Annotated in this window: 45 protein-coding genes and 1 pseudogene (2 of these 46 running past the window's edge); 41 read left to right on the forward strand and 5 right to left on the reverse strand. The window is 55.4% G+C overall.

The window, feature by feature from the left end:
* The 12 genes and pseudogenes from GY169_RS21575 to GY169_RS21635 form a co-directional block, all read left to right on the forward strand.
* A protein-coding gene (locus tag GY169_RS21575) for a 6-phosphogluconolactonase (protein WP_167577081.1) crosses the window boundary here: on the forward strand, window positions 1-200 show its 3' end. Its footprint begins 490 nt before the window's first position; only the last 200 of its 690 coding nucleotides appear in the window; the start codon falls outside the window, past its left edge; it ends in the stop codon at window positions 198-200.
* A gap of 6 nt (window positions 201-206) precedes the next feature.
* Window positions 207-1,523, forward strand: a complete 1,317-nt coding sequence (locus GY169_RS21580) for a PTS sugar transporter subunit IIC (protein WP_167577082.1) — start codon at window positions 207-209, stop codon at window positions 1,521-1,523.
* 13 nt (window positions 1,524-1,536) lie between these two features.
* A pseudogene (locus GY169_RS23505) lies at window positions 1,537-1,716 on the forward strand (LysR family transcriptional regulator); the annotation flags it as partial.
* Window positions 1,717-1,811: 95 nt separating this feature from the next.
* Entirely contained in the window at window positions 1,812-4,487 is a 2,676-nt protein-coding gene (locus GY169_RS23330; protein ID WP_191091014.1) for a glycosyltransferase family 2 protein, read from the forward strand.
* Between the two features lie 25 nt (window positions 4,488-4,512).
* Window positions 4,513-5,211: a cysteine protease LapG gene (lapG, locus tag GY169_RS21600; protein WP_163448677.1), complete on the forward strand. Its 699-nt coding sequence runs from the start codon at window positions 4,513-4,515 to the stop codon at window positions 5,209-5,211.
* A 9-nt stretch (window positions 5,212-5,220) separates the two neighbouring features.
* The gene (lapD, locus tag GY169_RS21605; RefSeq protein WP_167577083.1) at window positions 5,221-7,161 is read left to right on the forward strand and encodes a cyclic di-GMP receptor LapD; all 1,941 of its coding nucleotides are present in this window, start codon (window positions 5,221-5,223) and stop codon (window positions 7,159-7,161) included.
* 17 nt (window positions 7,162-7,178) lie between these two features.
* Window positions 7,179-7,520 carry a tryptophan synthase subunit beta gene (locus GY169_RS21610; protein WP_163448675.1) on the forward strand — a complete coding sequence of 114 codons (342 nt, stop codon included), beginning with the start codon at window positions 7,179-7,181 and terminating at the stop codon, window positions 7,518-7,520.
* Window positions 7,521-7,851: 331 nt separating this feature from the next.
* Window positions 7,852-10,650 (forward strand): retention module-containing protein, encoded by a 2,799-nt coding sequence (locus GY169_RS23550; RefSeq protein WP_167577084.1) that lies wholly within the window; start codon window positions 7,852-7,854, stop codon window positions 10,648-10,650.
* Between the two features lie 695 nt (window positions 10,651-11,345).
* Window positions 11,346-13,895 carry a retention module-containing protein gene (locus GY169_RS21620; RefSeq protein WP_167577085.1) on the forward strand — a complete coding sequence of 850 codons (2,550 nt, stop codon included), beginning with the start codon at window positions 11,346-11,348 and terminating at the stop codon, window positions 13,893-13,895.
* Between the two features lie 129 nt (window positions 13,896-14,024).
* A complete protein-coding gene (locus GY169_RS21625; protein ID WP_167577359.1) occupies window positions 14,025-15,377 on the forward strand; it encodes a TolC family outer membrane protein in 1,353 nt (450 codons plus the stop codon).
* Between the two features lie 97 nt (window positions 15,378-15,474).
* Complete coding sequence (locus GY169_RS21630; RefSeq protein ID WP_167577086.1) at window positions 15,475-17,661, forward strand: type I secretion system permease/ATPase; 2,187 nt, start codon at window positions 15,475-15,477, stop codon at window positions 17,659-17,661.
* Between the two features lie 16 nt (window positions 17,662-17,677).
* A complete protein-coding gene (locus tag GY169_RS21635) occupies window positions 17,678-19,012 on the forward strand; it encodes an HlyD family type I secretion periplasmic adaptor subunit (protein ID WP_223804113.1) in 1,335 nt (444 codons plus the stop codon).
* A gap of 87 nt (window positions 19,013-19,099) precedes the next feature.
* On the opposite strand, the gene proP is transcribed toward GY169_RS21635, so the two are convergent.
* The gene (gene proP / locus GY169_RS21640) at window positions 19,100-20,602 is read right to left on the reverse strand and encodes a glycine betaine/L-proline transporter ProP (RefSeq protein WP_065356608.1); all 1,503 of its coding nucleotides are present in this window, start codon (window positions 20,600-20,602) and stop codon (window positions 19,100-19,102) included.
* 687 nt (window positions 20,603-21,289) lie between these two features.
* Between proP and kdgT the strand changes: the two genes are divergently transcribed.
* The 17 genes from kdgT to phnP all read left to right on the forward strand — a co-directional run bounded on the left by kdgT (window position 21,290) and on the right by phnP (window position 34,352).
* A complete protein-coding gene (gene kdgT / locus GY169_RS21645; protein ID WP_163447499.1) occupies window positions 21,290-22,288 on the forward strand; it encodes a 2-keto-3-deoxygluconate transporter in 999 nt (332 codons plus the stop codon).
* A gap of 170 nt (window positions 22,289-22,458) precedes the next feature.
* On the forward strand, window positions 22,459-22,794 hold the full coding sequence (locus GY169_RS21650) for a zinc ribbon domain-containing protein YjdM (protein WP_064546752.1): 336 nt from the start codon (window positions 22,459-22,461) through the stop codon (window positions 22,792-22,794).
* A 91-nt stretch (window positions 22,795-22,885) separates the two neighbouring features.
* Window positions 22,886-23,332: a VOC family metalloprotein YjdN gene (gene yjdN, locus GY169_RS21655; RefSeq protein ID WP_163447500.1), complete on the forward strand. Its 447-nt coding sequence runs from the start codon at window positions 22,886-22,888 to the stop codon at window positions 23,330-23,332.
* A gap of 132 nt (window positions 23,333-23,464) precedes the next feature.
* A complete protein-coding gene (phnC, locus tag GY169_RS21660; protein ID WP_167577088.1) occupies window positions 23,465-24,253 on the forward strand; it encodes a phosphonate ABC transporter ATP-binding protein in 789 nt (262 codons plus the stop codon).
* A gap of 23 nt (window positions 24,254-24,276) precedes the next feature.
* The gene (gene phnD, locus GY169_RS21665) at window positions 24,277-25,293 is read left to right on the forward strand and encodes a phosphonate ABC transporter substrate-binding protein (RefSeq protein WP_167577089.1); all 1,017 of its coding nucleotides are present in this window, start codon (window positions 24,277-24,279) and stop codon (window positions 25,291-25,293) included.
* Between the two features lie 52 nt (window positions 25,294-25,345).
* Window positions 25,346-26,128, forward strand: coding sequence for a phosphonate ABC transporter, permease protein PhnE (gene phnE, locus GY169_RS21670; RefSeq protein ID WP_167577090.1), 783 nt, complete (start codon window positions 25,346-25,348; stop codon window positions 26,126-26,128).
* Window positions 26,129-26,148: 20 nt separating this feature from the next.
* Window positions 26,149-26,874, forward strand: coding sequence for a phosphonate metabolism transcriptional regulator PhnF (phnF, locus tag GY169_RS21675; protein ID WP_167577091.1), 726 nt, complete (start codon window positions 26,149-26,151; stop codon window positions 26,872-26,874).
* Complete coding sequence (phnG, locus tag GY169_RS21680; RefSeq protein WP_163447505.1) at window positions 26,875-27,327, forward strand: phosphonate C-P lyase system protein PhnG; 453 nt, start codon at window positions 26,875-26,877, stop codon at window positions 27,325-27,327.
* Entirely contained in the window at window positions 27,324-27,908 is a 585-nt protein-coding gene (phnH, locus tag GY169_RS21685) for a phosphonate C-P lyase system protein PhnH (protein WP_163447506.1), read from the forward strand. Before phnG ends, phnH begins: the two co-directional genes overlap by 4 nt.
* A gap of 1 nt (window position 27,909) precedes the next feature.
* Window positions 27,910-28,974, forward strand: a complete 1,065-nt coding sequence (locus tag GY169_RS21690) for a carbon-phosphorus lyase complex subunit PhnI (protein ID WP_167577092.1) — start codon at window positions 27,910-27,912, stop codon at window positions 28,972-28,974.
* A complete protein-coding gene (gene phnJ, locus GY169_RS21695; RefSeq protein ID WP_163447508.1) occupies window positions 28,967-29,812 on the forward strand; it encodes an alpha-D-ribose 1-methylphosphonate 5-phosphate C-P-lyase PhnJ in 846 nt (281 codons plus the stop codon). Before GY169_RS21690 ends, phnJ begins: the two co-directional genes overlap by 8 nt.
* Window positions 29,809-30,567, forward strand: coding sequence for a phosphonate C-P lyase system protein PhnK (gene phnK / locus GY169_RS21700; protein WP_167577093.1), 759 nt, complete (start codon window positions 29,809-29,811; stop codon window positions 30,565-30,567). The genes phnJ and phnK overlap by 4 nt, the downstream gene beginning before the upstream one ends.
* 219 nt (window positions 30,568-30,786) lie before the next feature.
* The gene (phnL, locus tag GY169_RS21705) at window positions 30,787-31,473 is read left to right on the forward strand and encodes a phosphonate C-P lyase system protein PhnL (protein ID WP_167577094.1); all 687 of its coding nucleotides are present in this window, start codon (window positions 30,787-30,789) and stop codon (window positions 31,471-31,473) included.
* Window positions 31,470-32,606 carry an alpha-D-ribose 1-methylphosphonate 5-triphosphate diphosphatase gene (phnM, locus tag GY169_RS21710; RefSeq protein ID WP_167577095.1) on the forward strand — a complete coding sequence of 379 codons (1,137 nt, stop codon included), beginning with the start codon at window positions 31,470-31,472 and terminating at the stop codon, window positions 32,604-32,606. The genes phnL and phnM overlap by 4 nt, the downstream gene beginning before the upstream one ends.
* Window positions 32,606-33,163: a ribose 1,5-bisphosphokinase gene (gene phnN / locus GY169_RS21715; protein ID WP_167577096.1), complete on the forward strand. Its 558-nt coding sequence runs from the start codon at window positions 32,606-32,608 to the stop codon at window positions 33,161-33,163. The genes phnM and phnN overlap by 1 nt, the downstream gene beginning before the upstream one ends.
* Window positions 33,150-33,584 carry an aminoalkylphosphonate N-acetyltransferase gene (phnO, locus tag GY169_RS21720; RefSeq protein ID WP_167577097.1) on the forward strand — a complete coding sequence of 145 codons (435 nt, stop codon included), beginning with the start codon at window positions 33,150-33,152 and terminating at the stop codon, window positions 33,582-33,584. Before phnN ends, phnO begins: the two co-directional genes overlap by 14 nt.
* 9 nt (window positions 33,585-33,593) lie before the next feature.
* Entirely contained in the window at window positions 33,594-34,352 is a 759-nt protein-coding gene (gene phnP / locus GY169_RS21725; protein ID WP_167577098.1) for a phosphonate metabolism protein PhnP, read from the forward strand.
* Here phnP and yjdP read toward each other — a convergent pair.
* Window positions 34,349-34,684, reverse strand: a complete 336-nt coding sequence (gene yjdP / locus GY169_RS21730; RefSeq protein WP_163447514.1) for a DDRRRQL repeat protein YjdP — start codon at window positions 34,682-34,684, stop codon at window positions 34,349-34,351. The genes phnP and yjdP overlap by 4 nt on opposite strands.
* A 297-nt stretch (window positions 34,685-34,981) precedes the next feature.
* Between yjdP and GY169_RS21735 the strand changes: the two genes are divergently transcribed.
* The 7 genes from GY169_RS21735 (at window position 34,982) to GY169_RS21765 (ending at window position 45,085) form a co-directional block, all read left to right on the forward strand.
* Entirely contained in the window at window positions 34,982-36,967 is a 1,986-nt protein-coding gene (locus GY169_RS21735; protein ID WP_167577099.1) for an alkyl/aryl-sulfatase, read from the forward strand.
* A gap of 212 nt (window positions 36,968-37,179) precedes the next feature.
* The gene (locus tag GY169_RS21740; protein ID WP_163447516.1) at window positions 37,180-37,458 is read left to right on the forward strand and encodes a YtcA family lipoprotein; all 279 of its coding nucleotides are present in this window, start codon (window positions 37,180-37,182) and stop codon (window positions 37,456-37,458) included.
* A 19-nt stretch (window positions 37,459-37,477) separates the two neighbouring features.
* Window positions 37,478-38,509, forward strand: a complete 1,032-nt coding sequence (gene mdtN / locus GY169_RS21745; RefSeq protein ID WP_163447517.1) for a multidrug transporter subunit MdtN — start codon at window positions 37,478-37,480, stop codon at window positions 38,507-38,509.
* Window positions 38,509-40,494 carry a multidrug efflux transporter permease subunit MdtO gene (gene mdtO / locus GY169_RS21750; protein WP_167577100.1) on the forward strand — a complete coding sequence of 662 codons (1,986 nt, stop codon included), beginning with the start codon at window positions 38,509-38,511 and terminating at the stop codon, window positions 40,492-40,494. The genes mdtN and mdtO overlap by 1 nt, the downstream gene beginning before the upstream one ends.
* Window positions 40,491-41,951 (forward strand): MdtP family multidrug efflux transporter outer membrane subunit, encoded by a 1,461-nt coding sequence (locus GY169_RS21755; RefSeq protein ID WP_167577101.1) that lies wholly within the window; start codon window positions 40,491-40,493, stop codon window positions 41,949-41,951. The genes mdtO and GY169_RS21755 overlap by 4 nt, the downstream gene beginning before the upstream one ends.
* Before the next feature lie 210 nt (window positions 41,952-42,161).
* Entirely contained in the window at window positions 42,162-44,309 is a 2,148-nt protein-coding gene (gene fdhF / locus GY169_RS21760) for a formate dehydrogenase subunit alpha (protein WP_077625465.1), read from the forward strand.
* 92 nt (window positions 44,310-44,401) lie between these two features.
* Window positions 44,402-45,085, forward strand: coding sequence for a tetratricopeptide repeat protein (locus GY169_RS21765; protein ID WP_065356585.1), 684 nt, complete (start codon window positions 44,402-44,404; stop codon window positions 45,083-45,085).
* A gap of 199 nt (window positions 45,086-45,284) precedes the next feature.
* Here the strand turns inward: GY169_RS21765 and gltP are convergent, their stop codons facing one another.
* Window positions 45,285-46,598: a glutamate/aspartate:proton symporter GltP gene (gene gltP, locus GY169_RS21770; RefSeq protein ID WP_064546709.1), complete on the reverse strand. Its 1,314-nt coding sequence runs from the start codon at window positions 46,596-46,598 to the stop codon at window positions 45,285-45,287.
* A gap of 414 nt (window positions 46,599-47,012) precedes the next feature.
* Between gltP and acs the strand changes: the two genes are divergently transcribed.
* From acs to GY169_RS21790, 4 genes are all read left to right on the forward strand, one after another.
* Window positions 47,013-48,971, forward strand: a complete 1,959-nt coding sequence (gene acs, locus GY169_RS21775) for an acetate--CoA ligase (RefSeq protein WP_167577102.1) — start codon at window positions 47,013-47,015, stop codon at window positions 48,969-48,971.
* A 165-nt stretch (window positions 48,972-49,136) separates the two neighbouring features.
* Window positions 49,137-49,451 (forward strand): DUF485 domain-containing protein, encoded by a 315-nt coding sequence (locus tag GY169_RS21780; protein WP_064546705.1) that lies wholly within the window; start codon window positions 49,137-49,139, stop codon window positions 49,449-49,451.
* Window positions 49,448-51,097, forward strand: a complete 1,650-nt coding sequence (actP, locus tag GY169_RS21785) for a cation/acetate symporter ActP (RefSeq protein ID WP_163447523.1) — start codon at window positions 49,448-49,450, stop codon at window positions 51,095-51,097. The genes GY169_RS21780 and actP overlap by 4 nt, the downstream gene beginning before the upstream one ends.
* Window positions 51,098-51,384: 287 nt before the next feature.
* Window positions 51,385-52,680: an ABC transporter substrate-binding protein gene (locus GY169_RS21790; RefSeq protein WP_167577103.1), complete on the forward strand. Its 1,296-nt coding sequence runs from the start codon at window positions 51,385-51,387 to the stop codon at window positions 52,678-52,680.
* 111 nt (window positions 52,681-52,791) lie between these two features.
* Here GY169_RS21790 and GY169_RS21795 read toward each other — a convergent pair whose 3' ends face one another.
* Window positions 52,792-55,752: an alpha-mannosidase gene (locus GY169_RS21795; protein ID WP_167577104.1), complete on the reverse strand. Its 2,961-nt coding sequence runs from the start codon at window positions 55,750-55,752 to the stop codon at window positions 52,792-52,794.
* Between the two features lie 378 nt (window positions 55,753-56,130).
* Between GY169_RS21795 and GY169_RS21800 the strand changes: the two genes are divergently transcribed.
* Window positions 56,131-57,420 carry an ABC transporter substrate-binding protein gene (locus tag GY169_RS21800; protein ID WP_167577105.1) on the forward strand — a complete coding sequence of 430 codons (1,290 nt, stop codon included), beginning with the start codon at window positions 56,131-56,133 and terminating at the stop codon, window positions 57,418-57,420.
* A 170-nt stretch (window positions 57,421-57,590) separates the two neighbouring features.
* On the opposite strand, the gene GY169_RS21805 is transcribed toward GY169_RS21800, so the two are convergent.
* Window positions 57,591-57,671, reverse strand: the final stretch of a protein-coding gene (locus GY169_RS21805; RefSeq protein ID WP_167577106.1) for a hypothetical protein. It continues 1,515 nt past the right edge of the window; only the last 81 of its 1,596 coding nucleotides appear in the window; the start codon falls outside the window, past its right edge; it ends in the stop codon at window positions 57,591-57,593.

Raw genomic sequence — 57,671 nt, forward strand, 5'->3', positions numbered from 1 at the left:
CGCTCAGCGAAGGCATTACCGTGGGGCTGGGTAAAATCATTAAAGCCAGCAAAGTGATCGTCATTATTAACCACGAGGATAAAAAAGGGATTTATCAGGAGATCGTGGACGGTGATGCTCATCACACCGAAATCCCGGCCATTTATATTAAGCAATTCCCGCACGTTAATTACTACATTACCAAAAACCTTCAAGGGTAAGCGGAAATGAGCATAACCTCTCTACTCGAACAAAAGATGTTGCCGTTGGCCGAGAAAATCTCGTCAAACATCTATTTAACCGCCCTCAAAAATGCCTTTATTGCCCTGATTCCTTTTTTAATCGTCGGCTCCTTTTTCCTGCTGCTCACCAACTTTCCGATTAGCGGCTACAACGAGTTTATGACCTCGCTGCTCGGAAAAGGCACGCTGGATAAGCTCAACTACGGGATTAACGCCAGCTACGGATTAATGACCCTGCTTGTGATTATCACCTTTTCAAAGGAGTTAGTCGAAAAGCTCAACCTCAGCCAGAGTGCCGCTATTTTGCCGGTAGCGATCTTCTTCTTAATGCTGCCTGGAAGTATCACTACCGAGTCTGGCACTCTTGTTGATGGGGCTTATGCGCTGCTGGACTTTAGTTCGGAGTCGATGTTTTTAGGGATCATTGTCACCCTGGTCACCATCAAGATGATTGAGTTCCTGGAGCACAGGGCCTTTACCATCAAGATGCCAGACAGTGTGCCACCCGAAATTGCCAGGTCGTTTAAATCGCTGGTCCCCATTCTTGTGGTGCTACTGTTCTGGATAATCGTGAAGGTGCTATTTGAGCACACCCATTTCGGCACCCCAGGAAAATTTATCAGCGTCGTGCTGCAACAGCCGCTGCTCTATTTAGGCAACTCCATCTTCTCGCAGCTTATTGCCGAGATGATGATCAGCCTGTTCTGGTTCTTCGGCATTCACGGCGACTCCATAGTATCATCGGTGATGGGGCCAATCTGGCAAACGCTTAGCGCGCAGAATCTGGCGCAAACCCAGGAAGGTCTGGCGGCGACCAATATCATCACTCAGCAGTTCAGGGATGTGTATTTGATTGCCGGCGGTACCGGTTTTACCGGCGCGCTGCTCATCAGCATCTTTATGGTCGCGAAAAGCACGCGCCTGAAGCAGCTTTCAAAGCTGGCGGCCCCGGCTGCCATTTTTAATATTAACGAGCCGGTGATTTTTGGTCTGCCGATCGTACTCAATCCACTGATGCTTATCCCATTTCTGCTAACGCCAATGGTGCTCTGCACGATAACCTACGTGGTGATAGCACTCGGCTGGGTGCCGCCAACGTCCGGGGTTGCAATTCCGTGGACGACACCGATCTTTGTATCCGGGTTTTTAACCACCGGGATTTCCGGCGTAATTTTACAAGCGGTGAATCTGGCTATCGCCACCGCGATTTATACGCCGTTCGTGAAGATGTTGGACAAGCAGTATCTGCATGAAGAACATCAGCCAGAAAGCGCGGTGGATGAACGACAAACTCAGCGATAGGAGCCAGAAACAGGCCGGGGAACAGTCGCTGCTGGTCACCCGGCGAATCAACAACCCGCGCCAGGACTCCCGCATGCTGCTGGCCACGCAGCACTCGGCTAACGGTCAGGTCACCCAATGAATTAAGCGCGAGTTTGGCCCGCAGGGCGTGCTTAGCGGGATTTATGCTGATTTATTGCATCGGCAGGGTTAGCGCCTTGATGAGAGGAATAGATTTATGCTGTAATCCATGAGAGATTAGGCTTTACTCAAAGGAACGCTATTCGCCACGGAACAGAGGACGGCAGAATGTTATCGTTTAAACTGGATGGTTTTACTCATTATACAATTAAAAGAATGGCCACCCAGCGTCCGACGCTTTCCATTATTATTCCTGTATATAATCGGCCTGTCGCGATTGCTAATTGTCTGAACCAGCTAAAAAATACGGAATATAATAAGAATGACGTAGAGATCATTCTTATCGACGACTGCTCATCAGATAATACGTACGACATTCTACAAAGTTATTTAAGCGACTTTCCTAATATAATTACGCTCAAAAGAGAAGAGAACTCAGGCGGTGCATCACAGCCCAGAAATAATGGTCTGGAGATTGCATCAGGGAAGTGGGTACTATTTATTGATTCCGACGATCACATCACGTCCTTTGCCATTTCTGATGCACTGGCCGCCGCACAGTGCGACGCCGAAACGGATATGGTTTGTATGCCATATTTTAAAGCTGAAGGTAGCGGACGAGCGATAATGGCATCAGCTTTCCCTTATAATGAGACCAAAACAGGTTTAACATTTACGCAAACAAAGCTTTATAACAGCTTGAATGTTGTAGGTAAATTGTTCCGGGCTTCGCTGATAGCAGAATATCAAATCATCTTTCCTGCCCATATCAAGGTCAGAGAAGACAACTGGTTTATGATGAAGCTGTACAGCGTAGTACGGCACATTACGATCCTTGGAAATAAGAAACAGTACTATTTCATCAACGAAGTCGATAATGTTTCACTCGCGGCAAAAGGCACCTCGCCGGCCGCTGCCGTCGAAATTTATCTCTCTGCCTATGACTTTATCTGTAGCCGCAGCGGGTTAGGCGAAAAAGAACGACTGGACTACCTGGCGATCTACCTTAATCGTTATGCGAATATGATAAGGCGGGGTAAAAATGCACCGTTACGCTTCTTCAAACATACTCAGCAAACATTAAAAGCGCTTTCGCAGAATCCACATATTACCGAGAATGCCAAAAGTTTAATTGCCGACCTGTATGCAGGCAAATATTCCCCACCTACTCGCACAATGGCAGCACTGAAGTCATTGCTGGATCAAACGAAGGCGACGTTAACGCCGACAGCGATTGCAGCACAACCCGCTCATTTTCCGGCGTATATTCTTCTCATGAGCATAAGCAATGGTCAGGAACGCGCCTTTACCGTCTGCGGCAAAGGTTCGACCTTTAATGAGGCCTGGGCGGCAGGGGAAGCGGAATTAGCTCGCTGGCAGCACAACAAACACGCGTCGCCTATTTGGCTGCGCGTTGATATTGTTAATAAAATACAGACCCTACGCTGGGACGCGCTACAGGAAAAACTCAGCAGGACCAAACGTAACTATTTCCGTTTTGGCCTAAGCTTTACCCCCGATTTTCGGCATCCCATCCTCGAGCAAGAAATTAATGCTAATGCCCTGATGTATCAGGGTGCGGAGGGCGTCGCTACGCCTAATAATGCCAATCTGGCCAATTTTTCCCGCTGGCGCTTCAGCAGCGAATTGTGCTGGCCGGAGCGCCCCGAGCAACTCATCTGGCGTTTTAACACCCGCAGCGTCTTCTGCGACGGCGAGCAGGTGTATCCCATTGAATCCAGCGGCCGCAATGCGGGCTATCGCCAGCTGTCAAACTGGCAGGAAGAGGCGCTCGACCCGATGATTTTCTCCGCCACCGACTACCTGGCGCGTCAGGTTCAGGCGTCGGGGCGCTACGATTACGGCTGGTTCCCCTGTTTCGATCGGGCCATCCCTACCTACAACGCGCTGCGCCACGCCAGCTCAACCTATGCGTTGCTCGAAGGTTGGGAAGTGACGCAAGAACCTACACAGTTCGCCGCCATTGAGCGGGCGCTGCACGACCTCTCAAGCGAACTGATTGCCACCCGCGCGCTGCCCGACGGCAGCAACGCCGATTTTCTTATCGACACCGGCGGCGAAATTAAGCTCGGCGGGAATGCAGTTTGTATACTGGCAATGGCCAAATACACCGAGCTCACCGGCGACCAACGCTATCTGCCACAGATGCAGCGTCTGGCAAACGGCATCAGCTTTATGCAAAAAACCGATACCGGCGGCTTTAATCACGTACTGAACGCCGCCGATCTGTCGCTGAAGGCCGAACACCGAATTATCTATTACGACGGCGAGGCGGCATTCGCGCTGATGCGTTTGTACGGGCTGACCAAAACGCCGCGCTGGCTGGAAATCGTTGAACGCGCGATGGATCACTTTATCGCGCAGAAGCACTGGCAGGCTCACGACCACTGGCTAAGCTACTGTGTAAACGAGTTAACGCTGTACCGTCCGCTTGAGCGTTATTATCAGTTTGGCCTGGACAACGTGCGCGATCACCTGGACTTCGTGATCAACCGGGTCACCACCTACCCGACGCTGCTCGAACTGATGATGGCGGCGTCGCGCATGCTAAGCCGTCTGGCCACTTCCGAGCATCGTCACCTGCTGGACGGGTTCGATCTGGAGAAGTTCAACCTGGCGCTGGAGACGCGGGCGCGCTACCTCGCGAACGGTTTTTTCTGGCCGGAACTGGCAATGTTCTTCAAAAATCCGCCCCGGATCGTGGGCAGTTTTTTCATTCGTCACCACAGTTTCCGGGTGCGCATTGATGATGTCGAACACTACCTTTCCGGCTATGTGGCTTACCGAAAACACTGGCGTCATCAGCATGACAAGACGACATAATCCCTTAATGATGAGCGTTTGCTGAATGAAGCGCCTGCGGGATATCGTACGTCCATTTATCTGGAAACGCTGGCTGTCGTTGTTTCTGGCGCTGCTGCTATTGGTGCCGCCCGAACTGGGCGCGGGATGGAATTTCAATACCATCAACGAGCGGACGCAACGGCTATATGGCCCCGCGACGCCCACCGCCCAGCGCAATATTGATGCCTGGGAGGCGTTGCTTAAACAGCCGACGCAGGGCAACATTCAGGCCACCCTGAACCGCGTGAACCAATTTTTTAATTCGCGCATCCGCTTTGTGGACGATATAACGGTGTGGGGGCAAGAGGATTATTGGGCGACCCCGGTGGAAGCATTACGTAAAGGCGCGGGAGATTGCGAAGACTACGCGCTGGCCAAATATTTTACCCTACGTGAATTAGGTGTTCCGGCAAGCCAGCTGCGAATCACCTACGTTAAAGCATTACAATTAAATCAGGCACATATGGTTGTGACATGGTATTCGACGCCGGACGCTATTCCGCTGGTCCTCGATAACCTCAAGCCCGCCATATTACCCGCCACCGCCCGCAGCGATCTGCTCCCTGTTTATTCCTTTAATGGGGAAGGTTTATGGATCCCGCAGGCCAGCGGCAGCAAGCGCGTTGGCGACAGTAAACGACTTTCACGTTGGCAGGATCTTCTCACCAGGATGCGTGCAGAAGGGTTTGTAATTAATGAATAGGAAGCGGTCATGTCCCTTTATAAACAGCTACTGATTGGCATCTGCCTGTTTACGCTGACGATATTCTGCGGCAACTTTTTTGCCACGCTGGAAAGCTCGCGCGAGCAGTATCACAACCAGCTGAGTGCGCATGCCCAGGATGCCGCCACGGCGCTCGGCCTCTCGTTGACCGCGCATATCGATGACCCGGTCATGACCGAGCTGATGGTGAACTCCATTTTCGACAGCGGCTACTTCTACCGCATTCAGGTCGTGGATATCAAAACCGGCAAGCCCATTATTGAGCGTCAGAACATCCCGCCCAGCGCCAACGTGCCTGGCTGGTTTGCCCGCATCGTGCACCTGAACCCCGGCCAGGGCGAAGCTATCGTCATGCGCGGCTGGACGCAGGCCGCGCGCGTGGAAGTGGTCAGCCACCCGATGTTTGCGCTGTCGCGCCTGTGGAGCAGTCTGGTCGCCAGCTTCCTGTGGCTAACCGGCTGTAGCGTGTTGTGTATCCTGGGCGCGATGTTCCTGTTGCGCCACCGTCTGCGCCCGCTGAACTACATCGTCGAACAAGCTACCGCCATCAGCCGCCGCGAGTTCCTGAGCCTGCCAGCACTGCCGAAAACGCCGGAGCTGCGTCGGGTTGTCGAAGCCACAAACATGATGGTTACCCAGCTGAAAGCACTGTTTAGCGAGCAGGCCCAGCGCACCGAGGCGCTGCGGCAGGAAGCCTATAACGACAGCCTCACCGGACTGAACAACCGTCGCGCTTTCGACATCAAATTCCAGACCCGCCTGAGCGATGAAGACCACGCCGACGGCAACCTGATCCTCCTGCGCGTGCAGGATCTGATGGGCCTCAACCAGCGCCTTGGCGGCGCCAACACCGATAAACTGCTTAAAGCGGTTGCCGATATCCTCAGCAGCCTCCAGCAGCGCTACTTCCATAGTGAAGGTTTTGTCGCCCGCGTACGCGGTGGCGAGTTCGCCATTATCACCGCCCCCGTTCTTCCGACGGAGATGGAGAGCTTCGCTAACTCACTGAACACACAGCTCAAAGCGTTGTATGAAACAGGCCTGAGCGACGTCAACCCGGTGGCGCATTTTGCCGAAGTTGCTTTCCACTATGGTGACACGCCACAGAACCTGCTGCGTCAGGCGGACCAGATCCTGGTGGCAGCCGAAGCCGATATGCGCACCTTCGTCGACCCGGCATTGGCCGCGCAGCCAACGCCGGATGAGGACCATCACCACTGGCATCAGCGCCTGACGGAGATTCTGGATAAGGAAGCGTTTGAGCTTTATTCGCAGCCCGTGTACGAGTGCAATAGCAAACACGTTGTTCTCCATCGTAAAATTCTGGCGCGTATTAAAACCACCGATGGCGAAATTATCCCAGCAGGCCGTTTCATCCCGTGGGTTCGCCGCCTGGCTCTGGGCCGCCGTATGGACGTCGTCATGCTCAAACAGACGCTGCGCGCGATGGAAAGCACCACCCACGCTTTTGCACTCAGTATTAGCGGTGAAAGCGTCGCGGACGACGAGGGGTTGAACGCCCTGCTCCAGCCGCTGAAAGCGGCGCGCCACCTGGCATCGCGACTGACGCTCGAGCTGGATGAGAACGAACTACCGGAGCCAGAACGTGTCACCGTGCTGGTGAAAAAACTACAGGAATTGGGCTGCGGCCTGGGCATTCAACACTTTGGCGGTCGCTTCCACCTGATTGGTAACCTGCCGCAGTGGGGGCTGGCGTGGATTAAGGTCGACGGCGGTTATATTCACCACATCAATGAAGAAGAAGATAAAAAACTCTTTATAGAAGCGATTTACTGGGCGACACGCCAGATCAACGTCCCCCTTATCGCTGAACGAGTGGAAACCGAAGGCGAGCTGGCCGTGCTGGAAAAAATTGGCCTGTATGGCGCAATGGGCCGCTATTTTAGCGATGCCAGCACACTACAATAATTTTCAGGAGAGCAGCCATGCATTTTATTGAGCGCGATGGTGAAGGACGGATCGTTCGGGTTGAAGCCGCGGAATTCAGCGGGATGACTGAGCAAAGTGCGGAGACAACCGCAGAGATTAGCGAGTGGTTGAAGGTGGAAAACCTTCGCGCGGCCACGCTACAAAGACTGCAACAGAGCGACCTGGAAATGGTTCGCGTACTGGAAGATCTCATTGAAGTACTGATGAGCAAAGGGGTTATCAGCATTACCGACCTGCCGCCAGCGGCACAAAATAAGCTGTTAAATCGTGCCCAGGCACGACAGGCGCTGAGCGGATTGGAAGGTCTGATCGGCGATGACGAAGAAAGGTTGATATAACCCAATAATAAAGCTGATTATTTAAGGTACATGAATAATGTGCCTTAAATATCATTAGTCCTCTAACGATCGTTATTCCCCCCTATTTTTAGCAGCCGCTAGCCATTCTGGCGGATTAAAACAACCTTAAAATCAAAGAATAAATTCTCACTTCGTCATATTCTTGGCTTAAGATACGACTTATCGCCGATCCCGGGTGCATTGCAGCGTTCGAAATATCAGCACCATTAATCAATCTAACGGCAATCACCTCTTAGATCCGCGATAACATAACGATAAAAATATTCCAGCGGAAACGGAAAACACCGCGCAAGACCAATGGGAGAGCAAGATGAACGGTATAGCCGGCACAATTAAAGCGATTATCGGTCAGGTCTTCGCAATTTCACCTGACGGAACCCGGCGCCTGCTCGTTGAGGGCGATAAACTCCTCGCCGGCGAGCAAATTGAAACCGGCGCCAACGGTGCCGTCACCCTCGCTCTCCCTGACGGGAAAACGTTAGATCTCGGCCGCGACAGCCACTGGGATGGCGGCCACGGCATCGCCACCACACCTGACGCAACCGACACCACGGATATTGCCGCCATTCAGCAGGCGATTGCGGATGGTCAGGACCCGACACAAATTCTTGAGGCCACCGCCGCAGGCCCACAAACCACGACCGGCAGTGGCGAGCCCGGCGCAGGCGGTGCCCATACTCACGTTATCCTGGATCTCACCGGCGAAAGAGTCGACCCTACAGCCGGATATCCGACTGAAGGTCTCGATTTCCCCAATACGCCGATAGAAGAGGAACTGACTGTTCTGGATCGATCGGATGCTGAGGATGAGGGTGATTCGGACGCCGATAGCGATTCCGACAGTGACGCGGATGCCGACAGTGATTCGGATTCCGACAGCGACTCCGATTCCGACAGTGACGCGGATGCCGACAGTGATTCGGATTCCGACAGCGACTCCGATTCCGACAGCGACTCCGATTCCGACAGCGACTCGGACTCAGATAGCGACTCCGATTCCGACAGCGACTCGGATGCCGACAGTGACTCCGATTCTGACAGTGACTCCGATTCTGACAGTGACTCGGATGCCGACAGCGACTCCGATTCAGATAGCGCTGACAGTGACTCGGATTCCGACAGCGACTCCGATTCTGACAGCGACTCGGACTCCGACAGTGACTCCGACTCGGACAGCGATTCGGATTCCGACAGCGACTCCGATTCTGACAGCGACTCCGATTCTGACAGCGACTCCGATTCCGACAGCGACTCCGATTCTGACAGTGACTCCGATTCTGACAGTGACTCGGACTCAGATAGCGACTCGGACTCCGACAGCGACTCGGATTCTGACAGCGACGCCGACTCGGACAGCGACTCCGATTCCGACGGTGACTCAGACGCCGACAGTGACGCAGACAGCGATGCAGACTCGGATAGTGATGCCGATGCCGACTCTGACGCTGACTCCAACGTCACCCTCAACGTCAATGTGACCGCGACGGAGTCATCGAAAGTCACGCAGGTAAACGGCGGCAGTAAAGATCCAAGCGGAAATGGTTTTGACGTCGATAGCAACGGAATGATCGTCGCGGTTGGTGCCAACGTGGTGGTCTGGGTTTCAGCAGGGGATATTGGAAAATACGTTTCCAGCGATATTCCTGCTGAAAATATTCACGTTTACGACCAGGGTAATGCGCAGGGTAACGAGGGTAAAACAGATATCTTCGTACTCCATGAAGACAGTACCTATACCCAAGGTGATGGCACACAGCACTCAATGAACGCGGTGAACGGGAATCGAGAGCCGACGTCGAGTAACGCCAACGACTACATCTTTGTTCCGGGTTCATCAAGCTGGAGCTCGTCTGCAGGCTCAGCCAACGTCAATAACAGCATCAACTATTACGAAAGCGTAAACGTCACCATTAACGGTAAAACGTATGGCGGCAACAACCGGGTGAGTGAGGTTATTTCCGGTGACGGGAAAGAAGGTCTGGATCCTTCACATCCGGATACCCATACCACCTGGCAGTATGAGCTGAACATTGATGCGAACCTCGATGGTGCGGCGGGCAATGACCATATCTCGTCGATCAAACTCACCGGGTTGCCGCCGGGGACGACGATCAGCTACAACGGCGAAGACTATACGGTTGATGCGCATGGCAATGTGGTTATCGATATCACCGGTGATAGCAACCTGGATATGGATCTCACCTTTACCTCATCGACTCAGATAGACGATCTTGGGTCGATCAAAGTGGAAATCACCACTGAGGTTGATGGTTCGTCGCACTCGTCAGGCGATATCGATGCCAACAGTGGCGATCACGCGATCGCCATCACTGGCGACGAAGATCATCACGCGGATAGCGACTCGGCTACTCTGATGAGCGCAGATGACGATGTGCACCACGCGACTGCCGATCACGTCGATACTGCGGATAGCACCGATAGTTCGCCGGAGCATACATCGGACGATCATACGGAGACGACTGCGTCAACGGATACAACCGATGACAGTGCCAGCACAGATCAAACGCAAGAGACAGGTTCAGCAGAGCCGTCGGAAGACGCGTCGACAGCAGATCAAATTGAAGGCGATAGCGCCGCTGACCACAGCGTTGACGCAGACGTGGACGGAACGGATAACGCGGAAACAACAGGCGATAACGCAGCAACGGAACAGGATACCTCGACCCTGTTGGTTGACCACGATGATCTCGATCTGAGCAATGTCGATCAGGATGCGTCGCTGACGCAAACTGCTGAAGAAAGCCCGGAAACATCTCTCACTCTCTTGCTCGATGATATCGATAGCCAGTTGAATAGCGCCGATACCGCGCAGAGTGAGGTAACACCGACGGACAACTCAGCAACGGTCGAAAACAGCGAGTCGAATCAGGTGAAGGTTATCGATCTCAGCGACATTATCCATGATGATGACGCCAAAGATCTCAGTTCACTGATTCAGGTTGCTGACCCTGCTGATAACGACCCGGCGGCAGGACACGTTCAGGACGTGCCAGCTGAAAGCTCGGATAGCGACGGTGGGGAACACTGGGGGGTTCATGAGGCTGCCGAACTTGATAGTCTTATCGCGCAACCAGATACGGATGTTTAATACAAAAGGGCTAGCGCAGGCTAGCCCTTTTCTTTTCCACTGACGAATACATTCAAAAAACCTAAGTATATAAACCAATCTTTCTTATCTATTTTTTTATACCAGATGGTCTGATATTACGTATTACCTTCATAAAACACCTATAACAAAGCGATTATAGATACGAAACCACGTTATTCTAAACAATATACGTTACTCTATGCGTTAACTCGTTAAATTCATTAATCAATCATATGAATAAAACTAAAATATCCCAAATGATATATCTCTTTTTACAACAAGATACTCTTATGTATTAGAGGTAACATTGGAATAAAAACACCCCAGGAAACAAGCATTACAACACCCTATTTATTATCAATGAGTTACAAATATAATCATCAAAAACAATTTCCACATCAACTTACTCACCCATGGAAAATAATCACTTCCTAATTTCTTTACAGAAAATTCTTACTAAAACGACATTAAAATCAAAGAAAGCGTTTTTTTTGCATATTACCTTACCACTATAGCCAACTTTTATTTACCAGACCTCATCTCCATGAGGGGCTGGAATACTATCAGCACACGCACAAAAGTATTAGCCGTAGTGTTTTGTGTCGCAGGTGCTGTCATGGAGCAACGTAATACACCACAACTCTATGAGCCATGAACAAATGGAACCGTTCACGTAAGATTAAGAGGAGTAAGATATGGCTGATGTAACCGGAATAATAAAAGCGATTATAGGACAGGCCTTCGCTATTTCACCTGACGGAAGCAGACGCTTACTGGTGGAAGGGGATAAAATTTTTGCCGGCGAACAAATTGAAACAGGTGCCGATGGCGCAGTCACGGTAAGCCTGGCAAATGGCAAAAATCTCGATCTTGGGCGCGATAGCCTCTGGGACAGCGCAAGCATCTCCCCTACTACGACTCCTGAAACCACTCCTACTGACGTCGCAGCAATACAACAGGCTATTGCCGATGGTCAGGACCCGACACAAATACTTGAAGCCACCGCAGCTGGCCCGCAAACCATCATTGAAAGCGGTGGCGCTCCTGGCGTCGGCGGTTCACACACGCATGTGATACTGGATCTGACCGGTGAAGTGGTCGACCCTACCGCTGGCTACCCTACGGAAGGCCTGGATTTTCCCGATACGGATATTGAAGAAGAGATTACGATCCTCAATCCTGCTGACCGTACTGTAACCGGTGATGATACCGATGCAGATGCTGACAGCGACTCGGATTCTGACAGTGACTCCGACTCCGACTCTGACAGCGACTCCGACTCCGACTCCGATTCCGACAGTGACTCCGATTCTGACAGTGACTCGGACTCCGACAGCGATTCGGACTCTGACAGTGATTCAGACTCCGACAGCGACTCCGATTCCGACAGTGACTCCGATTCCGACAGTGACTCCGATTCCGACAGCGACTCCGATTCCGACAGTGACTCCGATTCCGACAGCGACTCGGATTCAGACAGCGACTCTGACAGCGACTCGGATTCTGATAGCGACTCCGATTCTGACAGCGACTCGGATTCCGATAGCGACTCCGACTCTGACGCAGACAGCGACTCTGACGCAGACAGCGACTCCGACAACGATCCGCTGCGTGCCGACTTAACGGTTAAGGTTAGCCTTGCTGATTCAACATCACATTCGGGGGAACCCGGTGAAAGTAAGGTATTCCATATTAATGGCGGCGCGTCAGACCCTAGCGGACTCGGCTTTGACGTCGTTGACGGCAATATTGTCGCGATCGGCGAAAACGTCCGGGTATGGCTATCACCAGGAGATACTGTACCTAAGTGCGTTGGCGACAATGCTAACCCTGCCGCGCAGATTATGTACTACGACAATGGCAACGTTAAGGCCGGTAACAGCGGAGAGAACTACAGCGATATTTTCGTTATTAATTCCGATTCAGGTTACATGAAGGGCGATCATCTGGAAGCCCTGAAAGGTGTTCAGGGCAACAAAGATACCTCCGGTCACGGCCTTAAAGATTACATCTTCCTCACCGGAGAAGGCAAAGATTACACCCTTGAGGCACGGGGTGGCCAGGTTGAGGAAGGAAAAACGAACAACCTGTCTGGCGTCACACTTTATGATGCTGCGGGCAACGTCATGCTGGGCGCTGGGATTAACCACCTCGAAGGTATCATCTACGGTGACGGACTTTCTGAATATCCAGGTGATACCACCGCAAGCTGGGAGATCACGCTGAGTCTGGACATCACGTTAGACAGCACGGACAACTCGCAAACATTACAAACGGTCATTCTGGGGAATATCCCTGAAGGCGCCACGTTCAGCAGCGTCGATGGCGTTACCGTTCAGTACCTCAATATTGATGGTAACTGGGTCTACGTCCTCACCTTTGAAGAGGGTATCTCTGATTATAATGGCACCCTGACGGTTACCCTGCCTGATGGGGACAAAAACATTGATGACATTACCCTGAGCGTCGAAACAAACGAAGGAACCTACACCTTTGAGGACATCGACAGCGACCAGGATTTCAGTGACACCGTTGGATATGATTACGAAAATGATCCTGACGCATCTCTACTGGCCGGCATGACAGAAGATGCTGGTGAGGAAAGCACGGTCATGGCATCGATGGAGGATCTGCACATCAATGACAGCGATATTGAAGACGTGCAGACCGAAGACCACTCCCTGCAACCAACGCTTAACGACGAGTTCGTCGACGATAACTCACATACCGATGATGAAAATACCGCCGCCGAGCACACGGTAGATTCGCAGGACAACCAAACGGAGAATACCGATAACCCACTGGTTGATAACGACCAGCAGGGCTTTGACGACGCTGACGATGAAACCGACCGCTCAGCACCCGACGAGTCCTCCACCGCCGATGCGAATAGTGAAACGGAAGAGTCCTCGCTCAGCACGCTGTTAGGCGGTACCGAGGACGATTCTCTTCATGAAACAGAAACCGCCAGCGAGGAAACTAGCCTCAATAGCGAAAGCAATGAGTCTGGACAAGAAGCCACCATTATTAGTCAGGATGAACCATTGTCATTCAGTGATATGATTCACGACGGTGATAATAAGGATCTCTCCAGCCTCATTCAAACAACGGAGACAACGGAAACGGCAGAAACACCGAATGACGTTGAACATGTTCCAGCGGAAGGCGGCGATACGGATGACAATCAAACCTGGGCCAGCAATGACCCTGATGATTTGATTGCGAAGCCAGAAGTCGAAGCCTGATGCATAACGTCATGGGGCTGTTATCAGCCCCATGCACGTCAACACCTGGTTGACTTTTTGTCTAATGACATGACCTCTGGTGGATTAAGCCACGAGTCAGGGAAATGAACGTAAGGAAAGGACGTCATGATGAACAAACACATTCGGATATTAACAGGCATCTCTCTGCCATTACTGTTTGCCAACACGGTTAGCGCAGCAACGCTTGAGCAAGCGGTCAAAGACAGTTTACTGTGGCATCCGCAGGTGAGCGCGTCGGTCAACAGTCGCTATTCTGCAGACCAGGATTTGCGCGCGGCCAAGGGCGGGTATCTGCCGACCCTGGATCTGTCTGCCGGCACCGGTTGGGAACAAACCGACAACTCATCGACTCGCGCGGCGGACGATCATCGCCGTAACCTGCACCGCAGTGAGTCAAGCATCAACCTGCGGCAGAACGTGTTTAACGGCTTCGCCACCTCCAGCGAAGTCGCGCGCCAGAAAGCCACCGTTAACTCGCGGGCGTTCTCGGTAATGAACACCAGCGAAGTGACGGCACTGGATGCGATCCAGAGCTATCTCGACGTGCTGATGCGGCAAAAGATGGTGAAACTGGCGCAGGATAACCTGAAAAGCCACGAACGTATTTTCGATCAGATTCGTTTACGCACCGAGCAGGGCGTAGGCCGTACCGCCGACTATGAGCAGGCGCAGGCTCGTCTTGCGCAGGCGAAAAACAACCTGCTGACCGAGCAAACCAACCTCGAGGACGCGCAGGCCAACTACTACAGCGTCGTCGGGAAAGAAGCCACCGGTCTGTCAATGCCGATGACCACAAAGATCCCGGCCTCGCAGGCCGAAGCGCGCAAGCTGATGCTGGAAAACAGCCCACTGCTGAAACAGGCGGACTCAGACGTTGAAGCCACCCGTCAGCAGTACGAAGCGGCGAAATCCCGCTTCTATCCGAGCGTCAACATCGACGTTGGCCGCCGCATGGATAACAACGTTGACGGCACGCGTGGTCACGACCAGGAGTGGCAGGCCATGGTTCGTATGAACTATAACCTGTTTAACGGCGGCAGCGATCAGGCGCAGTTGTCATCCTATGCTTATAAAATGCAGGAAGCGCAGGACGTGAAGCGCAACGCCCTTCGCCAGCTGGATGAAGAGCTGCGGCTGTCGTGGAACGCCTGGCAGAACGCTAAACAACAGGTGCCGATCGCCAAAGATTATGCCGATCGCAGCGCCGTCGTACGTACCGCGTACCAGGAGCAGTTCAGCATCGGTGAACGTAGCCTGCTGGATATGCTGGACAGCGAAAACGAAGTGTTCAACGCCCAGCGCCGTTACGTTGAGATGCAGTTCACGGAGATGTTCACCACCTACCGTATCAATGCACGCATCGGCGATCTGTTAAAACAGCTGAATATTCAGGCACCGTCTGCCGCGCAGCCGGTCGAGGTACAGCAAACGGCACACAGTAATTTACCTGACCTGAAGTAACTGATTTTGGACCTGCGGGTTATCTCATCTCACGATGGGATAACCCATTATATTCTTTAGCCTTAGCGATTTTTTCGCTGGTATATAAGGTCGGATTATGGCGTCTTATACTGATCCACTTGAGCAAGCAAATACCTCTACTGATGACCACATCAGACTCGACCCACGTCAAAACCATGATGATCCCTTACTCGATTCGCTAATGATTGTGTGCAAATTGCACAACGTCATCACCAGCCGAAATGTATTAACCGCCGGTTTACCGCTTGAAGCACACCGACTGACCCTGAGCGCATTTCCGCGAGCCGCTCAGCGCGCGGGGTTAAAAGCGCGTGTGCTGCAGAGGCCGCTGGAAAAAATTACCGCCCTCTCGCTGCCGGCCATCGTGCTGCTCAAAAACGATCAGGCCGCGGTGCTGATCGGCTGGGATGATCAACAGCGCGCCCGCCTGCTATCCGCCGAAACCGAAGGTGGCGAAAAGGTGCTTGAGCGCGAAACGCTGGCGGAGAACTACAGCGGGAAAACGATTTTTATTCAGCCGGGACATGAGTTCGGCAGTCAACCTACGGCGACCATTCCTCGCACCAAATCCTGGTTTAAAGACACGTTAAAACTATCGAAATTCCTCTATCTTGATTCGATCGTCGCCAGTTTTATCATCAACGTGATCGCCATTGCCACGCCGCTGTTCGTGATGAACGTTTATGACCGCGTGGTGCCCAATCAGGCGACCGCCACCCTCTGGGTGCTGGCTATCGGCATTTCGATCGCCTTTGTTTTTGATTTTATTCTTAAAATTTTACGCGGTATCTGTCTCGATATCGCGGGAAAAAAGACCGATCTGATTGTCTCGGCAGCGCTGTTTGAACGCCTGCTCGGAATGAAGATGAAGCAGCGCCCTCAACGCGTCGGCGGCTTCACACAGCAATTCCAGGAATACCAATCCATTCGGGATTTTCTTTCATCGCTAACGCTCACCATGCTCATCGACTTCCCGTTCACGCTGTTGGTGCTGCTGGTTATTGCCATTGTCGGCGGTCCGCTCGCGTTCATTCCTCTGCTGTGCTATCCCATCGCATTGGTTGTGAACTGGCTGATCCAGAAGCCTTTACAAACACAGGTTCAGAAAACATATCGCTTGTCGACAGAGCGACAGGCCATGCTGGTTGAGACGCTAACGGGTCTGGATGCCATCAAGGTCAACAATGCGCAAAGCGAGCGTCAGTACCAGTGGGAACAAATTATCGGCCAACTTAGCAAGCTGGAGCTGCGGGTAAAATCGCTCTCCTATATTGCTGTCAACTTTACCGCCTGGGTCCAAAAAATTGCTGGCGTGGCGATGATTATCGTTGGGGTTTACAGCATTATCGCCGGTAATCTCAGCATGGGGGGGCTCATCGCCTGCTACCTGCTCAACCGTCGCGCAATGATGCCGATTGGCCAGCTGTGTAGCCTGATCACCCGCTACCAGCGCGCCAAAATGACCAAAGCGACCATCGACCGCATGATGGATCTGGAGCAAGAGGTCGAAGAAAATGAAGTGCCGTTGAAGCGCGAGACGCTGACTGGCGCCATCGAATTTCGCGACGTCAGCTTCCACTATCCGCAAAACCAGTACCTGTCACTCAACGGTATTTCGTTGAAAATTGAGCCGGGTGAGAAGGTCGGGATTATTGGCCGTAGCGGCTCCGGAAAAAGCTCGCTGGCCAAGCTGCTGGTTGGCTTCTACCAACCTGACGGCGGCACCATTCTGATTGACGGCATCGACGCTCGTCAGCTCGACGTCAATGACGTCCGCCATAATATCGGCTACGCGCCGCAGGATATTCACCTGTTCAGCGGCACGCTGCGCGACAACCTGTTAAGCGGTGCCAGCTACGTGGATGAAGAGACCATGCTGCGCGCCGCCACGCTGGCGGGCGTGCATGAATTCGCTCGTCGTCACCCGTCCGGCTATAACATGCAGGTCGGTGAGCGCGGGATGAATCTTTCCGGCGGCCAGCGACAGGCCGTGGCCCTGGCTCGCGCGCTGCTGCTCGATCCGCCGGTGCTGCTGATGGATGAGCCGACCAGCTCCATGGATAACACCAGCGAAGATCTGATTAAGAAGTCGCTAGCCCCCATGGTCAGCAATAAAACGCTGCTGCTGGTCACCCACCGCGCCTCCTTGCTCACGCTGGTCGACCGACTGATCATCCTCGACAATGGCAAAATCATCGCCGATGGTCCGAAAGAAAGCGTGATGAACGCACTGAAGAAAGGACAAATTCATGCGCAACGCTAACCGACTTACCCGCTTTATGAAGTGGTTGTTTGGCGACAAAAACGCGTCAACGCTCACTGCTAACGAGGTGAATAAGGCGCTCATTGATGATTCCCCACGCGTGGTGCGAATCACCCTGTGGGCCATTCTCGGCTTCTTTATCATCATGATTGCCTGGGCATCACTGGCCGATATTGATGAAGTCACGCGTGGTGACGGCAAAGCGATACCCTCCTCGCGCCTGCAAAAAATCCAGAACCTGGAGGGCGGTATTGTCGCCGAGGTCTTCGTGCACGAAGGTGAAGTGGTCAAAGCCGGCGCGCCGCTGCTGCGTCTGGACGATACCCGTTTTCGCTCTAATGCTGGCGAGTCCGAGGCCGATCGTCTGGCGCTGGAGGCCCGTATTCAACGTCTGACCGCCCAGTTGGATAATAAAGAAACCCTGACGCTCTCACCCGAAATTCTGAATAAAACGCCGGATATCGCCAACGGCGAAATGGAACTGTTCGCCAGCGTCAACAAGCGCATTCAGAGCGAACTGTCCGGGCTGAACGAACAGCTGGTGCAGAAGAAACAGGAGCTGCTGGACTATCAGGCAAAAGGCGCACAGTACCGCCGCAGCCTGGGCCTGTTACAGCAGGAAATCAGCATGTCTGAGCCACTGGTCGCCAAGGGGGCGATTTCCAAAGTGGAAGTTCTGCGTCTGCGTCGTTCTGAAGTCGAAACCCGCGGACAGCTTGAGTCCGTGACGCTGGCCGTCCCCAGAGCCGAAGCGGCGATCAAAGAGATTGAGAGCAAAATCAGCGAGACGCGTGGACGCTATCGCAGCGAAGCGCTGTCGCAGCTCAATGAAGCCCGTACCGATCTCAGTAAAACCGAAGCTTCCGGCAAGGCGATTGAAGACCGTGTCAACCGTACTCTGGTGACTTCGCCGGTGCGCGGCATCGTGCAGCAGCTGATGGTCAACACCATCGGCGGCGTTATCCAGCCGGGGAACGACCTGGTGGAGATCGTGCCGCTGGACGACACGCTGCTGGTCGAAGCGAAAATCCGCCCACAGGACATCGCGTTTTTACGCCCTGGGCAGGAAGCGATGGTCAAATTCACCGCCTATGACTACACCATCTACGGCGGGCTGAAGGCTAAGCTGGAACAGATAAGCCCCGATACGGTCACCGACAAAGACGGTAAGAGTTTCTATGTCATCCGTCTGCGCACCGAAAAAAACCACCTGGGCAGCGACGAGAAACCGCTGATTATTATCCCGGGGATGGTGGCGTCGGTGGATATCATCACCGGTAAGAAAACCATTCTCTCCTACCTGCTGAAGCCGATTCTGCGCGCGAAAGCAGAAGCGTTCCGCGAACGTTAAGCATAAAAAAAACCCGGCGTACTGCTGTACGTCCGGGTTATCGCTCGTTATGTCGGTCGGCGCTGTCGTCCGGCAGCGCGGAAGACGTTACTCGTTAATCTTCGGATGCTGCATTACCAGCTGCGAGCGTTTCTCCTGCAGCGCGGCAATTTCCGCATCAATATCTTCAATCTTGTGCTCAATATGGTCGTGATGTTCCTGAAGAATCTCACGCGCTTCCTCAATGTCCGAGGCCGCAGGCGTCGCGCCCTTCAGCGGACGGTTGGCGGTCTCTTTCATCATCACGCCGGTAATCAGACCAATTACCGCAATCACCATCAGATAGTAAGCCGGCATCATCAGGTTCTGCGTCGACTCCACCAGCCAGGCCGCCAGCGTAGGCGTCAGACCGGCCACCAGCACCGAGATGTTAAAGGCGCTGGCCAGCGCGCTGTAGCGAATGTGGGTTGGGAACATCGCCGGTAACGACGACGCCATCACCCCGGTGAAGCAGTTCAGGATCACCGCGAGCAGCAGCAGGCCGGAGAAAATCAGACCAATGGAGTTACTGTTAATCAGGATAAATGCCGGAATCGAGAACACCAGCAACGCCACGCTACCCACCACGACAAATGGGCGACGGCCAAAGCGGTCGCTCAGCAGCCCCATCACCGGCTGCACAAACAGCATACCGATCATAATGGCGATGATGATCAGCACCCCGTGGTCTTCGGAGTAGTGCAGGTTATGCGACAGGTAGCTCGGCATGTAGGTCAGCAACATGTAGTAGGTGACGTTGGTCGAGATAACCAGACCGATACAGGCCAGCAGGCTACGCCAGTGCTTGGTCGCAATTTCTTTAAACGAGACTTTCGGCCCGTCCTGTAAACCCTGACGGTCGCCCTGCTCGAGTTTATCCACGTGCTGCTGGAACGCTGGCGTCTCTTCCAGCGCATGACGCAGGTAAAGACCGATAATCCCCAGCGGCAGCGCGACGAAGAACGGAATACGCCAGCCCCACTCGAGGAAGTTCGCCTCACCCACTGCCGTAGAGAGCAGAACCACCAGCCCTGCGCCCATCACAAACCCGGCGATAGAACCAAAGTCCAGCCAGCTGCCCATAAAGCCGCGCTTACGGTCCGGCGAGTATTCCGCTACGAAGATCGACGCTCCGGTATATTCGCCGCCGACCGAGAAGCCCTGCGCCATTTTACACAGCAGCAGCAACACCGGCGCCCAAATACCAATGGACTCATATGACGGAATAAGGCCGATACAGAATGTACTGAGCGACATAATAATGATGGTGATAGACAGAATCTTCTGTCGACCGTATTTATCCCCTAGCATCCCGAAGAACAAACCGCCCAACGGACGTATCAGGAAGGGAACAGAGAAGGTCCCCAGCGCGGCAATCATCTGCACGCTTGGGTCAGCGTCCGGGAAGAAGACTTTACCCAGCGCGTAGGCCACAAATCCATAGACCCCGAAATCGAACCACTCCATCGCGTTGCCCAACGAGGCTGCGGTGATTGCTTTGCGTAGTTTGGCATCGTCGATAATGGTGACGTCACGTAGCGTGATCGGTTTTACTTTTTTCCTTCTAAGCATGGTTTTCCTCGTTCAATTTCGCCTTGAACGCACACCCAGTGGGGGCAAACGGCAAGGCGTTTGCGAAGGTGCGTAAAGGGAACCGTGGCAAGTCTGGTTCCGTTTATCCAAGCGTAGCAGGTTTGCATGTCGGCGTTGGAGTATGTTCTCCGACAATCAAACCTGTTGGGCCTGATGGCGAGTCTGTCAGTTAATAAGGTGCCTCTCGAAAAATATCCCGCAGAGAGGCAATCCTATTTACCCTAACAGCGATTAATATTGTGATCAACTTAACAAAAGAGTGACACTCGCCACAGCGCCGAAATATTTCGCTCACTTTCCCCCTATCGAATGCCGCTTCACCAGTGGAAAAACCGGGCAAATCACCTCCTTTCCCCCCTCATTTAAGAAAAAAAATATTTCAGAATCTTTCACAAAGAATTCACAGCGCAATTCAATTTCACCATAGCGCATTTCTCATTTATGAAATGTGTGATCTATATAACTAAAACATCGTTTTATTTTCATTGAATCAGTATTCCAGTAAATGCATTATAGCGTCCGAAACAGCTTTAAACATGCCAGAAAATTTCTTCTTAACCGGAGTGCGCTGGCATGAAAACACCAGATGATAGCAACATAAATAACTGAAATTATTATACTTAATCTCTTCTGCCGTCAGAGGACGGTACGAGGCGAGGATGCCAGATGAAAATTAAAGCAACAATGGAACGAATCCCAGGCGGGATGATGCTTATCCCGTTACTGTTAGGCGCGGTATTAAATACCTTCGCACCGAGCACCGGCGAATATTTCGGATCTTTCACCAAAGGCATGATCGGCGGAACGGTGCCTATTCTGGCCGTCTGGTTCTTCTGCATTGGGGCATCCATTGATTTACGTGCCACCGGGACGGTATTACGTAAATCCGGCACCCTGGTACTGACCAAAATCGCCGTTGCCTGGGTTGTGGCAATGATTGCGGCCATGTTCATTCCGGATACGGGTATTCAGACCGGTTTCTTCGCCGGACTTTCCGTTCTGGCGATTGTCTCAGCAATGGATATGACCAACGGCGGCCTGTATGCCAGCCTGATGAATCAGTATGGTACTAAAGAAGAGTCAGGCGCTTTCGTCCTGATGTCGCTGGAATCCGGCCCGCTGATGACGATGGTTATCCTCGGTTCTGCTGGCCTTGCTTCTTTCGAGCCGCACCACTTTATCGGCGCCGTGCTGCCGTTCCTGATTGGTTTCACCCTCGGCAACCTGGACCACGACCTGCGTGCATTCTTCAGCAAAGCGACGCCGGTACTGATTCCATTCTTCGGCTTTGCGCTGGGTAATACCATCAACCTGAGCGTGATTCTCGACACTGGCCTGCTGGGTATCGTACTGGGTGTTGCCGTTATCGTTATCACCGGTATTCCGCTGATTATTGCTGACCGCGTCATCGGTGGCGGTAACGGCACCGCAGGTGTCGCCGCCTCCTCCGCAGCGGGCGCTGCCGTGGCAAACCCGGTGATTATTGCGCAGATTAACCCATCGTTCGCCCCGGTCGCCGCCTCCGCGACGGCGCTGGTTGCCGCCAGCGTAATTGTCACCGCGATTCTGGTGCCGATTATTACCGCGCTGTATGCGAAACGTTATGGCGCACCAAAACCAGCAGACGCCGAAACGCAGGTAATACCGGAGTCCGCGCACCACTGATCGGTTCCCTCTCCCCTCGGGGGAGAGGGTGAATTTCCCCGCCATTCCTCATCCCGTCCGGGATAACACCGACAAATGCAGGGTTTTATTGTATAATCAGGGCTATTTTCGGCGATTTGCCGTTTTTTCAGGCCCTTGCCTTTCGCACTGCACTTTTGAGGAAACACTCCATGTCATTACCCCACTGCCCACAATGCAACTCCGAATACACCTACGAAGACAACGGCATGTTCATCTGCCCGGAATGCGCACACGAGTGGAACGATGCTGAACCCGCACAAGACAGCGACGCGCTGATCGTCAAAGACGCTAACGGCAACCTGCTGGCCGACGGCGACAGCGTCACCGTCGTCAAAGACCTGAAGGTCAAGGGCAGCTCTTCCATGTTGAAGATCGGCACCAAAGTGAAGAACATCCGCTTGGTCGAAGGCGACCACAACATCGATTGCAAAATTGACGGCTTTGGCCCAATGAAGCTGAAATCTGAGTTTGTGAAAAAGAACTGATCCCTACAGGCGGGAAAGCACTTTCCCGCCTGGTTACTTTGCCTCAGCAGCACCTAGACTTAATGAGCGACTCTTACCTGAGGTAACGATTATGCCGTTAAGTCCCTATCTCGCCTTTTCCGGAAACTGCGCCGATGCCATTGCCTACTATCAGCAGGCGCTGGGTGCGGAACTGCGCTACAAAATCACCTTCGGCGAAATGCCGCCCTCATCGATGGATGATGAAGGTGGATGCCCCTCCGGACTGAAATTCCCCGACAGCGCCATTGCTCACGCCAACGTCCACATCGCCGGCAGCGATATCATGATGAGCGACGGTATCTCCCCGGACGACGCCCACTACGCGGGCTTCACGCTGGTGCTCGACACTCAGGACGTTAAAGAAGGTAAACGCTGGTTCGATAATCTCGCCGCCAACGGCAAGGTAGAAATGCCGTGGCAAGAGACCTTCTGGGCACACGGGTTTGGCCGTGTAATCGACCGGTACGGCGTACCGTGGATGATTAACGTGGTCAAACAACAAGAGCCGACGCTCTGACAACGCGGGAGGCGGCGGCCTCCCTTCCTGTCATCGAATTCCCGTCAATTATTCATCATCGAGTCATCCCGCCTTAACCCAAATGTCACATGAGTTCGCCACGATGGGGCCACCTTTTTTGAGGGTCCCAATATGCAAACCATGATTCGCGTTGAAAAACTCAACAAGACGTTCAACCAGCACCAGGTACTACACGCTATTGATTTGAACGTTCACGCCGGTGAGATGGTGGCTCTGCTTGGCCCGTCCGGTTCTGGCAAATCCACCCTTTTACGTCATCTGAGCGGCCTCATCGTCGGCGATAAAACGCCGGAGTGCCGTATTGAGTTGCTGGGCAAAACCGTACAGCAGGCGGGCCGTCTGGCGCGCGACATCCGTAAGAGCCGCGCCCACACCGGCTATATCTTCCAGCAGTTCAACCTCGTTAACCGCCTGAGCGTTCTGGAGAACGTGCTGATTGGCGCGCTCGGCAGCACGCCTTTCTGGCGCACCTGCTTGGGCTGGTTCACCCGCGAGCAGAAACAGCGTGCTTTACAGGCATTAACCCGCGTCGGCATGGCGCATATGGCCCACCAGCGTGTATCAACGCTGTCCGGCGGCCAGCAGCAGCGCGTGGCCATTGCCCGTGCGCTGATGCAGCAGGCGAAAGTGATCCTCGCCGACGAACCTATCGCCTCGCTGGACCCGGAATCGGCGCGCATCGTCATGGACACGCTGCGCGACATTAACCAGACCGACGGCATCACCGTGGTGGTGACGCTGCATCAGGTCGACTATGCGCTGCGCTACTGCGAACGCATCGTCGCGCTGCGCCAGGGACAGGTGTTCTACGACGGCAGCAGCCAGCAGTTTGATAACGAACGTTTTGACCATCTCTACCGCAGCATAAACCGCGTCGAACAGAACGCGCAGGCTGCTTAACGTCCCCACAATGAGGAATGGAAATGAGTTATAAAGCGGTTGCCGCGCTGGCCTTCACCAGCATGTTTAGCCTCAGCACCCTGTTCAGCCCCGTGCATGCGGAAGAACAGGAAAAAGCGCTGAACTTCGGCATTATTTCGACGGAATCACAGCAGAACTTAAAGCCACAGTGGGAACCGTTCCTGAAGGACATGGAAAAGTCGCTGGGCGTAAAGGTGAACGCTTTCTTCGCCCCGGACTATGCGGGCATCATTCAGGGCATGCGCTTCAATAAAGTGGATATCGCCTGGTACGGTAACCTCTCGGCGATGGAAGCGGTGGACCGCGCCAACGGCCAGGTGTTCGCCCAGACCGTCGCCGCCGACGGCTCGCCGGGCTACTGGAGCGTGCTGATCGTCAACAAAGACAGCCCGATCAACAACCTCAACGACCTGCTCGCCAAACGCAAAGAGCTGACCTTCGGCAACGGTGACCCGAACTCCACCTCCGGCTTCCTCGTCCCTGGCTACTACGTCTTCGCCAAAAACAACGCCTCCGCCAGCGATTTCAAGCGCACGGTCAACGCCAGCCATGAAACCAACGCCCTGGCCGTCGCCAACAAGCAGGTGGATGTGGCCACCAACAACACCGAAAACCTCGACAAGCTGAAGGTCTCCGCGCCGGACAAGCTGAAAGAGCTGAAGGTTATCTGGAAGTCGCCGCTGATCCCAGGCGACCCGATTGTGTGGCGCAAAAACCTCTCTGAATCCACCAAGGACAAGATCTACAGCTTCTTTATGAACTACGGCAAAACGCCGGAACAGAAAGCGGTGCTGGAACGTCTGGGCTGGGCGCCGTTCCGCGCTTCCAGCGATCTCCAGCTGCTGCCGATTCGCCAGTTGACCCTGTTTAAAGAGATGCAGACGGTGAAGGGCAACAACACGCTGAACGCCGCGGATAAAGCCACGAAGACCGCCGAGATTCAGGCGCGGCTGAACGACCTTGACCGTACCACGGCGGCGATTGGCGCGATGACGTCGGTGACTAAAGCGGTGCAGTGATCGATCCCCTCTCCCCCGTGGGGAGAGGGAGAACTAACCACGGAGCTCAACCATGCAACACACCATCACCATCCCCCCACCCAAGCGCAGCTGGTTCTCGCTGATTAGCTGGGCCATCCTGCTGGCGGTGCTTGTCGTCTCCTGGAAAGGGGCGGAAATGAACCCGGTGACCCTGTTCACCGACGCGGGCAACATGGCGACTTTCGCCGCCGACTTCTTCCCGCCGGACTTCAGCCAGTGGCAGGACTACCTCAGCGAGATGGCCGTCACCCTGCAAATCGCCGTCTGGGGCACCGCGCTGGCGGTGGTGCTCTCCATCCCCTGCGGCCTGATGAGCGCCGAAAACCTCGTGCCGTGGTGGGTTTACCAGCCGATGCGTCGGCTGATGGACGCCTGCCGCGCGATCAACGAAATGGTCTTCGCCATGCTGTTCGTCGTGGCCGTCGGCTTAGGCCCCTTTGCTGGCGTGCTGGCGCTGTTTATTCACACCACCGGCGTGCTCTCCAAGCTGCTTTCCGAAGCGGTGGAAGCGATTGAACCCGGCCCGGTTGAAGGCATCCGCGCCACCGGCGCCAACAAAATCGAAGAGATCCTCTACGGCGTGCTGCCGCAGGTGATGCCGCTGCTCATCTCCTACTCGCTCTATCGCTTCGAGTCCAACGTCCGTTCCGCCACGGTGGTCGGGATGGTGGGTGCAGGCGGTATCGGCGTCACATTATGGGAGGCGATTCGCGGCTTTCAGTTCCAGCAAACCTGCGCATTGATGGTGCTGATCATCGTCACCGTCAGCCTGCTGGATTTCCTCTCCCAGCGTTTGCGTAAGCACTTCATCTGATTAGCGAGGTCTTGTTGACTATGCACCTGTCTACACATCCGACCAGTTATCCAACGCGTTATCAAGAGATTGCCGCTCGCCTGGAGCAAGAGCTGCGCCAGAACTACCGCTGCGGCGACTACCTGCCCGCCGAGCACCAGCTGGCGGCGCGCTTTGCCGTGAATCGTCACACCCTGCGTCGCGCCATCGACCAACTGGTGGAGAAAGGCTGGGTTCAGCGCCGTCAGGGCATTGGCGTGCTGGTGCTGATGCGCCCGTTTGACTACCCGCTGAACGCTCAGGCGCGTTTTAGCCAGAACCTGCTCGACCAGGGCAGCCACCCCACCAGCGAAAAGCTGCTGTCGGTACTGCGCCCGGCCTCCGGCCATATCGCCGAAGCGCTGGGCATAGCCGAAGGCGACAACGTTATTCACCTGCGCACGCTGCGCCGGGTCAACGGCGTGGCGCTGTGTCTGATCGACCACTATTTTGCTGACCTCACGCTGTGGCCCACGCTGCAAAGCTTCAGCAACGGTTCGCTGCACGACTTTCTGCGCGAGCAAACCGGTATTGCGCTCAAACGCAGTCAGACCCGCATCAGCGCACGTCGGGCGCAGGCCAAAGAGAGCCAGCGCTTAGAAATTCCCAACATGGCGCCCCTGCTGTGCGTGCGCACCCTGAACCATCGTGAAGGCAACGACCAGGTGATGGAGTACTCCGTCAGCCTGACCCGCGCCGACATGATCGAATTTATTATGGAGCACTGAATGCACCTCGATACCGCAACCCGTCAGCACTGGATGTCGGTGCTGTCTCACAGTAAGCCCGAGAGTCTGGCGGCAAAAATGGTTGCCCTGAATATCCGTGCCGACTACGAAACCCTCCGCGCCCCGGAAACCGGCCTGGTCCAGCTACAGGGACGCATGGGCGGCACCGGCGAACGCTTCTTTGCCGGTGACGCCACGCTAACCCGCGCTGCCGTGCGCTTGAGCAACGGGACCGTGGGCTACAGCTGGGTGCTGGGGCGCGATAAAGCCCACGCCGAGCGCTGCGCACTGATTGATGCGCTGATGCAGCAGCCCAGCCATTTTCAAACCTTATCAGAAACCCTGATTACCCCGCTGGAAGCCGACCGTACCGCGCGTATTGCCGCACGTCAGGCTGAAATTAACGCCAGCCGGGTCGACTTCTTTACGCTGGTTCGCGGAGATAACGCATGACCCTGGAAACCGCTTTTACCCTTCCCGTGCAGGATGCCCAGCACAGCTTTCGTCGCCTGTTAAAAGCCATGAGCGAGCCGGGCGTGATCGTCGCGCTGCATCAGCTCAAGCACGGCTGGCAGCCGCTGAATATTGCCACCACAAGCGTGCTGCTGACCCTGGCCGACAATGACACGCCGGTGTGGCTGTCCAATACGCTGCATAACGATATCGTCAGCCAGAGCCTGCGTTTTCACACCAACGCGCCGCTGGTTGAGCAGCCGCAGCAGGCGACTTTCGCCGTCTCAAGCGACACCATCAGCAGCGAGCAGCTAAACGCCCTGTGTGAAGGCAGCGCGGTGGCGCCGGAAACCAGCGCCACGCTGATTGTGCAGGTCCCCAGTCTCAGCGGCGGGCGCATGCTGCGCCTGACCGGTGCGGGTATCGCCGAAGAACGGATGATCGCCCCGCAGCTGCCGAACTGCATTCTGCATGAACTGACCGAACGTCCGCACCCGTTCCCGCTCGGCGTGGATCTGATCCTCACCTGCGGCGAGCGTCTGCTGGCCATTCCACGCACTACTCACGTCGAGGTTTGCTGATATGTACGTTGCCGTCAAAGGGGGCGAGAAGGCGATAGCCGCCGCCCACGCGCTACAGGAACATCGACGCCGGGGCGACACCGTGCAGCCGGAACTCAGCGTCGCTCAGATTGAACAGCAGCTTAACCTGGCGGTAGACCGGGTGATGACCGAAGGCGGCATCGCCGACCGCGAGCTGGCGGCACTGGCGCTGAAGCAGGCCAGCGGCGACAACGTTGAAGCCATTTTTTTGCTGCGCGCCTATCGCACCACGCTGGCGAAACTGGCGGTGAGCGAGCCGCTGGAGACGGGCAATATGCGCCTGGAACGCCGTATTTCCGCCGTCTATAAAGACGTACCGGGCGGCCAGCTGCTCGGCCCGACCTACGACTACACCCACCGACTGCTGGACTTTACCCTGCTGGCGAACGGTGAGACCCCGCCCCTGCAAACCGTCGACTCAGAACAGGCTGCCGCCCCGCATGTCTTCAGCCTGCTGGCAAGCCAGGGACTGGCAAAGACGGAAGAGGACAACGGCGCAACGCCCGACGATATCACCCGCACGCCGCCGGTCTACCCGTGCTCGCGCTCCTCACGTCTCCAGCAGCTGATGCGCGGCGACGAAGGCTACCTGCTGGCGCTGGCCTACTCCACCCAGCGCGGCTACGGGCGCAACCATCCGTTTGCTGGTGAGATCCGCAGCGGCTATATCGACGTTTCAATCGTGCCCGAAGAGTTGGGTTTTGCGGTGAACGTCGGCGAACTGTTGATGACGGAATGCGAAATGGTCAACGGCTTCGTCGACCCGGCTGACGAACCGCCGCACTTCACCCGTGGCTACGGTCTGGTGTTTGGCATGAGCGAGCGCAAAGCGATGGCGATGGCGCTGGTCGACCGCGCATTGCAGGCTCCGGAGTATGACGAGCACGCCGTCGGCCCGGCGCAGGATGAAGAGTTTGTCCTCGCCCACGCCGATAACGTCGAAGCCGCCGGTTTCGTCTCGCACCTCAAACTCCCCCACTACGTCGATTTCCAGGCCGAACTGGAACTGTTGAAACGCCTGCAACGGGAGCAGAAAAATGGCTAATCTCAGCGGCTATAACTTTGCCTACCTTGATGAACAGACCAAGCGCATGATCCGCCGCGCCATCCTCAAAGCGGTGGCGATCCCCGGCTATCAGGTGCCGTTCGGCGGCCGCGAAATGCCGATGCCGTACGGCTGGGGCACCGGCGGCATTCAGATCACCGCCAGCGTGATTGGTGAAGCGGATGTGCTGAAAGTGATTGACCAGGGCGCGGATGACACCACCAACGCCGTCTCCATCCGCCAGTTTTTCCAGCGCGTGACCGGGGTGAACACCACCGAGCGCACCGAAGACGCCACCTTGATCCAGACGCGCCACCGGATCCCGGAAACGCCGCTGGCGGAGGATCAGATCCTGATCTTCCAGGTGCCGATCCCCGAACCGCTACGCTTTATCGAACCGCGCGAAACCGAGACCCGCACCATGCACGCGCTGGAAGAGTACGGCGTGATGCAGGTGAAGCTGTATGAAGATATCGCCCGCTTCGGCCATATCGCGACCACCTATGCCTACCCGGTGAAGGTCAATGGCCGCTACGTCATGGACCCATCGCCAATCCCCAAATTCGATAACCCGAAGATGGACATGATGCCTGCGCTACAGCTGTTTGGCGCCGGGCGCGAGAAGCGTATCTACGCCGTGCCGCCGTTTACCCGCGTTGAAAGCCTCGATTTTGACGACCATCCGTTCACCATCCAGAGCTGGGACGAGCCTTGCGCCATCTGCGGTTCGCAGCACAGCTATCTCGATGAAGTGGTGCTCGACGACAGCGGCAAACGCATGTTTGTCTGCTCCGACACCGACTACTGCCGCCAACAGAGCGAGGCGAAAAACGCATGACGCAACCATTACTCTCCGTTGACCGCCTGACCCATCTCTACGCGCCGGGCAAGGGCTTCAGCAACGTCTCCTTTGATCTGTGGCCGGGCGAAGTGCTGGGCATCGTCGGCGAATCCGGCTCCGGTAAAACCACGCTGCTGAAATCCATTTCGGCGCGTCTGACGCCGCAGGAAGGGGAAATTCGCTACCGGGACCGTTCGCTGTACGCGATGACCGAAGCCGACCGCCGCCGTCTGCTGCGCACCGAATGGGGCGTGGTGCACCAGCACGCGATGGACGGCCTGCGTCGTCAGGTGTCGGCGGGCGGCAATATCGGCGAACGGCTGATGGCCACCGGCGCACGCCATTACGGCGATATCCGCGCCACCGCCCAGCGCTGGCTGGAGGAAGTGGAGATCCCGGCGTCGCGCATCGACGACCTGCCCACCACGTTTTCCGGCGGGATGCAGCAGCGTTTGCAGATTGCCCGCAACCTCGTCACCCACCCAAAGTTGGTGTTTATGGATGAACCCACCGGTGGGCTGGACGTGTCGGTGCAGGCGCGCCTGCTCGACCTGCTGCGCGGCCTGGTGGTGGAGCTGAACCTGGCGGTGGTGATTGTCACCCATGATTTGGGCGTCGCGCGGCTGCTCGCCGACCGTTTGCTGGTGATGAAGCAGGGCCAGGTGGTGGAAAGTGGGCTTACCGATCGGGTGCTCGACGATCCGCATCATCCGTACACCCAGCTGTTGGTGTCGTCGGTGTTGCAGAATTAACCATCGCGCGGCGGATTTTCTCCCTCTCCCTTTCAGGGAGAGGGCCGGGGTGAGGGTAATAACGCACGGATAAAACAGCGGCTTCCCCTCACCCTAACCCTCTCCCCAAAGGGGCGAGGGGACTGTCCGTGCTCTTTTTTAAGTTTGTCAGCATCCTAAAACGGTTGTAGGCCTGATCCATCAGGCAATCGAACGCACAATTGCTTAAAGAGGCTAAAAATGAACGCGATCCGCGTCGAAAATGTCAGTAAAACCTTTGTTCTGCACCAGCAAAACGGCGTCCAGCTTCCGGTGCTGCGCAACGCCTCGCTCACCGTCAACGCCGGCGAGTGCGTGGTGCTGCACGGCAACTCCGGCAGCGGTAAATCCACCCTGCTGCGCTCGCTGTATGCCAACTATCTGCCGGATGAAGGCCATATTCATATTAAACACGGCGACGAATGGGTCGACCTAGTGAGCGCTCCGGCGCGCAAGGTGGTGGAAGTGCGCAAAACCACTGTCGGCTGGGTCAGCCAGTTTCTGCGGGTGATCCCGCGAATTTCCACGCTGGAAGTAGTGATGCAACCGCTGCTCAATACTGGCGTGCCGCGCGAAACCTGTGCCGCCAAAGCCGCCCAGTTGCTAAGCCGGCTGAACGTACCAGAGCGTCTGTGGCATCTCGCGCCGTCGACCTTCTCCGGCGGCGAGCAGCAGCGCGTCAACATCGCCCGCGGTTTTATCGTCGACTACCCGATTCTGCTGCTCGACGAACCTACTGCCTCGCTGGACGCCAAAAATAGCGCCGCGGTGGTGAGCCTTATCGAAGAAGCCAAATCGCGCGGTGCGGCCATCGTCGGTATTTTCCATGACGAAACCGTCCGCAATCAGGTCGCTGACCGCCTCCACCCAATGGGTACACCTGCATGATTATCAATAACGTAAAACTGGTGCTTGAGAATGATGTGGTCCACGGTTCGCTGGAGGTACATGACGGGGAAATCCGCGCCTTCGCCGAAACCCAGAGCCGTCTACCGGAAGCCTTCGACGGTGAAGGCGGCTGGCTGCTGCCGGGGCTGATCGAGCTGCATACCGATAATCTGGATAAATTCTTCACCCCACGCCCGAAGGTGGACTGGCCCGCCCATTCCGCCATGAGCAGCCACGACGCGCTGATGGTCGCCAGCGGCATCACCACCGTGCTGGACGCGGTAGCCATTGGCGATGTGCGCGACGGCGGTGATCGTCTGGAGAACCTCGAGAAGATGATTAACGCGGTGGAAGAGACGCAGAAACGCGGTCTCAACCGTGCCGAGCATCGTCTGCATTTGCGCTGCGAACTGCCGCACCACACCACGCTGCCGCTGTTTGAAAAACTGGTCGGTCGCGAGCCGGTGACGCTGGTGTCGTTAATGGACCACTCTCCCGGCCAGCGCCAGTTCGCCAATCGTGAGAAGTACCGGGAATACTATCAAGGTAAGTACTCACTGACTGACCAGCAGATGCGTCAGTACGAAGAAGAACAGCTGCAGCTTGCCGCACGTTGGTCGCAGCCTAACCGTGCCGCCATTGCCGGCATGTGCCGTGACCGCAACATCGCGCTGGCCAGCCATGACGATGCGACTCATGAACACGTGGTGGAATCGCATCAGTTAGGCAGCGTTATCGCCGAATTCCCCACTACCTTTGAAGCCGCCGAGTCATCACGCCGCCACGGCCTGAACGTGCTGATGGGCGCGCCAAATATCGTGCGCGGCGGTTCGCACTCCGGCAACGTCGCGGCGCATAAGCTGGCGGAACTGGGGCTGCTGGATATCCTCTCTTCCGACTACTATCCGGCCAGCTTGCTGGACGCCGCCTTCCGCGTTGCCGATGACCAGCAAAATGCCTTTACCCTGTCGCAGGCCATCAATCTGGTGACAAAAAACCCGGCGCGCGCGCTGAACCTGCAAGACCGCGGGGTGATTGGCGAAGGTAAACGCGCCGATCTGGTGTTGGCGCATCGCAAAGGCGAGCACATCCATATCGACCACGTCTGGCGTCAGGGTAAAAGGGTATTCTGATGAAAGGAAAACTGATCTGGTTAATGGGGCCCTCCGGCTCCGGCAAAGACAGCCTGCTGGAAGTGCTTCGTCAGCAGGAACATACGCAGCTGTTGGTTGCCCATCGCTACATAACCCGTCCGGCCAACGCCGGCTGCGAAAACCACATCGCATTGAGTGAGCAGGAATTTTTTACCCGTGCCGGACACAACCTGCTGGCCCTGAGCTGGCATGCTAACGGCCTGTATTACGGCGTGGGCGTGGAGATCGATCTGTGGCTGCACGCCGGGTTCGATGTCATCGTCAACGGCTCGCGCGCGCATCTGGCGCAGGCCAAAGCGCGCTACGGCAACGCCCTGCTGCCAGTGTGCTTGCAGGTTTCGCCGCCGATTCTGCGCGAACGTCTTCAGGCCCGCGGGCGCGAGAACGGTATGGAGATTGCCGCCCGGCTGGAGCGTGCCGCCCGCTATGCGCCAGAAAACTGCCATACGCTCAATAACGACGGAAGTTTGCTACAGTCAGTGGATATTTTACTGACCCTGATGGGACGCAAGGAGAAAGACCATGCCTGTCTGTGAGCTGCGCCATGCCACGTTCGAGGATATTGATGACGTTTACGCGCTGATGTGCGAACTAAAGCAAGCCGAATTCGACAAAGACGCCTTTTACACCGGTTTCGCCGCCAATCTTCAGGATCCGCATCTGCACTATCAGTTGGCTCTGCTGGGCGGCGAGGTTGTCGGCATCATCAGCCTGCATTTGCAGTTTCATCTGCATCATGCCAACTGGATAGGCGAGATTCAGGAGCTGGTCGTCATGCCATGCGCGCGCGGTTCAGGCGTCGGCAGCCAACTGCTGAGCTGGGCTGAGGAGACTGCACGTGAGGCCGGCGCGGAGATGACCGAGTTGTCCACCAGTACCAGGCGACTCGACGCCCATCGTTTTTATCAGCGTGAGGGTTATGCCCCCAGCCACATTCGATTCACCAAAGCGCTATGAGGATGTTGTATGAGTTTAACCCTCACCCTCAGCGGTACCGGCGGCGCGCAGGGTGTGCCCGCCTGGGGCTGCCATTGTCCGGCCTGCGTGCGCGCCCATCGCGCGCCGCAGTATCGCCGTAAAGCCTGCAGCGGCGTTGTCCGCTTCAACGATGCGGTCACGTTAATTGATGCCGGCCTGCCCGACCTCGCCGAACGTTGGCCCGCCGGCTCTTTCCAGCAGTTTTTACTCACCCACTATCATATGGATCACGTTCAGGGGTTGTTTCCGCTGCGCTGGGGCGTAGGCGAGACGGTGCCGGTGTACGGCCCACCGGATGAACTGGGCTGTGACGATCTGTTCAAACATCCCGGCCTGCTGGATTTCAGCCATACCGTGGAGCCCTTCGTGGTGTTTGACTTGCAGGGATTGCAAATTACGCCGGTACCGCTGGAACACTCGAAGCTGACCTTCGGCTATCTGCTGGAGACGCCACACAGCCGTGTCGCCTGGCTTTCAGATAGCGCCGGGCTGCCCGATAAGACGCTCACTTTCTTAAGCAATAACCAGCCGCAGGTGATGGTCATTGATTGCAGCCATGCGCCCCGCGAGCAGACGCCGCGTAACCACAGCGATTTAGCGACGATCGTGGCGTTAAATGAATCGATCCGCTGCCCGCACGTGGTACTCACCCATATCAGCCACCAGTTTGATGAATGGATGATGACGCACCTGCTGCCGCCCGGCATTGAAGCAGGCTACGACGGCATGGAAATTCGCCTCGCCTAGCGATCGTAATCGTCATCAAGACGCCGCTCATCGTCTGACAGCTGACGACGCTCCTGATCGAGCTGTCGCTGGCGGTCATCTAACTGACGTCGGCGATCGTCCAGCTGGCGGCGACGATCGTTATATTGCTGGCTGCTTTGGGAACGACTGCCGCGATCGTCATAAGATCGGTCATCGTCGTCATCACGGCTTGAGCGATCGCTGCTGGGGTTGTACGCATCGTTGATCGCCTGCTGAATATTGCCAATGGCATCGTCGATAATATCCGCGCGCGCCAGCTGGCTGGTCAGCGAGAGCGAACAAAGCATCACTGCGGTTAGATAACGTTTCATAGGGACGGTCTCATCGGGGGAGCTGCCTGTAGAGTAGGCAAGCCGCGGCTGGCGGAGTAGCGGAGGAATCTCAATTCTACAGCGTGCGTAACGATAACAATTAAATATTAAATTCCATAAAATATATGGGTATTTTATTCATTCAGTTTTAAGCACAAATACCTTATAAAAATAACGATCGCCCTCACAAACAAACCTCTCAAATTATCAAAATAGCCACTAGTATAGATCGCCATATCTCAGGCGCTGGTTGTTTGCCGAATAATTCATAACATTAATAATGAAAGGGAGTTTTATATGAATAACTCTAGGTTATTCCGTTTCAGCAACGTGTTTATTGCCGTTGGTGTCGCCAGTGGCCTGTTGATAAATAACGCCTTCGCAGCCGAAATGCCGAAAGAAGCCACGCAATATACCCATGAAATTAATCAGCAGTATGCTAAATCCTTACCCTTTAGCAATCGTCAGGATTTTGAAGATGCCCAGCGCGGGTTTATCGCGCCGCTGTTGAATGAAGGGGTGCTAAAAAACGACGAGGGTAAAACCTACTACCGTGCCTATGATTATAAATTCGATATCAATGCGCCAGCGCCGGATACCATTAACCCGAGCCTGTGGCGTCAAACGCAAATAAACGGTATTTCCGGGCTGTTTAAAGTGACCGACCGCATGTACCAGGTGCGCAGTCAGGACATCTCGAATATCACCTTTATCGAAGGTGATACGGGGATTATTGTTATCGACCCGCTGGTCTCCGCGCCAGCCGCTAAAGCCAGCCTCGACCTCTACTTCCAACACCGTCCGCACAAGCCGATTGTCGCCATCATTTATACCCATAGCCACGTTGACCATTATGGCGGCGTAAAAGGGCTCGTCTCGGAAGATGACGTGAAATCCGGTAAGGTGCAGATCATCGCCCCCGCGGGCTTTATGGAGGAAGCGATCAGCGAGAACGTGATGGCAGGCAACATCATGGGTCGACGCGCCACATACTCCTACGGCCTGCTGCTGCCTAAGAACGCCAGCGGTAATATTGGCAATGGTCTCGGTGTTGCCGTAACGGGTGGCTATCCAACGATTATTGCGCCGACAAAAAGCATCACCAAAACGGGCGAAAAGCTGACCATCGACGGTCTGGAGTTTGATTTCCTGATGGCGCCAGGCAGCGAAGCCCCGGCGGAGATGCACTTCTATATTCCGGCGCTGAAAGCGCTGTGCACGGCGGAAAACACCACCCACACGCTGCACAACTTCTATACCCTGCGTGGCGCGAAAACTCGCGATACCGCGAAGTGGTCCGAGTATTTAAATCAGACGCTGGATATGTGGGGCAGTCAGGCCGACGTACTGTTTATGCCGCACACCTGGCCGGTGTGGGGAAATAAACAGATTAACGACTATATTGGCAAATATCGCGACACCATTAAGTATATTCACGACCAGACGCTGCACCTGGCAAACCAGGGCTATACGATGAATGAGATCGGCAACATGATTAAGTTGCCGAAAAACCTGGAAGATAACTGGGCCAGCCGCGGCTATTACGGCTCGGTTAGCCATAACGCTCGTGCGGTCTATAACTACTATCTCGGCTACTTCGACGGTAACCCCGCCAACCTGAACCCTTACGGCCAGGTTGAGATGGGCAAACGCTATGTGAAAGCGCTGGGCGGCGAGGAGCACGCGATTCAGCTGGCGCGTGAAGCCTTCGACCAGGGCGACTATCGCTGGACCTCAGAGCTGTTAAAACAGGTCATCGCCGCCGATCCAACCAATAAAACCGCCAGAAACCTGCAGGCTGACGCCTTCGAACAGCTGGGCTATCAGGCGGAATCCGCCACCTGGCGCGGCTTCTATCTGACCGGTGCAAAAGAGTTGCGCGACGGCGTCGCTAAGCTGCCGGTGGGCGCTACCGCGTCGCCGGATACCCTGAAGGGGATGACCGTCGAAATGCTGATGGACTATCTTGCTGTTAGCCTCGACAGCCACAAAGCCGACGGGAAAAACATTAATATCAACTTTAACCTCGACAACAACGATAATCTGAACCTCGCATTAAACGATAGCGTACTTAACTATCGTAAAACGCTGCGCAGCAATGCCGATGCGTCGTTCTATATGAGCCGGAACGATCTGCATGCCGTGCTGCTGGGCCAGGTGAAAATGAGTGATTTAATCAAACAGAAAAAAGTCAACGTGATTGGCAACGCCAAAAAGCTCGACGAGATTCTGTCCTGTATGGACAAATTTGATTTCTGGGTCAATATCGTGACGCCGAATTAATCGAGGAATAGTCCAGGGGCCTTGCCCCCTGGATATGTTAGATTCACAGAATAAATATATATAAAGCTCATCTTTAATTTGTGAATAAGTTATTAATGCGGTTCAGTGACAAATCACTGCCGTCTTAATAAACAAATCGCCATACTAAGATTTATTTATTCATAAACATTCACTCAAAATATTATTCGATATACACAGGATCGTATTTCATTATGCAAACAGCAAAGTCCCGCGTCGTGACGAGGCTAAAAGGAATAAGTGGTCTCGGTTCAGCTCTCTTATTAACAGGGTGTTCATTGTCACCATCCATTCCCGTTATTGGCGCTTATTACCCTGACTGGCTGTTCTGTATTTTAGCCGGCGTTATTCTCACGCTAATCACCCGGCGAGTTATCGTCAGCAAAACAGGTTCAACGCTGGCATTTCCTGCGGTTATCTACACCGCCCTTTTTGTCCTCTACTCCATGCTGTTCTGGCTGGTTTTTTTCTAATTTACGTTGAGATGCGCTCATGGAAAGCTCGCTGAAAAAAGCTCCACGCAATAAACTTCCGGCCCTGCTGTTAGCCCTGCTTGCACTGGTCGTCCTGATTTTCGTCATCTGGCGGGTCGATAGCAAACCGGCTACCGACGATGCCTACGTTTCCGCCGACACGATCGACGTAGTTCCGGAAGTCAGCGGACGTATTGTGGAACTGGCGGTGGTTGATAACCAACAGGTGAAACAGGGCGACCTGCTGTTCCGCATCGACCCTCGCCCTTATGAAGCCAGCCTGGCCAAAGCGGAAGCCTCGCTAGCGGCGCTGGATAAACAGATCATGCTGACTCAACGCAGCGTGGATGCGCAGAAATTTGCCGCCAGCTCCGTCGAGGCGACGGTGAGTAAAGCCCGCGCTGCCGCCAAACAGGCCAGTGATACACTTAAGCGCACCGAACCGCTGTTAGCGCAGGGTTTTGTCTCCGCCGAAGATGTTGACCGCGCCAGAACGGCGCAGCGTGCCAGCGAAGCTGACCTCAATGCGGTGTTGCTACAGGCACAGCAAGCCGCCAGCGCGGTCAGCGGCGTGGATGCGCTGGTCGCCCAGCGCGTTGCCGTCCAAGCCGATATTGCGTTAACCAAACTGCATCTTGAAATGGCGACGGTACGCGCGCCGTTTGATGGCCGCGTGGTGTCGCTGAAAACGTCCATCGGCCAGTTCGCCTCCGCAATGAAGCCCATTTTCACCCTGATCGACACGCGCCACTGGTACGTAATCGCCAACTTCCGCGAAACCGAGCTGAAAAACATTCACGCCGGTACGCCAGCAACGCTACGCCTGATGAGCGACAGCGGTAAAACCTTCAGCGGCAAAGTCGACTCCATTGGCTTCGGCGTGCTGCCGGACGACGGCGGCATCGTGCTGGGCGGGCTGCCTCGCGTCTCCCGTTCAATCAACTGGGTACGCGTAGCCCAGCGTTTTCCGGTCAAAATCATGGTCGATAAACCGGATGCGGAGCTGTTTCGCATCGGCGCATCGGCGGTTGCCAGCCTTGAGCCGCAATAATGAATATATTCCATTATCTGCCTCTGCCGCTGGTCAGGCTGCTGGCATTTTTCCATGAAGAGCTCAGCGAGCAGCGGCCAGGGCGGTTGCCGCAAACGATCCAGCTGTGGACAGGCTGCCTGCTGGTCGTGCTGATCTCAATGACCTTCCAGATCCCATTTCTGGCGATCTCGCTGGCGGTGCTGTTTTACGGCGTGCAGTCCAACGCGTTTTACACCAAATTTGTGGCGATCCTGTTCGTCGTGGCTACCGTCATGGAAATCGCCAGCCTGTTTTTGATCTACAAATGGGCGTACAGCTACCCCTTGATCCGCATGATCGTCGCCAGTCTGGTGGTGCTGGGCAGCATGTTTATGATGCGCACCCACAAGTTGGGGCTGCTATTTTTCGCCGTCGCCATTATCGCGGTATATGGCCAGACTTTCCCCGGGATGCTTGACTATCCTGAGATCGTCGTGCGGCTGACGCTATGGTGCATTGTGGTCGGTCTCTATCCCACGTTGCTGATGGTTCTGCTGGGAGTCCTCTGGTTTCCGAGCCGCGCCGGAAACCAGATGCGCGAAGCGCTGCATGCCAGGCTTGCCGATGCGCTCCGTCATCTGACGGCGGGCGCAGCGCCGCTGGCGGAAAAGTACGTTGAGCGAGAAGCGCTGGCGCTGCAAAAGCTCAACGTGTTCTGTATGGCCGATGACGCTGAATGGCGAAAACGTAGCGCCTGGTGGCAAAGCTGCGTCGCGACTGTGACCTATCTGTACAGCACGCTCAACCGCTTTCACGGTGATGCGGCGGAACAGCATCCAGCGCTAATGCAAAAACTGAGCGGCGAAATCACTGCGCTGCAGCAGGCCATCTCGCAGGGTGAAGTCTGGCAAAGTCGCTGGGTATTAAGCGCAGAAGAACGCAAAGCCGCGTGCGAGTGTGGGCTGGAAAACGTTTGTCACCAGCTTCTTGAACTGGGTCGTCTGGATCCTGACACGCCAGCGACACCCGCGGCTAAAGAGCCGTCAATGGCGGCTGACGCATTCAGCAACCCGGCCTACATTCGCTATGCGCTGAAAACGTTATTGGCCTGTATGATTTGCTATGTCTTCTATTCCGGCGTCGATTGGGAAGGCATCCATACCTGCATGCTCACCTGCATTATTGTCGCCAACCCCAGCATCGGTTCGTCATATCAGAAAATGGCGCTGCGCTTTGGCGGGGCGCTGTGCGGCGCGGTGCTGGCACTGCTGGTGACGATATTCATCATGCCGTGGCTGGACAATATCGTAGAACTGCTGTGCCTGCTGGCGCCAATACTGCTGATTGCCTCGTGGATTGCCACCGGCTCCGAACGGTCGTCCTACATCGGCACCCAGATAATCGTCACCTTCGCCTTAGCCACCCTCGAGAACGTTTTTGGCCCGGTTTACGATCTGGTTGAGATCCGCGATCGCGCGGTCGGTATTCTGGTCGGCACCGCCGTTTCGGCGGTGATCTACACCTTTATCTGGCCGGAAAGCGAAGCTGGCGCGCTACCCAAAAAACTGTCGACGGCATTAGGTATGCTCAGCAAAATGCTGCGCGTCCCACAGCAGGATCCCACCACTCAGCGCAGTTGGCTACAGTTGCGCATTGGCTGCCATGCGGCTCTCAATAGCTGTGAGGAAATGTGCGATCGCGTGGCGCTGGAACGTCAATTGCCCGACGAAACGCGTCTGCAGTTGCTAAACCATAGCCGAAGCGTTATTCGCCAGGGACGTAAAATTCTCTATGCCTGGGACAACGCGCCGGCTCCAGACCCGCGTCTGGCGGACGCGCTGGAGCACTATGCGGCGAGCCTGGCTACGGGCACCAGTACGCCACCGTCTTCCGACATCGATACATCATCGACCTCATCCGAACAGGCGCAACGCGTGATGCAGCAGATAGCCCGTTTACCCGACTGGACTCGTCCGGCACCAACGCTCGCCGGGAAACAGGCGCAAGGAGCCCTATCACAATGACCCGTCACTTTTCTTGTTTATTGCTATGCGGCCTGCTTACCGGCGCCACGGCGCTCTCCGGCTGCGCGTTAATCCGTAAAGATTCCGCCCCGCATGCGCAGCTTCAGCCAGAGCAAATCAAGCTGGCCGATGATATCCATCTGGCGAGCCAGGGCTGGCCACAGGCGCAGTGGTGGCGGCAGTTTAACGATCCGCAGCTCACAGCGCTGATTGATAAGACGCTCGCCGGTTCGCATACACTGGCCGAGGCAAAGCTGCGTGAAGACAAAGCGCAAGCGCAGGCCGACCTGCTGGAAGCCGGTTCACAGCTGCAAATGGCAGCCTTAGGCATGATTAACCGCCAGCGCGCCTCCGCCAATGGCTTCCTTGGCCCCTACGCGCTGGACGCCCCGCGGCTGGGGATGGATGGTCCGTACTACACGGAAGCCACCGTCGGCTTAGTTGCCGGGTTTGATCCCGACCTGTGGGGCGCGCACCGCTCCGCCGTTTCAGCGGCCATTGGCGCGCAGAACGCCAGCCTCGCAGAAACCGCGGCGGTAGAACTGTCGCTCTCCGTCGCCGTCGCGCAGCTGTATTACAGCATTCAGGCCAGCTATCAGATGCTCGACCTGCTGGAGCAAACCCGCAGCATCATTGACTACGCGGTACAGGCGCATCAGAGCAAAGTCGCGCAGGGCCTGGAAGCCAAAGTGCCGTACCACGGCGCACGGGCGCAGATCCTGGCGGTAGAGAAACAAATTGCGGCCACCAAAGGGCAAATCAAAGAAACTCGCGAATCGCTGCGCGCGTTGATGGGCGCGGGTGCCGACGGGTTACCGGAGATTAAGCCCGTGGCACTGCCGCAGGTACAAGCGGGCGTTCCCGCTACGCTCTCCTACGATCTGCTCGCCCGTCGCCCGGATCTTCAGGCCATGCGCTGGTACGTGCAGGCCTCGCTCGACCAGGTCGACGCCGCGCGGGCGCTGTTCTATCCGAGCTTTGATATCAAAATGTTCTTTGGCCTCGACGCCATTCATATCGACGATCTGTTCAAGGGGACCAGTCGGCAAATTAACTTCATCCCCGGCCTGCGCCTGCCGCTGTTCGACGGCGGTCGCCTGAACGCCAACCTGCAAAACACGCGCGCCAGCAGCAACATGCTGATTGAGCGCTACAACCAGTCGGTGCTCAACGCGGTGCGCGACGTGGCGATCGGCGGTACGCGCCTGCAAACGCTGAGCGATGAACGGCAGATGCAAGCCGAGCGCGTCGAGGCGATGCGCTATGGTCAAAGCGCCGCCGAAGCCGCCTTTAACCGCGGTCTTGGCAGTCGGTTACAGGCTACCGAAGCGCGCCTGCCGGTACTCGCCGAGCAAATGTCGCTGCTGATGCTCGACACCCAGCGGGTGATTCAGAGCCTACAGCTGATTAAATCCCTCGGCGGCGGCTATCAAAGCAGCCCGGCCAAGCCGCAGTAGCGTCGACGTCACGCCAGCTCGCCGCGTGATGAACGTCACGCGGCTTTTTCTTTCGACACGTCAAATATGACGACAGCCTGTTTTTCGTCAGGGTTTTGACCAAAAATCACCCGTAATATCAGGGAATGCCCACAATAAAAAAGTGGCATAAAAGATGCATACTGAGGGCGACAGCGCGTATGCGCGATTTGATTAACTGGAGCGAGACCGATGAAAAAAGTCGTCACGGTTTGCCCGTATTGCGCATCAGGTTGCAAAATCAACCTGGTGGTCGATAACGGAAAAATCGTCCGGGCGGAGGCGGCTCAGGGGAAAACCAACCAGGGTACCCTGTGTCTGAAAGGCTATTACGGCTGGGATTTTATTAACGATACCCAGATCCTGACGCCACGTCTGAAAACCCCAATGATTCGTCGCCAGCGTGGCGGCAAGCTGGAATCCGTCTCCTGGGACGAAGCGCTGAATTACGTGGCCGATCGCCTGAGCGCGATCAAAGCGAAATACGGCCCGGATGCCATTCAGACTACCGGTTCCTCACGCGGGACGGGTAACGAAACTAACTACGTCATGCAAAAATTCGCGCGCGCCGTTATTGGTACCAATAACGTCGACTGCTGCGCTCGTGTCTGACACGGCCCTTCGGTTGCAGGTCTGCACCAATCGGTCGGTAACGGCGCAATGAGTAACGGCATCAACGAAATTGATGACACTGACTTAGTCTTTATCTTCGGGTACAACCCGGCAGATTCCCACCCTATCGTGGCGAATCACGTGATTAACGCCAAACGTAAAGGGGCGAAAATCATCGTTTGCGATCCGCGCAAAATTGAAACCGCGCGCATTGCTGACATGCATATCGCGTTGAAAAACGGCTCGAATATCGCGCTGCTCAACGCTATGGGCCATGTCATTATTGAAGAAAACCTGTACGACCAGGCGTTTGTCGCCAGCCGTACTGAAGGTTTTGAAGAGTACCGCAAGATTGTTGAAGGCTACACGCCAGAGTCTGTCGAAGACATCACCGGCGTCAGCGCGCAGGAAATTCGTCAGTGCGCACGCATGTACGCCAGTGCGAAAAGCGCGGCCATCCTGTGGGGCATGGGTGTGACCCAGTTCTATCAGGGCGTGGAAACCGTACGTTCACTGACCAGCCTCGCGATGCTGACCGGCAACCTCGGTAAGCCTAGCGTGGGCGTTAACCCGGTTCGCGGCCAGAACAACGTTCAGGGTGCCTGCGACATGGGCGCGCTGCCGGATACCTATCCGGGCTATCAGTACGTGAAAGATCCGGCTAACCGCGAGAAATTCGCCAAGGCCTGGGGCGTGGACAGCCTGCCTGCGCACACCGGCTATCGCATCAGCGAGCTGCCACACCGTGCGGCGCATGGCGAAGTGCGCGCGGCGTACATCATGGGTGAAGATCCGTTACAGACCGATGCTGAACTCTCTGCGGTGCGCAAAGGGTTCGAAGATCTGGAACTGGTTATCGTCCAGGATATCTTTATGACCAAAACCGCGGCGGCGGCGGATGTGATTTTACCGTCTACGTCATGGGGCGAGCATGAAGGCGTCTTTACCGCGGCGGACCGTGGCTTCCAGCGCTTCTTTAAAGCGGTAGAACCGAAGTGGGACCTGAAAACGGACTGGCAGATTATCAGTGAAATCGCCACCCGTATGGGCTATCCGATGCACTACAACAACACCCAGGAAATCTGGGACGAGTTGCGTCATCTGTGCCCGGACTTCTACGGTGCCACCTACGAGAAAATGGGCGAACTGGGCTTTATCCAGTGGCCTTGCCGCGATACCTCCGATGCCGACCAGGGCACGACCTATCTCTTCAAAGAGAAGTTCGACACCCCGAACGGCCTGGCGCAGTTCTTTACCTGCGACTGGGTAGCGCCAATCGACAAACTCACCGACGAGTATCCGATGGTGCTCTCTACGGTGCGTGAAGTCGGCCACTACTCTTGCCGTTCGATGACCGGCAACTGTGCGGCGCTGGCGGCGCTGGCGGATGAACCGGGCTATGCCCAGATCAACACCGCCGATGCGGCGCGTTTAGGTATCGAAGATGAAGCGCTGGTGTGGGTTAACTCCCGCAAAGGCCGCATCATCACCCGCGCGGCGGTCAGCGATCGTCCGAACAAGGGCGCGATTTACATGACCTACCAGTGGTGGATTGGGGCCTGTAATGAGCTGGTAACCGAGAACTTAAGCCCGATTACCAAAACGCCTGAGTATAAGTACTGCGCCGTTAACGTTGAGCCGATTGCCGACCAGCGTGCCGCCGAGCAGTATGTGATTGATGAGTACAATAAGCTGAAGGCTCGCCTGCGCGAAAGCGCAATGGGCTAAGCGGACTCGTTTCAACGCCCCCATTCGGGGGCGTTTTTTTATCCTGCCAATCTCTTTATACTGCCCACTTCCTCGACTACCTACATAATAAGATGAAACGACTTTTAGCATTGTTGTGGCTAGCCGCGCTGGCGGTCCACGCGGAAGAGCCGGGCAGCCAGTATCAGCAGGCCGCGGAGGCCGGAGATGCGCGTGCGCAGTACTATCTGGCCGATACCTGGTTTAGCTCTGGCGACCTGAGTAAAGCCGAATTCTGGGCGCAAAAAGCCGCTGACGGCGGCGATGCCGATGCCAGCGCCCTGCTGGCGCAGATCAAAATTACTAATCCCGTGAGCCTCGACTATCCCGAAGCCAAAGCGCTGGCGGAGAAAGCCGTCAAAGCAGGCAGCCGCGCCGGTGATGTTATCCTGGCGCGCATTCTTATCAACAGCCAGGCAGGGCAAACCGATTATCCACGGGCGATTACTCTGCTCCAGCAGGCGTCAATGAACGCCGAGAGCGATTTCGCCGTTGACGCACAAATGCTGTTGGGGCTGATTTACGCCAACGGTGTCGGCGTGAAAGAAGATGATGAGAAGGCCACGGACTACTTCAAAAACAGCTCGTCGCTCTCGCGCACTGGCTACTCAGAATACTGGGCCGGAATGATGTTCCTCAGCGGTGAGAAAGGCTTCATTACGCCAAACAAACAGAAGGCGCTACAGTGGCTGAATTTGAGCTGTACGGAAGGGTTTGATACCGGGTGTGAAGAGTTTGATAAGCTGAGTGCGGAGTAACGACATTGCATCGACCGGTCCCCTCGCCCCTTTGGGGAGAGGGTTAGGGTGAGGGGCATGTCGATTCGGCGTTAAACCCTCACCCCAGCCCTCTCCCTTAAAAAGGGAGAGGGGGCACATCGTGCCCACCAAAACGTTCATCAACTTCCATCCCAAAAACAATAACGCCGGGCAAGCCCGGCGTTATCTTTTTCTCTATTTACTGGTCAGCGGTTTTATCAAACTTGCCCAACATCTCGCGCTCATACGCCAGCGCTTTCTTGCGGTCAAATTTGTGTTCCCACTTGGCAATCACCAGCACCGCCAGTGCGTTACCCACCACGTTCAGCGCGGTACGCGCCATATCGAGGATACGGTCCACACCGGCAATAAACGCCAGGCCTTCCAGCGGAATCCCAACGCTGCCCAGCGTCGCCAGTAGCACCACGAAGGAAACGCCCGGTACGCCTGCGATCCCTTTCGAGGTCACCATCAGCGTCAGCACCAGCACGATTTCCTGCCAGATAGACAGGTCGATACCGTACAACTGGGCGATAAAGATAGCCGCGATGCTCTGGTACAGCGTGGAACCGTCAAGGTTAAAAGAGTAGCCGGTCGGCACCACGAAACTGGTGATCGACGCCGGTGCGCCGTAGGCTTCCATCTTCTCGATAATACGCGGCAGAACGCTCTCAGAGCTGGCGGTGGAGTACGCCAGAATCAGCTCGTCCTTCAGGATGCGAATCAGGATCCAGATGCTCAGCCCGCAAATGCGCGCCACGATGCCCAGCACCACCAGCGCGAAGAACAGAATCGCGAAGTGTACCAGCAGCACCAGTTTGGCCAGCGGCCACAGCGAGGCGAAACCAAAGTTAGCCACCGTCACGGCGATCAGCGCGAAAACACCGACAGGGGCATAGCGCATCACCATGTGGGTGACTTTAAACATGGTTTCCGAGATAGAGCGGAATACCGTCACCAGCGGCTCACGGTGCGTCGCCGGCAGCGAGGAGAGACCCAGGCCGAACAGCACCGAGAAGAAGATGATTGGCAGCATGTCGCCTTTCGCCATCGAGGCGATGATGTTGGTCGGCACCAGCGACAGGATGGTTCCCATCAGGCCGTGCGCGTGGCTCTGCACCTCTGCGGTGGTACTTTGGTATTTCGAAATATCCACCGTTGCCAGTTGCGACATATCGATACCGGCACCCGGCTGGAACACGTTCGCCATGGTGATACCGATAATGATCGCAATCGTGGTGATCACTTCGAAATAGATGATGGTTTTAGCGCCAATTCTCCCCAACTGTTTTGCATCGCCAACACCGGCTATTCCGACAATCAGCGTCGAAATAACAATCGGCACAACAATCATTTTAATCAGATGGATGAAAATATCGCCAGCAGGGGACAGCAGATTCATAACCAGCCAGTCGCGGCTATCGCTATGATAATGCAGATAACTACCCAGAATAATACCCAGAATCAGGGCAATAAGAATTTGCCAGGCTAAGCTGACACGTGCTTTCTTCATAACGGCAAACTTCCTCAATGAAAAATACCATGCCATACAGGAATGGTATCCACTTGAAAGGGGGTGATTTGTGTTGCGTTTACTTTTAGAGGTTTTTAACGCGCAATATCAGTATCATCTGCATGGCGTCTCATGCAACCCTTTCAGTTCAGAGCTTTTCACCAGCCAAATCTATATTACCGCTAATTTCTACCAATAATTATTTATAAGTTTTTGTTATAAAAACAAAAAAATTAGCGACTTTTCTATAAATCCCCTTCCGTAATTATTTTTGTTCAAAGAATCAAATGAACGTTATTTGAACAATTCCATTATTGCGTGATCTGCCGCGCAAATAGTAAACAAAGCGCCATATACCTCTGTTATTAACTTTTATGAGACATATTATTAACATCTTACAAGGAGAAAAAAAGCATGAGCCAAATTCACAAACACCCTATTCCTGCAAATATTGCAGACCGCTGCCTGATTAACCCGGAGCAATACCAGACCAAATACCACCAGTCAGTCACGAACCCGGATGCGTTCTGGGGTGAAGAGGGCAAAATCCTCGACTGGATGCGCCCTTACACTAAAGTCAAAAACACCTCCTTTGCGCCTGGTAACGTCTCTATCAAGTGGTATGAAGACGGCACGCTGAACCTGGCGGCGAACTGCCTTGACCGCCATCTGGCGACACGTGGCGACCAGACCGCCATCATCTGGGAAGGCGACGACGCCACTCAGAGCAAACACATTACCTATCGCGAGCTGCATCGCGACGTCTGCCGCTTCGCCAACACCCTGCTCTCTCTGGGCGTGAAAAAAGGCGACGTGGTGGCTATCTATATGCCGATGGTGCCGGAAGCCGCGGTGGCGATGCTGGCCTGCGCCCGTATTGGCGCGATCCACTCGGTGATTTTCGGCGGCTTCTCGCCGGAGGCCGTCGCCGGTCGTATCATCGACTCCAGCGCTTGCCTGGTGATCACTTCCGATGAAGGCGTTCGCGCCGGGCGCAACGTACCGCTGAAAAAGAACGTCGACGACGCGCTGAAAAACCCGAACGTCAAAACCATCAGAAATGTCGTGGTGCTGAAGCGCACCGGCGGCAATATCGACTGGCATGAAGGCCGCGACCTGTGGTGGCACGACCTGCAGGAGAAAGCCAGCGACCAGCACCAGCCTGAAGAGATGAATGCGGAAGATCCGCTGTTTATCCTCTATACCTCCGGCTCCACCGGCAAGCCAAAGGGCGTTCTGCACACCACCGGTGGCTATCTGGTGTACGCCGCAACCACCTTTAAATATGTCTTCGACTACCATCAGGGCGACATCTACTGGTGTACTGCCGACGTGGGCTGGGTCACCGGTCACAGCTACCTGCTGTACGGGCCACTGGCCTGCGGTGCAACCACGCTGATGTTCGAGGGCGTGCCAAACTGGCCAACGCCGGCACGTATGTGCCAGGTGGTGGATAAGCACAAGGTTAATATTCTCTATACCGCGCCGACGGCGATTCGTGCGCTGATGGCGGAAGGCGACAAAGCCACCGCGGGCACCGACCGCTCTTCCCTGCGCATTCTGGGCTCCGTCGGCGAGCCGATTAACCCGGAAGCCTGGGAGTGGTACTGGAAGCAGATCGGCAACGAGAAATGCCCGGTGATGGACACCTGGTGGCAGACCGAAACCGGCGGCTTCATGATTACACCGCTGCCGGGCGCAACCGAGCTGAAGGCCGGTTCCGCCAGCCGTCCGTTCTTTGGCGTGCAGCCAGCGCTGGTGGATAACGAAGGTCATCCACAAGAAGGCGCCACCGAGGGCAACCTGGTGATCACCGACTCCTGGCCGGGCCAGGCGCGTACTCTGTTCGGTGACCACGAACGCTTTGAGCAGACCTACTTCTCCACCTTCAAAAACATGTACTTCAGCGGCGACGGCGCGCGTCGTGATGAAGACGGTTACTACTGGATCACCGGTCGCGTCGACGACGTACTGAACGTCTCCGGCCACCGTCTGGGTACCGCGGAAATCGAATCGGCGCTGGTGTCACATCCGAAAATTGCCGAAGCGGCGGTGGTGGGTATTCCACACAGCATTAAAGGCCAGGCGATTTATGCCTACGTTACGCTGAACCACGGCGAAGAGCCAACGCCAGCGCTGTACACCGAAGTGCGTAACTGGGTGCGTAAAGAAATTGGCCCGCTGGCGACGCCGGACGTCCTGCACTGGACCGACTCGCTGCCGAAAACCCGTTCAGGCAAGATCATGCGCCGTATTCTGCGCAAGATCGCCGCTGGCGACACCAGCAACCTGGGCGATACCTCAACGCTCGCCGATCCGGGCGTGGTGGAAAAACTGCTGGAAGAGAAGCAGGCCATCACGATGCCGTCATAAGAGCAGGCTTTCCCCTCTCCTGTCACCGGGAGAGGGCCGGGGTGAGGGTGTCATCGCCGTACACCGCCCCTCGCCCTTTCCTTCTTCCTGCGGAAGAAGGAACAGTACGGTGTTCTGATTTGCACAACAAAAAACACGACTCAAAAAACCTCTGGAGACTCTGTGATGAATGATCAAATTTGTCAGCAGATAGAAGGTAGTGCGCATTTCAGGGAGCTCGTCGAAAAACGGCAACGGTTTGCCACCTTCTTATCGCTGATTATGTTAGTGGTGTACGTCGGTTTTATTTTACTCATCGCCTTCGCGCCAGGCTGGCTTGGCACGCCGCTGCACGCGGGTACCAGCGTCACCCGCGGCATTCCGATTGGTATCGGCATTATCGTGATTTCTTTTGTTCTGACCGGCATATACGTCTGGCGGGCTAACAATGAATTCGATCGCCTGAACAAGGCCGTCCTGCGCGAGGTAAAAGCATCATGAAGAAAGTCCTGACGGCGCTAGCCGCCACACTTCCTTTTGCGGCCAGCGCGGCGGATGCCCTGAGCGGCCCGGTCGAACGCCAGCCGACCAACTGGCAGGCGATTATCATGTTCCTGATTTTCGTCGTCCTGACGCTGTATATCACCTGGTGGGCGTCGAAGCGCGTACGTTCGCGTAACGATTACTACACCGCCGGCGGCAACATTACCGGCTTCCAGAACGGGCTGGCGATTGCCGGTGACTTTATGTCGGCGGCGTCGTTCCTCGGCATCTCCGCGCTGGTCTACACCTCCGGCTACGACGGGCTGATCTACTCGCTCGGCTTCCTCGTCGGCTGGCCGATCATCCTGTTCCTGATTGCCGAACGCCTGCGTAACCTCGGCCGCTATACCTTTGCCGATGTGGCCTCCTACCGACTGAAGCAGGGGCCAATTCGCATGCTCTCCGCCTGCGGATCGTTGGTGGTCGTCGCGCTGTACCTGATTGCTCAGATGGTGGGCGCGGGTAAGCTTATCGAACTGCTGTTCGGCCTCAACTACCACGTCGCCGTGGTGCTGGTCGGCGTGTTGATGGTGATGTACGTGCTGTTTGGCGGCATGCTCGCCACCACGTGGGTGCAGATCATTAAAGCCGTCCTGCTGCTGTTCGGCGCCAGCTTCATGGCCTTTATGGTGATGAAGCACGTCGGATTCAGCTTCAATAATCTGTTCACCGAAGCGATGGCGGTGCACCCGAAAGGCGCGGCGATCATGAGCCCTGGCGGGCTGGTGAAAGACCCGATATCGGCGCTGTCGTTGGGCCTCGGACTGATGTTTGGTACCGCCGGTCTGCCGCACATCCTGATGCGTTTCTTCACCGTGAGCGATGCGGGCGAAGCGCGTAAAAGCGTGTTCTACGCCACCGGCTTTATGGGCTACTTCTACATCCTGACCTTTATCATCGGCTTCGGCGCGATCATGCTGGTGGGGGCAAACCCGGCGTTTAAAGACGCGGCGGGCGCGCTGATTGGCGGTAACAACATGGCGGCGGTTCATCTGGCCGATGCCGTGGGCGGTAACCTGTTCCTGGGCTTTATCTCTGCGGTCGCTTTCGCCACTATTCTGGCGGTGGTTGCGGGTCTGACGCTGGCCGGTGCTTCAGCGGTCTCTCACGACCTGTACGCCAACGTCTTCAAGAAAGGCGCGACCGAGCGTGAAGAGCTGAAGGTCTCGAAAATCACCGTACTGGTGCTGGGCGTGGTGGCGATTCTGCTGGGCATCCTGTTCGAGAATCAGAACATCGCGTTTATGGTGGGTCTGGCGTTCTCCATCGCGGCAAGCTGCAACTTCCCGATCATTCTGCTCTCCATGTACTGGTCAAGACTGACCACTCGTGGCGCCATGATCGGCGGCTGGCTGGGCCTGCTGACAGCGGTGGTGCTGATGATCCTCGGCCCAACTATTTGGGTGACGATCCTTGGCCACGAGAAGGCGATCTTCCCGTATGAGTACCCGGCGCTGTTCTCCATTGCCATCGCCTTTATCGGTATCTGGTTCTTCTCCGCCACCGATAACTCCGAAGAAGGTAATCGTGAACGCGAGCAGTTCCGCGCGCAGTTCATCCGTTCGCAGACCGGTCTGGGCATCGACCAGGGCCGTGCGCATTAATGTCATCCTCCCCGGCCTTATGGCCGGGGATCACAGTTTATCGCCCCTGAGGTGAGATCTATCACAGCGACCTGCGCGAAATAAGCCACCAGCTTCACATTAAATATTTCCAGGTTGTGAAGAACATTCCATCCCCGTCTATTTCCCGCTTCCCCGCCAGAATTCGCATTTATTGTTCCCTGCCGCTCGGCTAAATATTTCTATGCTCCCGTGGCTAATATTATTAGTGAATAACAAAAACAAACACTTATTAATTCATTTCGCCTATCCTACAGGAGCAATAATTCATGAAACGTCTAATCTGTGCCAGCGTAATAGGAATGAGTAGTCTGCTGGCGACCAGCGTCGCCTTCGCCCAGCAGGACGTCACGCTAAGAATGTCATGGTGGGGCGGAAAATCACGGCACGAGGTGATGCTTAACGCGCTACAGGCATTTGAAGCACGCAACCCAGGCATTAAAGTGAACGCCGAATATATGGGCTGGGACGGCTATCTGGAGCGGATGACCACGCAAATATCCGGTGGTATTGCCCCGGACGTGATGCAGATTAACTGGCCCTGGTTCCCGATATTTTCCCGCACCGGCGACGGTTTTTACGATATCAACACGCTCAGCGACACCTTTGATTTGAGCCAATACCCGGCCAAAGAGTTAAAGTCGACCACCATTAACGGCAAGCTGAACGCCATTCCGATCTCACTCAACGTGCCGGGTTTTTATTACAACACCGAAACCTGGAAAAAAGCCGGGCTGGCCTTCCCGAAAAACTGGGATGACCTTTTTGCCGCAGGGAAAGTGTTTAAAGAAAGGCTCGGCGATGAGTATTACCCGCTTATCTTTGGCGATCAGGATACGTTCCTGATGGTGAACTGCTATATGTCACAGAAATACAATACGCCCATGTTTACCCCCGACGGCAATCACTTTGCCTGGAATCAAGAGCAGTGGCGTGAAGCCTTCCGCTTTATTCAGCGGCTGGTAAGCGACCACGTTATCCCCGGCCCAAAATACCTGGCCTCATTCGGCAAATTTGACTTTATCGACACCAAATACTGGCAGGACGGCAAATGGGCAGGCACCTACACCTGGAACGTGGTGATCCAGTACTACGCGCCAAAGCTGACGCCACCGGCGAAGCTGGTGCTGGGCGATTATGTGATGTACCCCGGCGCCACCAACGCCAGCGCCTACTTCAAAGTGTCGCTGACCTATGCCATCAGCAAAGACACAAAGCATCCAAAAGAGGCGGCGAAACTGATGAATTTCCTGCTTAACGATCCGCAGGCGATTGCCGCCATCAAGCTGGAAAACGGCATTCCGCTGAGCAAAATAGCGGTGAAAACGCTGACCGACGACGGCACCCTGACCGAGGAAAATCCCTCCGTCGCCGGGTTTAATGCAGCGCAAAAGCTCAAATCGGAATCAACGGCAACCTCGTGGATGGAAGATCAAAAAATGCAGTCCTTCTTCCAGGAGGCGCGGCAGAATATGGACTACGGCAGGATGACGCCGGATCAGGCGGCGGATGACTTTGTCGCCAAGGCTGAGCGATTGATGAAGCGGTCTGCAGCGCGGAGTTAGCGACGTTGGTGTCACCTCAAAGGGAAACGGGGGGGCGTTTGGAGTACGTGCGTTTTGCGCCCCCCTTTTAAGGGGGAAGGCGAATACTCCTCCCCCCATTTTTAAACGCGCTTACGACCGCATCAGTAGCAGCGTTTTAATCTCAAACGGCGTAAACGTCAGCGTCACGCAGCCCTCCGCCACGGCAATCTCCTCTTCTACCACCTCCATCAGGTTGGCAATATAGCAGCGCGAAATACCGTCCGGCAGTTGGACCGTCGTCGTCGCCTGTACACCGTCAAACTCGTAGACGCGCAGCGCCAGCGCGTCCGCGTTCTCCGCGCGCTTCACCGTCTCCAGGCAGATATGCGGCGAGTCACAGGCGATAAACGACGCGCCGCTCGCCTCTGGCTGCCCCTTCTCGCCAGTGCATATTCGCAGCGGATTGTTGAACAGATACGCTTCCCGGTTAACCAGTCCCACCACTTCATCACCGCAGTGCGGGAACAGCGCGTAGGAAAAACGGTGCTCGCCGGCGTCAGCGTTCTCCCCCGGGTAACGCTGCGAGCGCAGCAGGTTCAGATCCAGCACGCCGTCTTTGGCATAATGCCCATACTTGCTGTCGTTGAGCAGCGCCACGCCGTAGTCCGGTTGCGAATAGTCAATCCATTTATGCGCGCAGATTTCAAACTGCGCCGCATCGTAGACGTTGTTAACGCGGGCGCTACGTTGGATTTTGCCAAACTGAATATCGCAGCTGACGCGTTCGCTCAACACGTTAACGGCGAAAGCGGTACGCAACATTTTATCGCTTTCATGCCAGTCGACGCGGGTCTCAAAGGTCAGCCGCTTGCTGCCGGGCAACAGGCTGATTTTCTGCGTTAAGGTGGAGTGGCCGTAGCGATAGTGCTGTTCAACCACTGCCGCCGCGCCTTCCTGATAGGCCGTCGTGTCCACCAGTGTAAAGCAGTCCGGTTCACGTTGGCGATAGGTGATATCGATATCCCAGCAGTTGCCGCAGATATCGTCATACACTGCCAGCCGATTGCCGACCGTGTCAGGCTGCAGCAACGAACGCCCGGCCTGTTTATCCACCAGCGCCACAATATGCCCCTGCGTGTTAAAGTCGACTCGCAGCAGGTCGTTCTCCAGACGCTGCGGCTGCGCAATAATATCCGGCAACACCGCAGCTACGGCTTCATCAATGACCCGATAGCCAAATGCCGGAACGGCCACCCGCATCGGCGTATCCGCCAGCATCAGCCACTCCTCGCGATCGAAACCGCTCAGATTATGAATGACAAACGCGCCGCGCTGCGTCAGGTTGGCGCGAATCAGCTGTTCGACCTCTGCCAGCAGCGTTTGATAGCGGTCAACGGATTCGTCATACACCCGCGTAATGGATGAGCCAGGCAGAATATCGTGGAACTGATACAGCAGCATTTCACGCCAGATCGCGTCAAGCCGTGCAGCAGGATAGTCCCCTTCACCGTGAAACCATCGGCGACTGGCTACCAGCTCAAGCTCACGTAACGCGTTCTCCAGCTTACGATTGAACCACTTATTTCGCGCCTGCGTCGTCAACGTCCCCTGATGTTTTTCCAGATACAACTCGCCGTGATAGTGAGGATAACGCTCACGGCCCTGCGCGATATGGTGGAAAAAGTCGATGGCATAACCCTGTGTGACCGGCGCAATACCGCTGAGATTTTTCATTCGCCGCAGCCGCTCCAGATGCTCTTCGCCGGGACCGCCGCCGCCGTCGCCAATACCAAATAACATCAGCGCCTTATCGCATACCCCCGCTTCATGGTAGGACGTTTCGATACGCCGGATGCTGCGTGGCGCCGCTGGGCCATTGTAGGTCTCTTCCGGGAGCATATGCGCCAGCACGCCGCTGCCGTCAATGCCGTGCCAGATAAAGGTATGGTGGGGAAAGGCGTTATGCTCGTTCCACGACAGCTTCTGCGTCATAAAGTAGTCAATACCAGACTTCTGCATAATCTGTGGCAGGTTGGCGTTGTAACCGAAGACGTCCGGCAGCCACAGCATCTGCGTAGCGCGGCCAAATTCGCGCAGAAAGAATTGCCGTCCGTAAAGGAATTGCCGCACCAGTGATTCGCCGGAGGGGACGTTGGTATCGGCCTCAACCCACATATCCCCTTGAATTTCAAAGCGCCCTTCCCGCACCTGACGCTGCACCCGCGCATAGAGCTGTGGGTAATCCTCTTTAACCCACTGGAACAGCTGCGGCTGGCTGGCGCCAAAGTGATAGTCCGGGTAGCGCGCTAACAGATCCAGCGCTGTGGCGAAGGTCCGCCCACCTTTGCGCCTGGTTTCGCGAATCGGCCACAGCCAAGCGAGGTCGATATGCGCATGACCGATGCCGACGACGCTGAGCGTCGGGTCGCCGCCTTGCTTCAGCAGTTCGACCGCCAGCGCCTGCCGACAGGCCGCCACCGCATCGGCGGTGTAGCAAGTCAGCCCGTTGAGCGCTTCGCTCAAGCACACCAGCACTCGCTTAAAACGGGCGGAGGATCGTTCCAGGCACTTCAGCAGATCGGCCAGCACCCAGGCGTCGTAATACAGATCGCGCAGCGGCACGTTGCAGGTTGCGATATGCGCCTGCGCCAGCACGCCGCTACGCAGCGATCCAAAAAGATCGTTGCAGGCCAGTTCCAGCCACAGATCGATCTCGCGCGCGCCATCCAGTTGCAGCACCACTTTCCCCGCCTGTCCAAGGCTGGGTTCAAAGGTGGAATCCACGTTGGTCAACCCCCTGCGCGGCGTGCCGTCGGCTTCGACAACCAGCGCCTCGCCGCCGCAGTCGAACAACATCACCACCTCGTCTTCCGATATCCTTTCCGGTACCACACCCCGTACGTTCACCCACGCGCAGTCCCACAGTTTGCCCCAGCGCTCACCGAGGCGAAACACGTGCGGCTCTCCCTGATGGCGCTGGGTAAAAGGCACCGGTTCTGGCGTGATAAAGCCCTCGACCGTTAATGTGCTTCGCGGCGTGTAGATATTCTCGTTTATTTTTTGCAGCTGATAGTCAATATCACGCAGCAATTTTTCATCAAAGCTGAGCATGCGATAGTCCTTTATATAAGAAGGGAGAGAATCGAATGCAGTAGATAAGTTTGAAATAGTAAAATCTGTGAGCCACGACAGAAATAACGTGATTATTGTCAAAGGTCGTTAACGGTCACATTTCATTTTCGATATAACGACCAATATCACAACTTTCTCTTGCCTCACGCTGAGCGCCATCACAATAAATATTTTAATTTCGTGACCATAAATCCATAAGTAAAACACCCACCGGCTCAGAACATAACTATTTCGTCGCCAACCATTTAATTTTCAACTGACCATTTATGCTAAACGAAAATCTGCAAAATTTATTTTTTCAACAAATACATGAAATCCAATTTAATTACTTTATCAATTTAAATGGAACCCAACAGAATGAAAACAGGACTCTTATATATATGTCTTATATTCGCCGGGCTGGGCACCGTTTTCCCTGTCCATTGCGCAGATAACATTGTACTGCGCATGTCATGGTGGGGCGGTAAAGCCCGGCAGCAGCAAACCAACGCCGCGCTGGAGACGTTTGAGAAACGCTACCCGTCAATCACGGTAAAAGCGGAAAATACCGGCTGGGACGGGCACCTGGCGCGAATGTCAGCGCAAATGTCGGGGGGCACTGAACCGGACGTCATGCAGACCAACTGGCCGTGGCTGTCGCTCTTTTCCCGCGACGGGAACGGTTATTACGACCTCAACGCGCTGAAAGAGGTTATCGATCTCAGCCAGTTTTCGGCGCAGGATTTACAGTCCACCACCATTAACGGCAAACTCAACGGCCTGCCCATCTCGCTTAATGCCCCCGTGTTCTATTACAACACCGAAACCTGGCGCAAGGTGGGCCTTCCCTATCCGAAAACCTGGGACGACCTTTTCGCCGCCGGAAAAATCTTCCAGCAGCGGCTCGGTGACCGCTACTACCCGCTGGTGTTGGTCGACCAGGACGTCATGCTAATGATCAACTGCTACATGACACAGAAGTACAATACGCCGATGTTCACCGACGATGGCTACCATTTTGCCTGGAATCAGCAACGTTGGCGCGAAGCTTTTCGGTTTATTCAGCGGCTGGTCGACGAGCACGTGATTCCGGGGCCGAAATATGTCGCCTCATTTGGCAAAGGCACCTTTCATGAAATGAAACCGTGGATTGCCGGAGAATGGGCCGGCGCCTACACCTGGAATATTGTGATTCGCGCCTACGTCAGTAACCTGACACCACCCGCGACGCTGGCGCTCGGCCCGCATCTGATGCTGCCGGGGGCAAAGGAGGCGGGTATCTACTTCAAAGTGTCGCAAATGTTCACCATCAGCCGTCACACCAGGCATCCGAAAGAGGCGGCGATGCTGCTCAACTACCTGCTTAATGACCCACAGGCCGTTACCACGTTAGCGCTGGAGCGCGGCATTCCACTGAGCAAAATCGCCGTGAAAACGCTGACGGATAACGGCACCATCAATACTCAGGACCCGATTGTCGCCGGGCTAAATCAGGCTGTCGCGCTTGGTAGCCACCAGCGCGCCACGCCAATGATGGAGGATTTTCAGATCCTCGCGCTGTTTGTCGCCGCCCGCGAAAACATGGATTACAGCAGGCAGACACCGGAGCAAGCGGCAGATGAATTTGTCCACCGGGCCGAACGCATTCTCAGGAAATCGGCGCGCTGATCAAGGTCACAAAAATATCGGAGTCAGGTGACCGCTATCACGATTAACAAAGGGGAAAAGATGATGTTGATCACCTTAAATTTTTATCTATCGTGACCAACACCTCATTTTTACCGCCTGTTATCGCGAATCGCCGCTGCGTACCCCGCCGATGCGCGACATTTCAGTCCTCACTTTTTATGCTGAGTGTATTCGGACTCGGTCAGGCTGCGCGCAAAGCGGGCCAGACGTTGAGGGCTTAATAACAGCGG

The organism is Kluyvera genomosp. 3 (assembly GCF_011765685.1).
Lineage (GTDB): Bacteria > Pseudomonadota > Gammaproteobacteria > Enterobacterales > Enterobacteriaceae > Kluyvera > Kluyvera georgiana_A.

Coding starts and splice junctions, on each gene's coding strand:
- GY169_RS21580 (WP_167577082.1), top strand. CDS start 207: ATGAGCATAACCTCTCTACTCGAACAAAAGATGTTGCCGTTGGCCGAG.
- GY169_RS23330 (WP_191091014.1), top strand. CDS start 1,812: ATGTTATCGTTTAAACTGGATGGTTTTACTCATTATACAATTAAAAGA.
- lapG (WP_163448677.1), top strand. CDS start 4,513: ATGAAGCGCCTGCGGGATATCGTACGTCCATTTATCTGGAAACGCTGG.
- lapD (WP_167577083.1), top strand. CDS start 5,221: ATGTCCCTTTATAAACAGCTACTGATTGGCATCTGCCTGTTTACGCTG.
- GY169_RS21610 (WP_163448675.1), top strand. CDS start 7,179: ATGCATTTTATTGAGCGCGATGGTGAAGGACGGATCGTTCGGGTTGAA.
- GY169_RS23550 (WP_167577084.1), top strand. CDS start 7,852: ATGAACGGTATAGCCGGCACAATTAAAGCGATTATCGGTCAGGTCTTC.
- GY169_RS21620 (WP_167577085.1), top strand. CDS start 11,346: ATGGCTGATGTAACCGGAATAATAAAAGCGATTATAGGACAGGCCTTC.
- GY169_RS21625 (WP_167577359.1), top strand. CDS start 14,025: ATGAACAAACACATTCGGATATTAACAGGCATCTCTCTGCCATTACTG.
- GY169_RS21630 (WP_167577086.1), top strand. CDS start 15,475: ATGGCGTCTTATACTGATCCACTTGAGCAAGCAAATACCTCTACTGAT.
- GY169_RS21635 (WP_223804113.1), top strand. CDS start 17,678: ATGAAGTGGTTGTTTGGCGACAAAAACGCGTCAACGCTCACTGCTAAC.
- proP (WP_065356608.1), bottom strand. CDS start 20,602: ATGCTTAGAAGGAAAAAAGTAAAACCGATCACGCTACGTGACGTCACC.
- kdgT (WP_163447499.1), top strand. CDS start 21,290: ATGAAAATTAAAGCAACAATGGAACGAATCCCAGGCGGGATGATGCTT.
- GY169_RS21650 (WP_064546752.1), top strand. CDS start 22,459: ATGTCATTACCCCACTGCCCACAATGCAACTCCGAATACACCTACGAA.
- yjdN (WP_163447500.1), top strand. CDS start 22,886: ATGCCGTTAAGTCCCTATCTCGCCTTTTCCGGAAACTGCGCCGATGCC.
- phnC (WP_167577088.1), top strand. CDS start 23,465: ATGCAAACCATGATTCGCGTTGAAAAACTCAACAAGACGTTCAACCAG.
- phnD (WP_167577089.1), top strand. CDS start 24,277: ATGAGTTATAAAGCGGTTGCCGCGCTGGCCTTCACCAGCATGTTTAGC.
- phnE (WP_167577090.1), top strand. CDS start 25,346: ATGCAACACACCATCACCATCCCCCCACCCAAGCGCAGCTGGTTCTCG.
- phnF (WP_167577091.1), top strand. CDS start 26,149: ATGCACCTGTCTACACATCCGACCAGTTATCCAACGCGTTATCAAGAG.
- phnG (WP_163447505.1), top strand. CDS start 26,875: ATGCACCTCGATACCGCAACCCGTCAGCACTGGATGTCGGTGCTGTCT.
- phnH (WP_163447506.1), top strand. CDS start 27,324: ATGACCCTGGAAACCGCTTTTACCCTTCCCGTGCAGGATGCCCAGCAC.
- GY169_RS21690 (WP_167577092.1), top strand. CDS start 27,910: ATGTACGTTGCCGTCAAAGGGGGCGAGAAGGCGATAGCCGCCGCCCAC.
- phnJ (WP_163447508.1), top strand. CDS start 28,967: ATGGCTAATCTCAGCGGCTATAACTTTGCCTACCTTGATGAACAGACC.
- phnK (WP_167577093.1), top strand. CDS start 29,809: ATGACGCAACCATTACTCTCCGTTGACCGCCTGACCCATCTCTACGCG.
- phnL (WP_167577094.1), top strand. CDS start 30,787: ATGAACGCGATCCGCGTCGAAAATGTCAGTAAAACCTTTGTTCTGCAC.
- phnM (WP_167577095.1), top strand. CDS start 31,470: ATGATTATCAATAACGTAAAACTGGTGCTTGAGAATGATGTGGTCCAC.
- phnN (WP_167577096.1), top strand. CDS start 32,606: ATGAAAGGAAAACTGATCTGGTTAATGGGGCCCTCCGGCTCCGGCAAA.
- phnO (WP_167577097.1), top strand. CDS start 33,150: ATGCCTGTCTGTGAGCTGCGCCATGCCACGTTCGAGGATATTGATGAC.
- phnP (WP_167577098.1), top strand. CDS start 33,594: ATGAGTTTAACCCTCACCCTCAGCGGTACCGGCGGCGCGCAGGGTGTG.
- yjdP (WP_163447514.1), bottom strand. CDS start 34,684: ATGAAACGTTATCTAACCGCAGTGATGCTTTGTTCGCTCTCGCTGACC.
- GY169_RS21735 (WP_167577099.1), top strand. CDS start 34,982: ATGAATAACTCTAGGTTATTCCGTTTCAGCAACGTGTTTATTGCCGTT.
- GY169_RS21740 (WP_163447516.1), top strand. CDS start 37,180: ATGCAAACAGCAAAGTCCCGCGTCGTGACGAGGCTAAAAGGAATAAGT.
- mdtN (WP_163447517.1), top strand. CDS start 37,478: ATGGAAAGCTCGCTGAAAAAAGCTCCACGCAATAAACTTCCGGCCCTG.
- mdtO (WP_167577100.1), top strand. CDS start 38,509: ATGAATATATTCCATTATCTGCCTCTGCCGCTGGTCAGGCTGCTGGCA.
- GY169_RS21755 (WP_167577101.1), top strand. CDS start 40,491: ATGACCCGTCACTTTTCTTGTTTATTGCTATGCGGCCTGCTTACCGGC.
- GY169_RS21765 (WP_065356585.1), top strand. CDS start 44,402: ATGAAACGACTTTTAGCATTGTTGTGGCTAGCCGCGCTGGCGGTCCAC.
- gltP (WP_064546709.1), bottom strand. CDS start 46,598: ATGAAGAAAGCACGTGTCAGCTTAGCCTGGCAAATTCTTATTGCCCTG.
- acs (WP_167577102.1), top strand. CDS start 47,013: ATGAGCCAAATTCACAAACACCCTATTCCTGCAAATATTGCAGACCGC.
- GY169_RS21780 (WP_064546705.1), top strand. CDS start 49,137: ATGAATGATCAAATTTGTCAGCAGATAGAAGGTAGTGCGCATTTCAGG.
- actP (WP_163447523.1), top strand. CDS start 49,448: ATGAAGAAAGTCCTGACGGCGCTAGCCGCCACACTTCCTTTTGCGGCC.
- GY169_RS21790 (WP_167577103.1), top strand. CDS start 51,385: ATGAAACGTCTAATCTGTGCCAGCGTAATAGGAATGAGTAGTCTGCTG.
- GY169_RS21795 (WP_167577104.1), bottom strand. CDS start 55,752: ATGCTCAGCTTTGATGAAAAATTGCTGCGTGATATTGACTATCAGCTG.
- GY169_RS21800 (WP_167577105.1), top strand. CDS start 56,131: ATGAAAACAGGACTCTTATATATATGTCTTATATTCGCCGGGCTGGGC.